We start from the raw sequence: 57,671 nt of genomic DNA, 5'->3' as shown, positions 1-57,671 counted from the left end.
GTTGCAATAGTTAAAGGGTCGCTGACCAACACCAGCGGCGGAGTGTCTAAAAATATGTAGTCATATTGTCCTGACAGTTTTTTTATCAACTCTTTAATTGCATTTGAATTTATAACCTCTGTAGGATTTGCAGGGATTTTACCTGAAGTAATGACATCTAAGCCCGGATGTACGTTCTGTATATAACCAACATAATCATCCTTGTGCATAAGCAAATCTGTCAATCCGGCTCTGTTAGATAAGTTGAACTGCTTATGAACGGTCGGTTTTCTTAAATCAAGATCAATTAAAAGTATGTTCTTATTTAATTCAGCCATTACGCTTGCTAAATTGCTGATTGTAGTTGTCTTGCCTTCGCTGGCCATACAGCTTGAAACCATAATAGTCTTTATGTTGCTGTCTAAATTTGCAAATTGTATGTTAGTTGCAATTTTCCTGTACGCTTCTGCTATGGGAGACTTCTGATCGTCTCTTACTTTGTATCTTTCCATTTGTCTTTTCTCCCCCCTGGTTGAAATTAGGTATTGTCCCAATTACGGCCACACCTAAGTATTTTTCAATATCCTTTTCAGATTTAATTGTATTGTCCAAGTACTCCTTAAGGAAAATAATTAATAAGACTATCATTTCACCTAACACTGCAGCTATGGCTGTATTCATGACTTTATTAGGCTTGATCGGTGATCCCGGCAATGTTGCATAATCCACAACAGCCACGTTGTCTGACTTAGTTATTCTGACAATTTCAACAGTGAATTCCTCAACGAGCGTATTAGCAATATCCATTGCTAACTGAGGACTTGTGTTTTGAACTGATACCTTAAGAATTTGCGTATCCTTTACAGGTGACACTGATATGGAATCGCCGTTTAATTCATTAAGTTTCAATGAATTTCTTGTATTTTCTAAGACTGTATTGGATTTTGCCATCTCAGCATATGTATATACAAGACTCTTCCCTAAATTAACGTCAGTAATATTGATTTCTTCATTTGAATCTTTGTTTTGTCTTACTATGAGTGTGGTAGAAGCTTCATAAACCGGATTAATCAAATAAATGCTGACTAATGCTCCAATAACCGCAAAAATAATCGGCACTATGATTACCGGAACAAGGTACTTTTTCAATATGAGAAAAATTTCCCTAAGCTCAATCACATCATAATCTTCATTTTCGTACATTACATTTCTCCTTTTAGCATAGATATAACTAATGATTGTTTCATAAAAACTCAAAACACTCACTTCTAATTATATCGACAAAAAACTTAAAATTTCAACTAAAATTATTTTATTCTATGTAAATTTTAACTTATATGTATCTTATTGTCAAATCATAATTAACTCCTTGATTAAAGTGTATATATGAACCAAAACTGCCTTTGTTATAATTTAAAGAATTTAAATTATTCTAATTTTAACATTTTATCCAATGCATCATTGTCAATTATTCGTTCGAGGACACTGTATTTAGGTTCTATTATGATTTCACCATCCCTGTTTATAATTCCACCGTTATACCCGGTGTCAGAATCATAAAAAATTGCAAAGCCGTCATAACCGAATACTAAATCCAAATCATTATCAAATAAATCTTTCATTGTTGCCATAAATGAAGAATAGCTTTTATTTACCTCCATGTCCACACTTTCATCACCATAAGTTGTTACAATTTCACCGTTTTTATTTATTCTGCGCCAAATATTTTCTAATCTAACATAAGCATATCCGTTAGAAAAATGTCTGACATAGTTTGGATCAAGTTCAGGTTTTATTATAATATTTCCTTGTGCATCAATAAATCCAACCTTATCATTTTCATAAAACATTCCCATTCCATCTGAAAGTGTTATATTACTTTCATATATTGGCTGTATAACAAATTTGCCTTCTTTATCAATTACTCCATATTTACCATCTGACTTAACACAAGCTAATCCATCAGAAAAGCCATCAGCAACATCTTCATATATAGGTTCAATAATAACTTTGCCGCTTTCATCAATAAATCCATATTTTTCATCGATTATTACACAGGCCATTCCTTCTGAAAATCCGCCAATGTAATCAAAGGCAGGTTCAATTACATAGTTACCTTCCTTATTGATACATCCCCATTTGCCTTCTAATGCGACACAGCATAGACCGTTTGAAAAATCATCAGCATAATCATACAATGCATTTATGGCTGTTTTGCCATCCTTTGCATTAATAAACCCATACTTGCCGTCTTTCATAAATTTAATCATGCCATCATTAGATAGTTTTCGTCCCGCTTCAAAAGAATCCACAATATCTTCAGAAACAACATTTCCTTTTTTATCTATTAATGCATATCCATCATCAATATACACAGCAGCTATACCATCTGCAAATTTATATGCTTGCGGAAATGCATCATCTGGTAATATGAATTGACACTTAATTACCTCGTTTCCGCTTTCATCAACAAATCCCACTAATCCATTTTTATCTACAGTCCATAAACCTTCACTGTAACATATTACTCCTTGATATTGCGGCTCTACAATGAGATTGCCTTTTTGATCAATAAAACCAATTTTTCCTTTTATATTTACCGCTGCTATTTTTCCTAAAAATGGTGATACATCTATATACTCCGGATTTATAACAACTTCTCCCTTTTTGTTAGCATAACCCCAAGCTCCTTTTATTTTAACTGGTATCAATCCGTTAGCTAAAATAGGAGTTATATTGTCAAATTCGTTAAGTACTTCATCATTTATACTTAGAAGCATAACTTTGCCGTCATTCCTTGAAATGAGTAAATCATCTACATATACGTCATCCTTTGCACTGTCTAAACTTTCCCCCTCACAACCATTTAAAAATAAAATGATAATAACAAATAATAATAGAACTATATGTTTGCTATCTTTTTTACTCATGGTTAATCCCCCTTTGAAATTTTAACTTCTATTTAACGAAAACTTCTCAATAAAGAAAAGCTTCAATTATTCCTTACCTAATAATACTTCAATGTATTATTCTCTATTGTTATAATAAACTGCCAGCAATCACTGAAGTCATAATTATATTCTATAACTTTATACTTCTCAATATAACCATCTATCTATAGACCACAGTCGTTTTACGGACGACAGTTTTACGCCTTTCTTGATGTACGTTTTCAAACTCAACAAATTTCGGAGGAATTGTTTTGGATCTTTCTTCATACATCTTTTTATTCTTTTAATAATGTTGTTGCCCCTGATATGCCTGTTCAACATTTTGATAAGGCCTTAAAATCAGTTGGAAGTAATAAAGTTGCAACTATAATCATATATAGTGACTAGGGAACCAAATTTACATCTGCTGCTTATACTAAACCCGAAAGCCTTTATCATTATAAAATTTATTCAAAATCCGAAGTTGAACAAGCTGTAGAACAATATATTTTCTTTTATAACTTCTATAGAATACATACATATAATCAGATGACACCAATGGAAACTCGGCTAGCTTATAATAAATAAGTTTAAAAAGCAAAACATCTTTTATTATTTTTTACTACATATACATATATACAGTGCTTTTTTTATTTAGAAAATTCCTATTTTTACTAATCTATAATTATATCAGAAATTATATCTGAAAAAATGAGTTTTCCTGACAAAGCTCTAAAAATCAGCCCCATTTTTATGGACACAGTTAACCATATATATTTTTTATTATTTATCTTGATTCTTCTCTATCAATTCTTTTCTTGAAGTAATTTGTATTCATAGCATTGTGTCCAGTATATTGGTGTCATATCAGTATTTTGTTAACTCATCTATTAATATTGTCCCTTATTTTTATTAACTAATAAAACAGAAACCCCTTTTTTTGTTTCAATCTCAGTGTGAGCCTTCTTTGATTTTCTCATCCTTCAGTATAAGCTTTAGGACACCTTTTAGAGTATATTTTTTTTAGATTTTAGGGGGTGCCCACCTTATAAAGCAAATCGTTTTTATCTTCGTAAAAATCTTCATAACAGCACTATATCCTCTACTATGCCCTGTATATTTTTTTACCACATACATGTAGCCTTTATTTTTATAATCCTTCCAAAAATCTTTTGATAAAATATTCCTTGATGTTGGTGCACAAAGCTGCGGCTGAAGATAACTCGTGTCTTTTATTTCATAACTTTCAATACTCTCTCTGATACCGTCAAATATCAGCTTTCCTTTTTGGGTATTCACAAGACAAAGTGATACACCTTTACCATCATCAAACGAGCAATCAGATTTCTCAATTCCCCAATAATCTCCCATAGTTAAATCACCGATACGTTTTGTATTTGCGTATTTACAAGAATAGCACGGTACATTTAACGATAGTCTTCCAAAGAATCGACCATAGGATAGAAACAGCTTATTCCGTTCAACCATATCACCATTAGCAAGTATAGCTAAAGGATGCAGACCTCTCCAACCATCTTCTTTGTTCCTAAATTTATAAGATAAGATTTTTTGACCAGTTGTATCTTCTATTGCCTTAATATAATCTTTCCACAACCCATTCGAAGGTGCACCATGACATACAATATCTACAACAAACAAATTTGAATCATCAATATGCTTTGTTACGATATAGTTCTTTAACCCTGCGCATTGACATCCAGTTCCTGTGAACATAACCGTATCACCTTGTCGTAATAGCTGACCGATATGTGTAAATACATTGTTCAAATCACTTTGGACATACTTAGACCCCCTAAAATCTGCGCATTCCGAAAGCGAATCCGCACATGAGTGTATAGCAGTTAAATCATCATCAAATTTTACACCAAAACAATGAAATCTATTGGGGTATTGTTCAAACATTTTCATTAGTATCGCTGAAAAAAGTCCACCTGATGAAGATTTCATTCGAAGGTCATTATTATGATTTACAATACCATATTTATCAGAAGGCTTATTTCTTTGTGGAATATTTTCAATTTGACATACCTTTTTGCATAATCCACAAGAGATACACTTTAGAACATTTACCGATGGGACATAAAAACCTCTTTCATTAGAGGTCATTGTTATAGCTTTCGTGGGACACACATTAAAGCAAGCAGTACAACCGCAACACATGTTATCTAAATCCCATAAATCTATATTGTTTAATGCCTTTTTCTTTTCCATATAGTTTTCACCCTTTGTAAAATATTTTTTAGTTCCGGCATCCAGTAACACGATAGGAACAAAAACAATGCAGAACACAGAAAGGTAACTACCGCTTTAACAAGTAAACCAATAATACCATTAGCTTTAATTTGATCCGTAATGAAATATGTTAATGTTGACACAATTGCAGTAATAATAAAATACAATACCTGTCTTAACATATAATTCTTTTTCGTTGTTTGAAACAAGTGTTTATGAAGTACAAATATTTCACATGGAAAATATATCAGTGACATTACAAATATCGTAGCTAATATAACACCATCAACTCCAATATTCACCACAAGTGTTATGTTCAAGATTATGTTGAAAACTATGCCCACATATGGTTTTAACCAATCATCCTTCCACATTCCAGCCGCATCCTTAAAATTCAATCCAATCACTCTTATTTGCCAAACATAAAAATATATCGAAAACAAAACAACCGTGTTCATTGGCAATAAATAGTCAATTCCCATCCACATTTTCATGAAAGGTTGATATAGACTCAATAAAGAACTGGTGCAGAAAGCAATAATAAAGAAAATTAAGAACGATAAATCTAAAAACAAATCGTATATTTGTTTTTTACTTTTTGTAATAATGCTATTTCCGACACCGGCAAGAATAGCATTATATCCCACATTTATAAAACCTATAAGTGCAGAAATAACGTAATAATAATTACCATAAATGGTTAGTATAGATAAATTTAAAAACGCAGAAATAACAATACTATCTGCCGATTGGATCATTACAGCACCTATTTTATGTCCAACAATATATCTGGTATTGCCCAAAATCGCCTTAAGTTCCGTCGGTTTATTGCATTTGTTTTTTATAATTTGGGGAAACTTTTTATTGGTTATAACAGCAACAAAAAGATTATCCAAAACAGTAAAAACAGGCATCAAAATGGTGTATATGTAATAATTCGTATAGGCGACTAATACAAGCAACTGAGAAGCATAGAGCATTAGATGAACTAAGCTGTTAATATTACTAATTATGTCTTGCCTTTGATATGCTGTTAATAAAGATTTTCTATACGAAAAAAAGAAATAACTTATGACCGTATTAAGCAGATAAATCAGATATAAAACATATAAATTAATTCCTGTTCCTAGTAATTCATCCATGTTTACAATATAAGGAAGTATTGGAATAAGTACTACACCAATAACAGCAATAACACATCCAATAAACCGATAAATTATCTTATAAAAATTCAACATGGAACCTAATGTATCTATGTCATCTTCGGCTATCGGTTTATACATGCTATATATAAGAGAACTGCCGATACCCAGTTCTGTCAAATTTAACACTTGAATTATTGAAATAAATAAGCTATTTAAGCCCAAGAATTCAGAGCCGAGTTTTTTTATCATAACAGTTCGGATTATAAACGGTATCAATAAATTGATACATCTATTTATCAATCCGAACACAGTACTCCGAATACTATTTTTTGTCCGCTCAACTCTCATCGTTAATTATCTCCGCAATGTACTCCATTGATCTTTGTCTTTCCGAATCGATCACTTGCTCAACATATCCCCAATCAATAGTAGTATCAATAAACTCAACACTGGTTTTGTTCGTTAGTGATACCTTTTCCAGCAAATTTATAATACGGCTATTTCGTCCATCTGTATGTGCAAGGCGAACATAGAATTGTTTATGATAAATGATTGAGAATATTGTTCCATGAAATGAATTCACGAAAACATATTTCGCACTGCTGAATAAAGCCAATAGTTTTTCAATAGAAATCAAGGGAATATATTTAACATTTGGATTTTTAGTGCGTTGCCCAACATAATAAACATCCAATTGTTTTTTTCGTGCAAAGCACACTACTTCATCAATAAGCTCCTTAGAATAATCAACTGTAAATATTAAAACAAAATCTTTTTTTTTGATTTCTTTCTTTTGAACACAGACCATATCCCACTCACTACGAGTAAGCAATAATGTCGGATCAATATGCTGTTCAACCGAAACTGAAGTAACCCCCAATTTATGTATCGTTTTGATTGCCTGATTTTCTCTTACGGATATTTTACTAAATCGACCTAATTCACAGAGGTAGTCATTGGAAACATATTGAGGGATTTCCGCTAATCCAATAGATGCTGCATACGAATAACGCTTGTTTACATCAGTAAACGTCAACAAGTAATTTTTATCATGATTTGTTAAATTAGGATTCCATACCTGATCGCTACCTACTATGAATTTATTATATCTATCATTAGCATTTTTAATTGTATTTTCTGTATATGTGTCGCTGAGAGCAATGTGTTTTTTGATAAACGAAGAAAACAATTTTCTTTTTATCATAAAATGTGTTTTCTTTAAGATTCGTTTGGCAAAGTTATTACCTTTTTGATTATTTACACTGTACAGTTGACTAAAATAAGGACATCTGTAATCAATAAGTTCTATTTCCACATCAGTAAAATTTTCATCAACAAATTTTTGAAACGCATACGCTTGTAGTATAGCTCCATAGTTCAAAGCTTGATGAAATGTTATAACTCCAATTTTCATACTTGTCCACCTCCATTATTTACAACTATATTTGTTTCGCAACGCATTGATAATAATAACAAATATATACCTAACCAAAAAGGACTAAAATTCAAATCTGGACAGGCGATAATTTGACAAACTATAATACTGAACACAAACAAATATTTCGATTTAACTAATTCTGCTGTCTTTTTCTCTATAAACTCAATTACACTGTGTATAATCATTATTGAATAAGGTACTATTCCCAAAATACCAATTTCCCCTAAAAGACTGATATAAATGCTACTTGCCCGAACATTTTTAAAGCCGATCCCGGTTAATGGACTTTGATAAAATGCCCGTAAGGCAAGTTGATTCCAATTACTTCTAACAGAAAATGAACCCTTACTTCCAATTTTTTTAAATATAACCTGATTTAAAATTTCTATATTAAAGGTAAACATCCATATCAACGTTATAATAAAAATCGGAATAAACAATTTATAAATTTTTTTCTTAGACCGAACAAACCACAACATGCATAACATTATGGCTAATCCGCCAAATGCAGTAGAGGATCGCGTCAATAATATTGCTATTATCAAACAACCCGAAAGTACAATGTTCTTTATATTTATATCTCTCCTTGTAATAACTGACGAAAATGCGGCAACCAAAAATGCTCCACAGTAAGATGGTTCCATAAAAGTAGAATAGAACGCTGTACTAGACTTATAATTAAAAATAACATTACTATTGTCTATATCATTATAAATAAAAGTACGAAGAAAACCATCGAATAACGAGAATCCTAATTTACTAAATACCTGAAAAGCACCTATCACCAAAACAAATACAATAATAATATTTTCAGCATGTTCCAACCATTTATAATCAATATTTATTTTCTTTTTTGTGATAATGACGGCAAAAACAAAATACACCGCAATCATCAAAAATCCAATAATATTAATAGACTCGAAAGATGCATTGTATATCAAACTTATTACTATAGCAAAGAGTAACATGAACAATATCCCTGTGACTATTGATACTGCTCGATATTTTAATTTTTTAGCTCGCAACAACAAAAACCTTACAACCGTAAAAGATACAGTAAAAATTTGAACACCAATGCCTATTCCACCAATAGAAAGGATATTATTGCACTGAAATATCATTGATAATAACGTAAAAAATAAAAGTGTTCTGGTACTATTGGAAATGGAAGAACAAACCAAAATTATTGTCCAAATAATTCCAAAAATTGTTATTTGCATGCTGTTTCCCCCTTTAACTCCTGGTAAAGCATCAATATATTCTGAGATATATCACTAATGTCAAATCCAGCATTCAAAACTTTTTCAACCGAATTGCTCTCTCTTACTAAAGAAATGTTTTCAATTTGTTTCACCCATACTGAAATGTCATCATCGAGCGATAAAAAATAAACATTGTCGTTGATTTTTATAGATCGAGGAACACCTTCTGATGCGATAACAGGCAATCCGTTAATTTGAGCTTCTATAGGAGCAACGCCGAAACCTTCATGTATTGATGGAAAGACAAATAAATCAATCATATTTAACAGTGAATATACATCATTCCGATTGCCAAGGAATAGTACATCTTGGGATATGGATAGTTTTTCCACTTTATTCTGTATTTCCTTTCTACAGCCACCATCGCCAACCAATACCAATTTTGATGCCGGATGTTCACTATGATAGCTATAAAACAAGTCAACTAAGAACCGCTGATTTTTTACATCAGAAAAGCCCCCAACATGACCAATAACAAGATTATCATTTACTTTATATTCGGCTCTTAAATTATTTCTTTCCGATATATCAAAACCGTATTTTTTTACATCTAATCCGTTTTTAATTATATGGCACTTTCTATCATCAAACAAATATTCTGCGGCTTGTTGACTACATGCAAAGCGATGAGTGCACAAATAATTCAATGTCGGCTTAAGAACACGATTTATATTTATGTGTTTGCATGACGCACTGTGAACATGCATAATTCTTATCGGAATGGCAACTATCTTTGCAGCAAGCACTTCTATTGTATTGGTTGCACTATTTCCATGTACATGAACAATGTCAAAATTATTCTGTTTCATGAACCTCAATAAATTAAAGAAGTATTTCATTGGATTTGAATTACGGTTCATTATATTTACTTTATACCCGTAAGAATTAAGAACATCTATCATTCCAATCTCACTCGTATTTGGAAAAACAAATGTAACATCTTCATTTGAAAAGATTTTGTTTGCATACAATCTTTCAATAACTATGGAAATGCCGTTTAGCCCATAGTCCACAGAACTTAATATTAAGATTTTCATTAGTCACCTCAAGTATCATTTTCATTACTTGCTCAAATTTATTATACAATGAGCTTTAAACAAATAAGATAAGTTTAACTTTATAGTAAACGAAAATAACCTCGTAACCCAAACTTTCCGTATACTTGTAAAACAAATCAAATACGTTGCATAGATAATATGCGTAACCGCTTTGATTTATCATCACTCATTTCAAATCTCCAGTTTCTTTAAATGGAGCATTAGTTTTCTTTTGTTCATATATTTTAGCATCAACTAATGAACGATAGAAAAAAGAATATAAAAAGTGATATATATAACCTTCTTTACCATCAAGGAAGCCTAACCTAAATATGTAATTATATACAAATAACATCCACGCACGTAAAAAAGAAGGAATTTTATAATAAAATCCATATTTCTTCTTCCTAGTTTTATATATCTTCTCGTCTAATAAATTCAATTCATTTCTACTTATGCCTTCTTGATACTCATAATAGTCTTGCATTTCCCTTGTGGCATACCAATTATACTTTGAAACTAGTAAATCTAAATTTTTGAAATCATAGTGAACAAACTTTTCTTTCAATGCTATAGATCTTCCTGTTGATAGAATTGTATGCTCGTCCATTTTTCTATCTTCAATTCTTCCAATCCCATATTTAAAAATCATAAGTTTTCTTTTTCTACCACCACCATGCTCTAAGCGTTTCCCCATAAAATATAGCCAAGCTTCTAGTGTGAATCCATTTATATCATCTGAATCATGGATTTCTATCATTCTTTCGACTTTTTTGCACAGTTCAGGTGTAAATCTTTCATCTGCATCAATACGTAAAACCCATTTAGTAGATATATTTGCATTGTCTAATCCCCAATTAAACTGTCTTGCATAGTTCTCGAAAGGATGGACATAAACATCAGCACCAAGCTGTTTGGCTAATTCTATTGTATTATCATCACTACCACTATCGATTATGACAGCTCTCTTCGCAAGATTTTTAATAGATGTAAGACATTCTATAATATTTTTACTTTCATTTTTTGTTAAAATAATTGCTGTTAAGTCAGCCATTTTATACCCCCTATCTTAGTATCCTCATAACGTGTTGACATCAGTTGAAATTTCTTAATGCCTTAGTAATCATCAGCAACTAATCATTTTGTTCATACCATATGTTAAAGCCAAGTTTAACAATTGATTGCTTAATCCATCAAGCTTTTATATTTTTATACCTCATGATGCAATAATCACCTTTATTATCTTGTAACAAAACTAATTGTCTTGTTATACTTGAAATCGTAGCATCACTAAAATACGAAAGACCGACTTTAGATGAAGCTTTAATGCTAGGAATATTTGTTTTTTTAATATAATCCCAAGCATAATTATATCTAAGACCTATATTATGTAATATTACTTCCAGTAGCATAACAGAAAGTTTTCTTCCACGGTAATCTTCCTTAACAAAGTACGGCCCAACTAATATATCTTTGTTTGTAGCGAATTTATACCTTATATCTCTTCCATTCTCAACAACACAGTAACCAATATATTCGTCATCTTTTGCCATATAATACACCTTATATCCAGCAAAGTAAGCTAATAAAAATCTAAGCCTTTTACGCATCGAAATTGGCTCTAAATTTACATAAAACGGTCTAAAAATAGTAGGATTGTATTCATGAAACGAAAAACCATTGTACTCATAAATTTTTTTCATTATAGACTCTCCTATTTTGAGGTATTTAGTACTGTTTTACTTCCCTTTTTATGCATCTTGCTCTTGTACCTTGCAATAGCTTGAAGTGTAAAACTAAACCATGGTAGCGGATCTTTTATATCAAATATTTGATCCTTTGTGTTTTTAATCTTGAACCAAGAAGGCTTTGTATTGAACCTATCTTTAGATTTCAAAAACCACAAAATATCAGCTTGTGTCATTCTAATAGAAATATTGTTTTTATAATTCATCATTGATGTAACTTCATTTCCCAGTTCATTTTCAAGTATTTGTTGTGCCTGATTAACACCTGCATCAAACCCAATTTGTGCACAAGCCATTATTCTTGGGTTTATTTCCAATACTTTTGCTACATTATCCCTAGGATCATGAATTAAATCCACACCAACGGCTCCTCTTAAGTTCATAAGTTTAGCTAACTTGATACAAGTTTCTTTAACATCTTCACGATAAATTGTAGTGTTAAATGTTCCAGTACCCCCTTCTAATGGAAACCATCGATGACTTGCATAAATAAAACAACTTTTAACCTCTCCGTTGTTATCTATAAATAAATTGCATGACAAATTCAGATCATCTTGTGGAATTAACTCCTGAACAACATAATCTTCTAATGAAATGTCAAGACCCATAATATATTCTTGTAATTCAACCTCATCTTTAATATATATAAATCCACTCGCTCCACACTCTCGTCTTGGCTTTATAATAATAGGAAATACTAAATCAGAATTTAATATATCCTCAAAATTCTTAATGTTTATAGCAGTTCTTGGACATGGGATACTATTGCTCATACATTCCATCATTACTGATAGTTTATCTTGTGATTTATCAAATACTTCTTTATCATTTGAGGCCACTTTTGTATAATTGCTAAATTCAGCTTTATTAGTAGAAAGTATCTTAGCAGAAAAATCTACTAATGGTAGGACCATATCATACCTTCTAGTCTTTAATAATTCTCTAACACATGAGACAGTTTCATCATAACGTTCAGGATTACATACTCCTATTATCTTATAATCAGGCAAGCGAGATGCATATGCAACATCAAGTTTAGAATCACACAGTACTGAAACAATACATCCCTGTTTTTTAAACTCCCTAATAAATGGTAAAGATTGTCTGGCATATCCTTCAAGTATCAAAACTCGTTTTCCTTTAAAACTCATATCTATGCCCCCCCTTACTCACTTCTCAATGGATATACCGCCTTACTAAGAAGATATGTATATTTGTTCTTTCCTGTTATTCTTGCTACTACGTAGCCACATACTACCATCCAGCGTGGAAAATGCAGAACATGCTTAGCCCTGCCTTCCTTACGCTCATGTTCTATGACTTTTGCCGTCTCAAGCCTATGTTCATCCTTAATAACCCTTATCATTCCATCAGGTTCAGTAGAGACCCAATTAACCATTACTTGAACAGCCTTTTTAATATTGAGCACCTCATACTCTGAACCCTTACCTACGATATATGCCCAATCAGGATATTTCAGATAGTATCGCTTTTGAATATCACGCTTAACTTCTTCTGTGTATACAGGTGAGAAGCGATAAATATTGAACTTTCCTCCTTGTTTTTTCAGTATCTCCTCTGCTTCAGCTTTTGTTTTGCCGTAAATGGATATCGGGTGTACTTCTGTCTCACCTGACACAACACCCTTGGTAAATCCGAAGACGTCTACCGTACTGATGAAGAGAATGTTGGTATCTTTTGTAACTTCAAAAACATTCTGTGCATTAATCACATTTGCTTGACGATAAGCAGCTTCAGACAAATCAATCACGTCTTTTGTGTGGGCTAATGCCGCAAGATGAATAATATGTGTGATGTTGTTATCAGCAAATATATTTTCCAATACTTCCCTATCTGCCAAGTCGATAACGTACTGCTTATAATTCTTGATTTCTTCCCCTAGTTCAGTTTTTCGCCTAGCCAAGCCAATCACGCTATAACCCTTTTCGAGAAGCCCTTTGACCAGATGTCTACCAATCATGCCACTTGCACCAGTGACAAGAACAGTTGTGTTTTCTATATCCACCAATATCATCATCCTTTAACAGTGGCTTCTTCTGCCACAAAACTTTTTAGCTCTTCCAATATTTTGTTTGTTGCCTTGCTTTCACCGTGACTAAAACTGTACAGAATACAAAGCACTGTCCACCAAATCATCTTAATGTCAAAGCCACAAGAGATGTGACTTACATAAAATCTATCCAATTCCAATCTGGTAGGTAGAACAAGTTCTTCATACTCTATTTCATCCTCTATGGTGTCACCGTATATGTAATCGTAAAGAGCAGACGGACCTGACAAGCCAGGGATTACAGTACTTACTACTGAATACCTTCCAGCCCTAACTACCGATACTTGGTCCTTTGAAGCCGGCCTCGGTCCGATAATTGCCATGTCTCCTACCAAACAGTTGAGTAACTGAGGTAATTCATCTATCTTGCTAGCACGTAAAAAAGCACCGAATGGGAATACTCTATTTGTATCAGCCTTAAAGCTATGTTCACCTGCATCTCGGTCAACCCTCATCGATCGGAACTTGAACATTCTGAACTCTCGGTTGTCCTTACCAATTCTCTTCGCCATATAAAACACGGGACCAGGGTCTGATACTTTGATTCCCACCACAGCGATAAGCCATAACGGTGATGTCACAATAATTCCCAAGAGTGAGGCGATAATGCAGAAGGCTCTTTTAAAGAATTTATAGAACATCATACAACTCTCCTAAATACACTTTCAAAAGCTTCTGCATAAACCATCCCAGCTTGTCCACCTCTATAAGCTGCTAACCCTTTTAATGCTTCATTACTTCTTGGATGAGGGTAATCTCTCATTACACCACGGTACTGAGATAGAGCTTCTATCTTATTGTCTACCGCTTTTTCACCTACTTCAATAAATGTATTTGGATTAAATTGATTCATTGCTTTATTTAATGCCCATTCAGTTGCTGAAGGAACTTCCATGAAAAGTAGTTCTTTAAGAGGTGTTAATTCTGGCCTTCTTTGAAATAACCTCACAGCAGCTTGACATGCAAGTGAGGTATGCAAATGATCGTTATTTAAATCTGCTGGATGGTGGGTAAATACTACTTCAGCCTTGGTTTCTATTATTACTTTTTCAATGAATTGTACTAAATTTAAATGCGGTACAGTGTTAAATTCAATATTTGGGAAGTCTCCCGTAATTACTTTATCAACGCCTAATATATTTGATGAACAATCAAGATCCAAAGCTAGTTCATCTGCACTAGGACGATTGTTTCTTGCATTAACATTACCGGAAAGAATACATACATTTACTGAATGCCCTTCTTGCGCAAGCTTGTACATCGTAGCTCCTGCACCTAAAACTTCATCATCTGGATGTGCTACAACAATTAAATAATTCATTTCTAATACCCACCTAACTAAAATATTATAATGTGTCCAATTAAATGTAACAAACAATTTTACTGACTGAAAATTAAGGACGCATTCTGCGTCCTTAGTAAGTAAATTCTTAAACTACAATATGTTCATGTACTATTTAAGGATTGCTAATTCCACTTTTATGCATTAATTTATGCTGTTTCAACTCTAAATACTAAATTGTCTTCATTTTTATTAAGAGTTGGCTTTTCATATTCTGTTTTTGATTTATTATTATTGTTTGGAGTCCTTTTGTATGTTGGAACTAAGTTTTCTATCAATTTCAATTCAGTTTCAGTTTCCAGATTCAGAGCTGCTTTATGAAGATTACTTATAGCATCAAGCAGATGGACTTCATTGACATACGTTGGCTTTTCAATAAATATTTTATCAATTTCTGTCTTGGTTTGTCCGCTTTTTTCTGTTATCAACAGCTCTTCATACAGTTTTTCTCCAGGTCTTAAACCTGTATATGTAACTTTTATGTCTTTGTCAGGAACCAGTCCTGCTAATCTTATTAAATTATATGCTAAGTCTTTTATCTTTACAGGTTCACCCATATCCAGTACAAATATTTCCCCGCCGGTGGCTATTTTAGCTGCCCTAAGTACAAGCTGTACTGCTTCAGGTATTGTCATGAAATATCTTGTTATTTCTTCATGAGTTACGGTTACTGGGCCACCTGTACGGATCTGGTCCATAAACAATGGTATTACTGAGCCATTGCTTCCTAATACATTACCGAATCTTACTGCTACAAAATCAGTCTTGCTGCGTTGATTGAAGACCTGAATTATCATTTCACAGATTCTTTTTGTAGCCCCCATAACATTAGTTGGATTGACTGCCTTGTCAGTAGAAATGAGAACAAATTTGTCTGTTTTATATTTATCTGCCATGCAGGCTGTGTTGTATGTACCCATTATGTTATTTTTTATTGCTTCTTCAGGGTTATGTTCCATCAATGGCACATGTTTGTGTGCTGCTGCATGGAATACTATATCAATATTTCTTGTTGAAAATATTTGTTCCAGTTTGTTTTTATCTCTTACAGAAGCTATTTGAACTTCCATGTTCAGGTCATTGCCATAGTTACGGACTAGTTCCTGCTGAATGCTGTATGCATTGTTCTCATAGATATCAAGTACTATCAGGTTTTTTGGTGAATAAGAAGCTATCTGCCTGCAAAGCTCTGAACCTATGGAACCGCCGCCGCCTGTGACAAGTACAACTTTATTTTCTATGTATTCTTTTGTCATTTGACAATCCAGGACAATAGGCTCTCTGCCCAGGAGATCTTCAACTTGTACATCTCTTAATTTACTTAATAAATCCTTTTGACCTCTATTATCTATTAAGCTGTATATTTCCGGTAAGATTTTTAGTTTGCACTGTGTTTCTGCACAGAGGTTTAAAATTCTTTTCTTGTTTTCTTTATCTATGGATGGTATAGATATGATTATTTTTTCAATGTCATATTTCTTGGCCATTTCTTTTATAGTGTTAGTATTTCCAACTACAGGGGCAAAATAAATTCTTCTTCCTATCTTTGAAATATCATCATCAACTATGCATTTAACATTATAGTGGTTATGGTTATTAGCTTTGATTTCACCAAGCATGATATATGTTGCTTGTCCAGCTCCAACTATCATTACATTGGTTTCTTTGTCGCCTTCACTTACGCTTTTATTTTTACCAATTATCAGTATGGACCTGAATACCACTCTTGCAGTTATAGAGAGCATTGATGATAAAGTTGTTGCAAATGGATATACATAATAATATATTTTTATATCAAGAAATCTAGTGACAGAATAAAAAAGAGCATTAGCCAAAAGAGAAGCACAAATACAGTGGTATAAATCAACTATGCCAGTATACCTCCACATATTCCTGTATGTCTTCAAGGCAATAAATGTTCCAATATAAATAATTGTGTAAATTAGGATTGTATTACGAATGATTTCAATTTTGATTGGATTTATGCCTGAGATGGCATAAGGTGTTACATAAGAAAGCATAGCTATGCAAGTATCTATTAGCAGAGGAATGTATCTGCGATACTTGTTAAGAAGTGAATACGCACTTAAATAAATAGTCATTTTTCAATACCCCTATTGTTATTTGACATTATTTCTTTATAGTTATATTATTAAATTTTTATAATACCCCCAAATTTTATTGCCTATGTGCGAACCATGTAAAGCTGTTGAAATTTTAGAGTATCACAACAGATGTTAACCAAATTACTATTCATTATTAATAATAATTTGTTAGCAGTGCAATTTAATTGTCATAAACTATCATGTCATAATTTGGCATAAAAATAGCCACTAAAAAAATAAATAAATAATTGTTTTAGCAGCTGAACTATCGTAGCATTAATTTGTTGTGCCTTAGACTTCTTAGCTTTGCGTCCTAATCTTTCAATTAGTTTGCCTTTTTCAAATTATTTAAATTTCCAAAATATTATGTAAATCTGTAAATTATTGCATATTATGTCAATAGTTTTATTATAGCACATGAAATGTTAAAATCAAGTACTTGAGATAAATACTTTATTCACAAACGTTAAATAAAAAAGTATTTACTTTTTTAAACGTATTTAATGTATTGTTTTTCTTTATGTAATTTCTTATGGCAAGATAGTTCAGAGGATGTTCATTTAATGCTTTGTTCTTTAGTAAGTTCGAAATTTTTGTTTCAAGAAACCGGTTAAGATTGTCGTATTTTGTCGATTACTTATGAAAAAGTGTTGCGTTCAATGAAAATGCCCCGGGGTTTAATGTCACCAGGGCATTTGGAGTTAAGTTAAATTAATGCTTTGAAGCATAGTTCCATGAGTCTCTGCACATTTCATTTATATTATACTGTGCCTTGAAACCTAATTCTTCTTCAGCCTTATTGGTATCAGCATACACTGTTGCCACATCGCCGGCTCTTCTTGTCGTGATCTTATAACTTATTTTGATGTTGTTAGCTTTTTCAAAGGCGCTCACCACTTGCAGAACGCTATAGCCATTTCCTGTTCCCAGGTTATATGTAAATAAACCGCTATTATTCTTGACTTTGTTTATTGACTTCACATGTCCATCAGCGAGATCTTCAACATGTATGTAATCCCTGACTCCGGTTCCGTCAACAGTGTCATAATCATTTCCAAACACATTTAGATGAGTCAGTTCCCCTTTAGCTACTTTGCATATGTATGGCATAAGATTATTTGGAATTCCGTTGGGATTTTCTCCTATGAGCCTGCTCTTGTGTGCACCTATAGGATTGAAATATCTGAGAAGCACCACTGCAAACTCATTGTCAGAAGCATACAAATCCCTTAGCATTTCCTCAATGACAAGTTTAGTCCTGCCATAAGGATTAGTAACCCCTAATGGAGAGTTTTCAGTAAGCGGCATTTCTTGTGTTGTACCATAAACAGTTGCAGATGAGCTGAATATGATTTTCTTGCAGTTGTATTTCTGCATTATCATTAGCAAATTGATTGTGCCTGTAATATTGTTGTTGAAATACTTAAGCGGCTGCGCAACAGATTCCCCCACAGCCTTAAGCCCTGCAAAATGAATTACACAGTCTATTTTGTTTTCTTTGAAAATTTGTTCTAACCCATTTATATCCAATAAATCAATTTGATAGAACTTAGGCCTTATGCCTGTTATGGCTTCAATACTGTCAATTACTTCCGCTCTGGAATTGTACAGATTGTCCAATATTATTATATCTTCGTTTTGATCTAATAACTTTACTGCTGTATGTGAACCGATATAGCCGGTCCCGCCTGTGATTAGGATCATAGTTAATCCCCTCTAAATTATATTTATGAAACTTAAGTTAATAAGAATTATGATGATTTAATTATAAATAACCTTGTTTATTTTATGCTTCTTTAACCCAATATTCCTTTATCAGTGCTGTCATAACACCTATCATTCCGCCGATTACTGCACCAATTATGGTATTTAATGAATTGCTAGGGCTTGTTTTTTGTGTTGGCGCTACAGGAGGAGAAGGTAAATACACACTTGTTTCTACAACACCTATTACACTTGATTCTAACTTTTTAGCTCGTCCTGTTTCATAATATTTATTCAAGGCTTGCTTTTCCACACCAAGCTCACTTATATATTGATTATTCATCATAATCGAATTTTCAATAATATTTATTGACTGTTTGTTTTCAACAATATCATTTTCAATTTTTATATAATTTGGATTCACTGTATTAACAGGAACAACATAATCACTTTTATCAGTCAATTGAGTCTGTATTTCTATACTTGCTTCACCTTTTGTTATTATTTGAGGTGTCTCAGCTAATAATTCTTCATTTGTACTTAATATATCTCTAGTACTCTTTAATTTGTTCTCCAAGCTTTTTATATTCATACTAAAATTATTTATGAAATAATTGATAGCTCTTTCTTTAGTCATTACATCTATAAATTCTATATAATTAGCAAATAATGTCTGTGCCAACTTTAATGACTCTTCTGGATTATCTGCAGAAACAGTTACTTCAAAACTGTTTTGAATAGTATTTGTCTTTGTATCAACATTTCCTATAGCAATTCTTTTCCTTAACTTTTCTAATGATATTTCAACTGTATCATATTCCATATCTTTTATAGTATTTATTAAAACATCATTGCTAGTAATCAACTTTATATACTGATCATTAGTAGTAATAGGCAATGTATAATCACCATATCTTGTAGAATAAACTTCAGGCATACTTATAACTATATTTAGTTTTGTATCATAAACAGGTGATATCACAAACTTGCTAAATAACCCCGCTAATATTGCGAAAACTAAAGTAAAACTTATTATCATCTTTTTTCTTTTCCATAAAGCTAAAATAAGTTCTTTTAGGTCAATTTCATTTCTATAATATTGTACATTATTTTGATTTTCGTTCATTATTTGCTCCTTATTGTAAATATTTAATTCCTTTGAAATTACATTATAACAGAAAGTTGTACAATGAACAATTTAAAAATGATTAAATCATCCACTATCAAATAAATTTAATATTAGCTAATTATTTTGCCAGACAACTCTATTGACATAATCAGTATATGACAATATGATTCTAAGCACCTTGTCAGAAACATTAGGCATACTATAGTCTGCTACTCTTCTTAAGGTATCACCTTGTTGAGATTCTAATATCTCTAATCCTTGTAATATTCTTTCTTTTGTAAGGCCGACCATCATTACAGAAGCTTCTTCCATCGCTTCTGGCCTTTCATGTGCTTGTCTTATATTAAGTGCTTTAAATCCAAGAATTGATGATTCTTCATTTATAGTCCCACTGTCACTAATTACAGCTTTTGCATTTGTTTGCAATTTTACAAAATCATTATATCCTAGTGGTTTCATAAGTGATATCAACGGATTAAATATAATTTTTTTAGAATCTATCATTTTTCTTGTCCTAGGGTGAGTACTAACTATAATTGGTAATCTGTATTCATCTGTAATGGCATTTAAACTATCCACTAAATCTAAAAAATTAGTATCAGAATTTATATTTTCTTCACGATGAGCTGACACAACAAAATATTTTCCGACCTCTAGTTTTAATCTCTCCAAAATATCTGATTTTTCAATATCTTCTTTTCTTGAATTGATTACTTCGAACATTGGACTTCCGGTTTTAATTATTCTGTCTGCAGGTATTCCTTCTCTAAGCAAATATTCTCTTGCGATGTCACTATATGTTAGATTAATATCTGCTGTATGATCAACTATTTTTCTATTAGTCTCTTCTGGTACTCTTTGATCAAAGCACCTGTTGCCTGCTTCCATATGGAATATTGGAATATGTCTTCTTTTGGCTGCAATAGATGTAAGGCAGCTATTTGTATCTCCAAGAACTAAGAAAGCATCTGGTTTTACTTTTTCTATTACTGGATCTATTTTTATGAGGATATTACCTATAGTTTCAACTGCATTACCAATTGCTGCATTAAGAAAATAATCTGGTTTTTTCAATTTAAAATCTTTAAAGAACACCTCATTTAATTCATAATCATAATTTTGTCCTGTGTGTACTAAAACATGTTCTATAGCTTTTGACTCTTCCAATTTGTTAATAACAGCAGATAATCTAATAATTTCCGGCCTGGTACCTACGACTGTCATTACTTTTAATTTCTTCATATCATACCTCCAAGAAATATGTGTCCGGTTCTTCCGGATTAAATGGTTCATTCGCCCACATGAATATTACCAGATCAGTAACTCCAGTATTTATGACATTGTGTGTGTATCCAACTGGGATATCTACCACTTCCATTTTATCTCCACTCACATAGTAATCAATAATCTCTTCTGTACCAATCTTTCTAAAACGAATTAATCCTTTTCCGCTTAACACAAGAAACTTTTCATTTTTGGTATGATGCCAGTGATTCCCTTTTATAATACCAGGCTTTACAATATTAATAGAGAACTGACCTCTATCCATTGTACGAATTATTTCTGTAAAAGATCCTCTATTATCAACATTCATTTTTAATGGATAACTAAATTGATCTATTGGTAAATAGCTTGTATAGGTACTATATAATTTTTTTTCGAATTTATTGGCCATATTTGGTACATTTAATGTCTTTCTGCTATCTTTAAATGATTTGATTAATTCTGCAATTTCACCAAGCGTAATTGTATGTGTATTTGAAACCTCACAGAAATTTCCGTTCCTATTTTCTTTACCTTTTAGTGCATTAATCAATTCTACAATCACATCATCAATATATACTAAATTCATGCTAGCATCTGGATCGTTTACTTTAATAGGCAGATCATTAGCAATATTATGGCAGAATGTTGCTACAACACTGTTATAATTAGGTCTGCACCATTTTCCAAACACATTAGTGAATCTATAGACTAATACCTTTGCTCCTGTTTCTTTACTATATGAAATCATTAAATCCTCTCCAGCTTTTTTGCTTCGTCCATAAGGATTGTTTAGGGCTGCTTGAGTTGATGATGACATCATAACCGTTGCTTTATTATTATGTTTTTTTAACAAATCAAGTAATATAGAAGTAAATCCGAAATTCCCTTCCATAAACTCCTCTTGATTTTGAGGTCGATTAACACCTGCTAAATGAAACACGAATTCACATTTTTGACAATAAGTGTCTAACAAAGATATCTCCATATCTCTACTATATTCAAAAATATCATTATAGCCACGATTCTTAAGTTCAGTAATAAGGTTTTTGCCAATAAAACCGTTAGCTCCTGTAACTAGAATCTTCATGCTCGATTTTTCCATAATTCCAGCTCATCTCTTATATACTTCAAATTTAATAATTTTTCCTTCGTCTGTTCTAAAGTCAGACGTTGTGTATTATTTGAATTGAATTCAGTCAACTTATTATATTCTTGCATACCTTCAAAAAAGTATTTATCATAATTCAAATCACGTTTGTCTGCAGGAACACGATAAAAGTTTCCCATATCAATTGCATGAACACTTTCTTCTTTAGTAAGCAAAGTCTCATACATTTTTTCACCATGACGTATTCCAATTACTTTTATTTCATTATCTGCATTAAACAACTCTTTAACAGCTTGAGCTAATACTTCAATGGTTGTAGCAGGAGCTTTTTGTACCATAATATCTCCACTTTGAGCATTTTCATAAGCAAATAAGACTAGTTCAACCGCTTCTTCTAAGCTCATGATAAATCTTGTCATTGATGGTTCAGTCACTGTTAATGGGAGTCCAGCTTTAATCTGTTCGATAAACAGTGGGACAACAGACCCTCTTGAGCACAATACATTTCCGTAACGAGTACCGCAAATCAATGTCTTGTTAGAATCTACAGTTCTTGATTTTGCAACAAATACTTTTTCCATCATGGCTTTAGACGTTCCCATTGCGTTAACAGGATATGCTGCTTTATCTGTTGAAAGACAAATTACTTTTTTGACACCTGCTTCAATACATGCAGTGAGGACATTTTCAGTTCCTATTACATTTGTTTTTACAGCTTCCATCGGGAAAAATTCACATGATGGCACTTGCTTCAAAGCTGCGGCCTGAAAAACGTAATCTACACCATACATTGCATTTTTTATACTGGATAAATCACGAACATCTCCGATGTAGAATTTAATCTTATCGTTGTTGTAAATATGGCGCATGTCATCTTGTTTCTTTTCATCACGAGAAAATATACGTATCTCTTTAATATCTGTACTTAAAAATCTATTAAGTACAGCATTTCCAAAAGACCCTGTACCTCCTGTAATTAATAAAGTTTTATTTTTAAACATACTTATTCCTCCAATTTATCTAAGACGATTAATAATTACTTTGTTAATTTCATTATAGAATTGCATAGTTTCTGCAAATAACCATAAGCTATATTCTGTGTTAAAAGCTAATTCTTTATGTTCTTTGAAAAATATTTGCAATCATGTTTCCTACTATATCACAAAGCCTTTAATTCCGCAAATCTATTGAACATAACAATATTTTATAAGCATTATGCAGGTTCTATGTAAAAGATATTGTTTAGCATCTTAGTTTATCATTTCATATTTAAGTATAGTATCTTCATAAATATCACACAAAGCAACTTTCCCTATTACTTTATTTAATTCGGCTGGAGAAATTCCAGTGCCAGGTCTTTTAAATGTGAGCATATCTTTAGTTATAACTGTACCTTTCTTAATACATGTTGCAGCGATTAATGACCTTCTCGCATTTTCCCTTGCACTAAGTTCTGATTCCAAGTATTTTAATTCATAACTACCTCTTATTTTATCTATAAATTCGATTCCTTCTATAGCTTTTTTTACATCATTCGTATCCATTGCATGATAATGATCATTCCCTGGTAGTGTCTTGTCAAGAGTAAAATGTTTTTCTACCACTATGGCTCCTAGATTGTATGCTGTCTTAATAATATCAGCATATTCATCCGGCTTCGTGTGGTCCGAATATCCTGTAATTAAATCTTTATATTTATTCTTTAAGTTGTTTAGGCTTATAATTTTATTTAAGTTTGCATGTTCATATTGTGTAGGGTACTCTAACACGCAGTGCAGCAGTACTAATTTCTGGTTATTGTATTTTCTTATCAATTCTATTGTTCTGATAATCTCGTCTTCATCGGAAGCACCAACCGACAATAAAATGGGTTTGTCCTTCTTTGCTATATGTTCAACTAATATTAAATTATTTAAATCAGATGAAGAAATTTTATAAATATTCATTAAATCATTCAGATAATTAGCAGACTCTATATCAAAAGGAGTTGAAAGAAACTCAACACCTAAATTTTCACAATATTCAGACAGTTCTTTATATTCATTATACGATAAACTGTCATATTTTTTGAAAAGCTCATACTGAGATGATGTTGATTCTTCATTTGTATCCCAATATGAAGGAGATTCCTTGGCTGCCAATGTATCAGCTTTATAGCTTTGAAATTTCACTGCATGCACTCCTGCAAATTTTGCTTCTTTCACCATTAATTTAGCAGCATCCATTACAGAAATATTCATTTTTTTCGCAATATCATAATAATTAACTCCAATTTCAGCTATTAATACAAATTTTCCCTCACTAGCTCTATTAACAATTGTATTTATCATATTTTTCTTAATCCTCCTTTAATATAATTCTAATAACATTATTAATGCCCTTTTTCAAATCGTGTTTTAACATTAGTTCTCGCATCTCGTTTCTAACTTGCTCTGTTCCTACAAGCCATTCAAATGTAGATTCCAACGTCTTTAATGAGATGTCCTTTCCCAATCCTAAGTTAAGAAAACCGTTCTGCATTTGTGCAAATGTATGGAGTTGCTCTCTTTCATTTTGTGCTAAAACAATTGAAGGGACACCTAAAGTAGCTAATTCATAAACGGTTCTACCCTGCGATGTGAAAGCAAGGTCTGCGATTTTCATATATTCACTAATCCTTTTCACGTCAGACAAAACATATATATTTTTTTCTTCAATAGTTTTTAAATCATTTGCATTAACGTCATATCCGCTGCCTGTTATGAAATTAAATGTCACATTCGGATATAGCTTATGCATTTTTAAAGCAAACTCATATATTTTCAGTGTTAAATTTGAAGGATCGGTACCGCCAAAAATAACCAGAACATTTTTAACAATTCTTGAAAATGGTTTAGGTTTATTGGTTAAAAATTCATCTCTTAAGCATACATATTTCTCACCAAAGAAATAGTTATCTGGCGAAGTATCATCATTATATAAGGCATTTATTACTGCATCTGCATATTCTGCCCCGTTTCCCAAATCTTCTATAGTAATAACCCTTTTTGTCAGCTCTTTCAATTTTAAAACGTATGATTTTTCCGTATTTAAGCAATCATTTACTACTACATCGGCTCTCCAATTTTTTAAAAACGAATAAAAGTCATCATCACTTTTTATCAAAACATATGGCATAAAACTGTCCTGAATTTTTTTAACACCTTCTGTATATTGTTCTTTAGTAACGAACATAACTTCATGTCCTGTCAAGTTGTATGCTAAAGTTAAGCAATGGTAGATATGTCCCATGCCAAGCTCTTTATATCCATCTGCTCTAAATACAATTCTTTTTTTCTTCAAAGAATGCTCACAAACAATCCAATCGTTGGCACTGTCAATGTCTGTTGATTCTTCCTTAGGTACTTCAAAAATTGATGGGTTTTTTCCAAGTCGACTTTCCAAAGTTACACATTTTCTACTAGAGATAAAAAATGAACCTGTCTCAAGATATGTTGGAGGCAATAATTGTCTATTAACACGTTTTTCATAATTGGGAACATAACTTTTTCCTTCTTTTGACCAAGTTAAATGCGGATCATTAACTGCACTAATATAAGAATCCTTATCGTCGTTAATGAAACTTTCAATCGCGCGATTTAAAGTATCCGGTTTTAATAATGGCGAAGTTGGCTGCAATGTAATTACCACATCATAAATCATTTTATTTTGCTCTTCCATTTTAATAACTGCATCATATATAACAGGATCAAGTGTTGTTAAATCATCAGCTAATCTTGCATCTCTTACTATATAGTCAATATCATATAACTTTGCTATACTGATTATTTCCTCATCGTCAGTTGTAACAACAATGTCTGTAATTGATTTACATGACAACGCATTTTCTATAGAATAAGATATGAGAGGTTTTCTGTTCATCAATCGGACATTCTTGCGTGGAATTCCTTTAGAACCTCCGCGTGCCGGAATTACCGCTAATATTTTAGCATTATTGTAGTTCATAATGATTCTCCTTTACTATATGCTTAAAATTTAATCAAATTTATTAAATATACTAAAATTCAATAAAGCACTAATATCTTTATTTAAAACACAGATGAATCCAGCTAAAGTGACAATGCACATTAAAATCCTAAATCCTAAGCTAATTTTTATTGTTATGCTGACAGCAGCAATAATAGTTAATGTAGCTGTAAATAAAATTATCTTGAACCAATCAAACCTGATTTTACTGCTACTTCTTGCTAATATCATTATTACAACATAAACAATTAGTTTTGTGCCTAAGCTTGTAAGTGCTGCTCCGTACATGCTGTATCTAGGAATAAATATTAGATTCGATACCATATTTAAGCAAGCCCCTGAAAATGTTACAACACCAATATATTTTGCATATTTAACATGATACATTACAATATTCAAAAAAGCGAGATATAAATTTGAGTAGCTATAGGCCAGTACAAATATCGGGATAAGTTCCAGTGCTTCATGATAAGACTCGTCCACCATAATATTAAGTATTTCTGGAGTTAATAGAATTATTCCAATGCCTAAGAGGCTGAATAATCCAGTCAATATATTTATTGATTGATTGATTCTAATATTCTGTCCATCCTTTATTTTTCCATATAACCATGGCACATAAGCTTGATTAATCGCTGCAGAAAATACATTCGTAATCATTCCTAATTGGTTTGCTACATTGTATATGCCTACTTCAACCAATGAATAAAACCTTGCTAAAATAATCCTGTCAAATACAGTATTGACCCAGTTTGAAAGTGTATGGGGAATTAATGGTATTGAATACTTAAGAGCTGTTATTAGATGTGTTTTATTGATAATTGTTTCTGTTTCTACTTTAAGACTTCTAATAGATATAATAAAAAATATAATTCCTGTAATACACATCGCTAAGATAACGCCTAATGATTGCAGTTTAAAAACAACTACAAATATTATGCTTAGTGTCGTCTGCATTAAGAAATTTGTTATTAAATTGGCTGAATATCTGTTAGCATTCTCTTTCATTAGCAATATTCGTTGATACATCGAATATATGGGGACTGTTAATATATAAACAATTCCAATAATAATATGTGGGTAGTAAGGAACACCTTCAGCAAATGGTACTACAAGGTATCGACCAAAAATTAATAGCAACACTGCTAATAGCATGCTTACTAAAATAGTAAAATATACCACAGTACCTATAAACTTTTTCCTATTTTCATTATCATCTTTATATTCTATATAATACCTTCCGGCAGCCGCATCCATTCCTAATGTCGCCAAAACACCATAGAATGAACAAACACCAGTAACAATGTTCAATGTGCCATACTCACTTGGAATAAGCTGGGATGTGTATAGAGGAAGCAAAAAGAATGATATACCTTTCTGAATAATTATTGCCGAAGCATATAAAATCATATTTTTCAGCTGATTATTTAATTTCAAAATTCATTTACCCCGATTTTTTATTTTAGTACTTTGTAACAAACTTTACACCGATTTGTGTCATTAATTTTTTTATTACTTTTCTAGCCCAATACGGAATATGGTTTCTTATGTAAGTCCTTACTATATGATTCCATTCTTCAGAAGCTTTTAAAACAGCACGATTCCCTGGATCAATAACAATACCTTGGTTACGGTAATATTTTAATGTTCCAGGTATCCATTTACCTTTAAGGACGCCATTATATATAATAAATACATTTGAATTATCTACATAGCATCCTTCCATATGCTTTTTTGATAATACATATGTTTTTTTCAACTGATTTATCTCAAATTCCCAGGCACTATAATTGCCATTTCCTAGCAAATTAATCAGAAAATCTTTATTCCATAATGCCGGTTGTAAATTTATTCCATATTCTTCATTTTCATTAATTTCGTATGCATTAATTGATTTGTCTATTCTTCCGCGAGGTGGTGGATTTCTATTTAATCGATAATATCTGTATTTATTTAATAATATTTTTGCAACTATTTTATTAAAATCATGGTTGCTGACTTCTTTACCAATAAAATAATCTTCAAGAAGCAGAAGAACATATTTAGCACTTATTTTTGATAATGCAATTCTTGTTCTGTTGCTCCATGATATTTCATCTCCGGTTTTAATTACTATAACATTGTTAAAATCTACATCTTTATTATTAGTTACCAAATATAATTTATATGGACAGTCTGGCCAGTACATATTAAAAAACTTAAAAAAGTATTCCCACAAATCTGAATATCCATCAAAAGATAATATTACTATTGCAAAATCATCAAGTGAAAACTCACTACTATTTAAGTTCATTCAACTACCTCCTATCATCCTTTTCATGCAGCGTATCTATCTGAATTAGAAATTGTTCAATATCTATCATAGAATCAGAAAGCAAACGAATCTTCTCCTCATCATAATTCCACCACTCTATCTGCAACAGCCGATCAATCTGTTCTTGAGAAAATCTAAATTTTATGTGCTTTGCAGGAACCCCTCCGACAATTTCATATGGGGCAACATCTTTTATTACAAGTGCACCAGCTGCAATAATCGCTCCATCTCCTATTTTGACTCCCTGCATTATTTTTGCATCTGATCCAATCCAAACATCATTTCCGATGATAAAGGCTTTATTATTACTAATAAATTTGTACTCATCAAATTTATTCTCGTTTACATATTTAATGCCTGCTTGATTTCTTACAGAATAAAAAGCGGGATGTGTAGATACAAAATCAGAAGAAGGATGCATTCCTCCGATAAAGTGTACCCTATCGCCAACTGAACAATACTTTCCTATTGCAGCTTCACCAATAGTGCAATTTTCACCACAATATGAAGCATAACCCCATGTACAATTCCTTAGATTTGTCATTTTCCCGATTTTATTAGCACCTTGAAATTTAACATTACTATTGATATTAGACCCAATGCTCAATTTAACATTGTTTTTTTTGGAATTGAACAATATATATTTTATTGTATCAAAAATTATGCCTACACCCATTTTATTTAATATCCTCCCCAAGTTCAGAAAGCACTTCATCCAGACTTAATTTTGGCAGATTATCTAAAGCACCACCTTGAGTTGTATTATATATTTGAATGCCATTTCTATCACAATAATCATGTATATTTCTAAAAACTGAAAACATTGTGGCATAACTCTTCAACATAATTTCATTGTCATTCATTTGATGAACTTTTCTAATTCTTTCTTTTTCCTGTTCATTATACCCATAAACATGGATAAACTTTTCATTGTCCTGATCTTTAGTGCTCTTTACATAATTTTCTAAAATACCAGTCATATCACAACCTAACAAATATATTTTGCTAAATCCCATATATATTGCACAATAAATTGCGGCATGTACTACAGTCTGTACCTGAGGCATATATTTATCCATTCTAATTTTTCTTTTAAATCCATCATAACTTCTATATCTACTTTCGATATAAATATTTGTCTTATTGCCAATATGATTATTTTCAATAAATTGTTTTGATGTATAAGGAAGTATCAATGTCAAATTTTCATAAGAACTTAGATTTTTAATGCGTTGCAATGTATCATTTTCACTAGGCTCATTTTCTCGCAATGAAAAGAATAATGGGTCGACCATAAGATGAAAATTAGGTTGTACTATGTTGAAAATTTCAGACCTATACAACTGATTTACAGTGAATACATAATGATTTTTCAAAAATTCTAAATTTTGCTCTTCTTTTAGTGATGGTCCATTTCCTAATATGAAACAAGCTTCACCCTTGTATTTATTATTAAATATTTTGTTATGATACATAGTATCGCGATAATTCTTATCTTTCACCATTTTCACTTGAAATACAACATCCCATAAAATGTTCTCTATAATATCCAAATTACGATATATCATGTCTCTTCTACTCATCAAACACACTCCCTTGAAAATTTAATTTCAACAGCAAATCAGATAATACAAAGAACACCATAATTTCAATTGACAGTGCACTTATCATCTGTAAAATGATTAATAGTGTGAAATAACCGCATAGCAATATACTTTCTTTAAAAGATTGTTTATATAAAACCAGAAACTTTTTTAATGTAGAGATCATGATAATAATTACTATTACAACACCAATTATACCATTCGTCATAAGCTGTTCAAAGATAGTATTGTGCGTACTTATATTGTATCCGGAATATTCTGCTAACTTTTCAGTGTAATTATTTCCAAAACCAAAAAACACATTCAGTATCGGTGCATTGGCAATTGATTTAATGCTTGCTTTCCATTGCTCAAATCTTATAATGACATTTCCCTTATCTTTAATCACCATCAATTTCTTTAAGTTTGCGGATAACGAGTTTTGTATAAATTCAAAAACATTAACTTCTGCAACAGAAATAATAATCATTATAATAACAGCTATCACTAAAAATAAATAAATCTTTTCAGTCACTTGCAAAGCTGTTTTGTATTTATTGATGTTCATACATAAGTATATAAATAAACTGAAAATAACTGCAATTAATGCAGTCCTTGAATAAGTTAAAATCAAACATATAAATGTAATTATTACAGCGACTGAATATGTCTTTTTTCTATATGTAATTTGTCCTGTCAGATACATTCCTATAAAGAATACAAAAGTCATATGCAAGGCAACAAAATTAGCATTGTATTGAACAGCTGTACATATTATTGTGCTTATAAATATATTCATCTGATATATTGAATCTTTAGGAAGTGGATATAGATAATCACCTATTGCCATTTGGTATAAACCTATAATCGGTCCGCCTAAAAATCCAAGCCAAAATATTATCTTTAAAAATTTTATTAATTTTTCCTTGGTATTACACATCAATATAATTCCTAAACAAATAGCAGGATACTGCAGGAAATTTTGCAAAGCTGTTAATTCCAAAAATGTTCTGTTTATAATACTTGAAATAAGACTTATCAGGTACAAAAATATAAACAAAACCATGCTCCTGCTCACAAGTATTTCCCTATTTAATATAACAATTTCAATAACTAATATTAATAAAGGTAATGCTGTTAATAAATAAGGGCGAAGAAAAAATACTGTGCTTGATACACAAAACATTAACAAGAAATATATAAACAGTGCAATCCATGCAATGTATTCTACTTTAAAACTCTTTTTACGTCCAATCATTTTTAACTCCATATTTATCTTTAAATACACATATTATTTACATATTAACTACTAGAGCACATTTTTAATATTTAGAAGAAATTCCTCAACCTTTCTTGACTGCATATTTGCGGACTTATTTTTAAGAATAAAATTTTTAGCCCTTTCACCAAAATCAACATTCCATTCAATAGTGTTATTTAATACCTCTTGCATTTTTCTGTTTATGGTGTCGATGCTATTGTTATCAATTAAAATCAAGTATTCCTCATACTCTTTAGGAATTCCTGGTAACCTTGTTGTTAAAAACGGTGTGCCAGAAATCATGTACTCAAATGTTTTGGAAGGGAAAGAATATTTCGTAAATTCATCAGTAGGATTTCTAACACTAATTAGTAACTTACAGGATTTTTCATATTCAAATACAACTTTTCTGTCTCTAAATCCAAAATATTTAATCCGCTTATCTTCCTTCTCTTGTTGTATAACATAACTTCTTAAGTCTCCATCTCCAAAAATCCAAAGCTCAACTGTTTTATCCTGTATCAATTTGAATGCATCTATTATATTTTCAATGCCGAAATTTTTCTGCAATGTACCAGCATACATAAATGCATGTTTTTTTTCACATGGTTCCATATTCAAATCATCCGCTGAACAGACGCCTTCCAATAGTAAAGAAGGTTTCCCTTCAGTTGGCAGTCTCTCTTTCATAGAGTCAGTAAAAAGTATATATCCGTCAATTTTCTGCAAAGCCTTATCGATTATCTTTTTATCCAAATTCTTCAAAATTTTTTTAAAAGGTTTCTCAGCTAGTGCAAGGTCCATATACTCAGGTAAATCAGGGCATATAAGAATACATTTTAATTTTTTATTAATAATTTTTGCAAAATTCAAGGCTAATAAGTACGGTGTATGAACTAAATATCCTATTGCAAAATTTGTGTCTCGATTTTGATTAAAATATTTAAAAATTGAAAAACACATGGTTATTGTTTTTGTTATTAATGATATAATAGGAATATTAACATAAAAAACATATTTATCATTAGCTCCTTCACGATGAGCCCATTCTTTACCTTTTGATACAAACCCACATTTTTCAGGATAATCACAAATTATATTTACATGTACATCACTTGTTCCCTTTTCTAAACCATCGATAATACTTTGTTGAAAAATGGAACCCGAAACTGCACCAGGTCCATTTAATTTTCTCTCATATCCTGACTTTGTTCTCCAAGCTAAACCGCTAATCCATAATAATTTCATAATATTAATAATTCTCCTGTATCAATTAATTTCACCTTTTTTATTTAAATTGAAATTAATACAGATTCCCATTCCAAGTATAATCCAGAACAAAGGCGCTACTGATACAACCTGATCATTAAAGAATCCTGCTACCAAATAGCCGAAAATACTTATAAAGCATGCTACTCCGACATACTTTTCCAAGGAATCATAATGTATCTTATTATAAATTTTTAGGCTTGTAATCAAATATATACTCCACGCTGCTAATAATGAAAGTAAAGAAATCACACCGGTATTCAAACCTATCTGCAAATACATATTATGTGGTTTATCAACAACCATATTTGCATCCCAACCTGTATTTAATTTACCTACAAAATCGTCCTGAGGGAATGCAATTGGAAAATTATCAGCTCCAACACCTTTTATAAAATTATCTTTTAACAAAGGAATAGTTCTGCTCCAAATATAAACTCTATCTGACAATAATCCATCATAATCATCCCAACTCTCTATCCTTTCAGCAACAACTGGAGTAGTAATTCTCCCTCCTGTACCCAATATTTTAATATTATTTTCACCAATATAAAAATTAATTTTATATAATGAACCGCCAATAGTTACAGTTACTCCCGGATAATCCTCAGGCATAAAAATTTTATATCTACTATAGTTTGGATCTTTAAATGTTATTTCATTTCCTTTTGTCACTATTTCCAATTCATTAAACTCTTTATCCAAAAAATAAAGCTTTTCTTGCTCAACTTTAAAATTTAATGTCTCTTTATTTGTTTTTACAGAAAAAGTGTTTTTGCCCAATTCAATACTTTCAAATTTCAAAGCATTTTCATTATACTCTTTCATATTTTCAATTTGTTCAATTAAATTAAATGTCTTAATCCTGCTAAGTAACTCCCCATCAGAAATAAAATTAAAACCTACAAATATAACAGCCGAAGCAGCCAGAAGACTGACTGAAATTTTCCAATACCTCTTGATAGCCTTTCTGAACAGCCATAATCCAAGTATAGAAGATATAGCAACTCCTATATAACCAGCTCTTGAATTGCATCCAATCCATATAAATATCATCAGAACAGATGCTAAAACTGCGCAAATTCTTTGTTTCATGGACTTAGCTCCTAAAAGAGCAGCAATCGACATAGGAAGCATCAATGTAGCAAAACTACCTACGTAATTTGTATTGAACAATGTTCCATATATTGTTTTAGGACCAAATGAGAATGATAAATTTTCAACAAGCAGATTGCCTGGCATTATCAAGCTTTTCCCTATATCAGTCTGGTAGATATCAAATCCAAAATACTGCCCTATGCCGATGAATCCTTCAACTAACATCAGAAATAGAAATGCCCTAACAAATAAAGATAAATCACTTTCATTATTTATAAAATTAATTGTTAGGAATGTAATGAAAACATAACTCATAAGAACAAACATACCTTGATACATATCTACAAACCCCCATAGAGCTGTAGTAGTATCTACTGCAAATAATGTTGAAATTAGTACAAATATTGCATAAATGCCTAGTGGTATATAGTATTGTTTTACATTTTTAAATGGTAGTTTGTTTTGTTTATAAAGTACTATATAAAAAACACACGTAATCGCAGTCAGTACAATAAGCCACCTTGATTTCCAATAGCTGAAGAAATCTAAATACTGTTGCTGTCCTGTCCAAAATAGAGATTGAGTTGTGCCTTGTAAATCGAGATATTTAGCATATGTTATAAGTGGAACAAATCCTGCAATAATTAGCAACGGTGCAAAGTAAAGTATAGATAATCTCTTGTTTTCATAATTTATTGATAAAGGTTGTTTAGTTTTTTTTTCAATTTTATCTTTCAATTTAATTCCCCCAAGACCTAATTTTTATATTTTTGTATTTTATATAACTTTTTACAATGTACCAAAACAAATAATAGGCTGATGTAAAAAAGTTCAATCCAACATATCTATAAGTTTTATATGTCATTTTAACAGATTTTATCTTGTTGCTTGATTTTGATTTACTCGATATTCTATAAATTAACAATGGCTCATTAATTCCGTATGCCTTTGTCCCATTTTTTAGTATTCTTAGCCATAAACCAAAATCTTCATGTGTATCGTCTCTTTCCATTTTGTACTTTTCAAGGTGAAATTTCTTTATCATAACAGATGAACATGAAATAACATTCTGCTTAAGCAGTTGATTATATGATATTTCAGTTGGTACTTCAAAGATTCCTGAATATGGCTGACCGGTTTCATTTATAAATGACGATCCTGTAAATAAAAAACTCACATTTTTCTCCAGTGCAAGTAAAATTTGCTCTTCAAGTTTTGTTTCTTTCCATAAATCATCGCTATCTAAAAAAGCTATCCATTCACCGACTGCTATTTCTATTCCCTTATTTCTTGAATAGGAAACTCCTTGATTTTTTTTATTAATATATATTTTTAGACGAGAATCTCTTAATGAAAAATTTTTTATTATTTCAACTGTCTTGTCTTTAGATCCGTCATCAATAATAATTAATTCATAATTCTTATATGATTGCATCAAAACAGAATTTATAGACTCAGCAATATATTTTTCACAGTTATATGCTGGCATAATGATACTTACTAATGGCAGTGGTGTATCTGTATTGCCCATCTTGTCACACTCCAAAGATTTTTTATTATTCAACTTAATAGACATTGCATTTTATTTATTAAAATATTTGACTAGTATCGTCATCTTGGGTTATTGCTACCGGTAGGACTTCTCCATCTACTATGCCTTCTGTGCTTTCTGCCATAAATAATATCTTAACTGTCATTAACATTAGTTTAATATCCATAAACATTGAATATTCACCTATATACATTAAATCCAACTTTAACTTATCGTAGGGTGTAGTATTGTATCTACCCATGATTTGGGCATATCCCGTCAAGCCTGCTTTTACCTTTGTCCTAAATTCAAATTCTGGCATTATTCCTATATATTTTTCTGCAATTTCAGGACGCTCTGGTCTAGGCCCCACTATAGACATATCACCTATCAATATATTGAATATTTGAGGTAGTTCATCAAGTCTGATCTTCCTAATAATTTTGCCAATTGGTGTAATTCTATCATCATTCTGACTGGCTAAACGTGCTTCCCCATCTTTTTCAGCATTAACAATCATACTTCTAAACTTATATATTTCAAATACATTATTATTTATCGTTAGTCTTTTTTGTTTAAATATTACAGGCCCACCATCATAGAGTTTTATAAATATCGCAGTAATAATCATTATTGGGAATAAAGCAATTATAAAAATTATAGAAATAATTATATCCATTGCTCTTTTTAAAATCTTTTGTGAATAAGATAACCCATGATTCTTACATATCAAAAGAGGTGTATCAAAAATATGTAGCTTGTCCGAACTTTGAATTATTATATCCGATAATTTAGGCGTCATATAAATTTCAATTGACTTTTTATAACAATATTTAACAATTTTATTTCGCAAAGATGATTCTACATCACAGATCATAACTGCTTCATATTGATCTATTTTTTTCTTAATAGATATAAATCCCTCTTCTGTATTAATCATTGAACAAATATTATATTTGTTTTTATGTCCTTCCATTTTTGACATAAGATCTATAGCAGATTTATTACTATATATCATCAACATATTAATTGGCGGACATACGGTAAAGTATAATTTATTGCTGATAATAGCCCATATAAACACTGCAAAAACTTCGACTGCTGTCATAACGCCCAGCATTAATGGGTTAACAAGTTTTTTAGCAATTAAGCTTATTTGCATATATGTCAATAAATTTGCAAAAATAAGGGATAAAGATTGTGAATATATTACTTCAGATGTTTTTAACAACCCGATTCTAAAGCCTTCATAAATTTTAGCAAATAAAAAATATATTATAATATAAACTACAGTTAATAACAGTGAACCCTTTTCATAGAAAGGATCTATAACAACCTTTCTATATACTTCGTTCCAGGTTATCCAAAATATATATGCTAACAGAATTATTAATATAGTTGTCATAAAAATCATTATAATATTTGAATAATTTCTTATTTTTTTCATACAAGCAAACTCCTAAAATATAAAAAATACTTAACTTTCATATTTAATTTAAAATGCGCTTTTATATTATATCACGGGATACTTCAAAAGCAAACAAAAATATAACTCTAAGTGGAACGGTCTTAGAATAAATTCGTTTAATATTCCAGATTACTCACTTTATATCAGATTTTAATTTATGGATATTGGCTAATATGCATATTTCGTACATGTATATTAAATACGAATGTATGTATTTTCACATATTCGTTTGTTCAACAAGCGGCGGGCACGAGACAAACACAAGGCTCTACCATACAGTTTAGTGAATCAGGCATTACGAAACTCCTCCATTTGTAACAACATTAAGTAGCATATAAATTTTTTCGACATTTTCCGTCACACTTTACGTGCAGAGGAATATGATATGAATGAGCTTGGCTCAAATTTATATATAAAGGTGTTTTTATCAATGGGTAGACCAAATAATGGTAATGTAGCTGGTAATACTTGCAGAAGAAAATGCAACAATGGTAATGTAGGCGGCGAAACTGGATTAAGAAGATGCGATTGCGAATGTGTTTATGAATGCTTGTTTGAATTGTTGGCTGAAGCTGTAGAAGACCATCATGACTGCTGGCATCCTTGCCACGAAAGACCAGGATCAGTAAGGCCTGACGGCGGAACCAGAAACAGATGCGAATGTGTTTATGAATGCTTGCTTGCATTGTTAAGAGAAGCATTAGATTAATTAAATGTATGTTTTGAGACACCTTTGGGTGTCTCTTTTTGGTTGGAATATAAATGCGGGAGGACAGTAGTCCTCCCCTACAGATTGGTAAAGCAAGATGTTTAGGTTTTTTGAATATTAATGCGGGAGGACAGTAGTTCACCACAAAATAATGATTCATCAATTAAACCGGGTATCTGAATTCGCTACAAATGCTATGTTATCAATGTGTAGGGGCGTATCTTGTATACGCCCGTTGCTATTGTATCAATGAATGTTTATGCGGGAGGACAGTAGTCCTCCCCTACGGATTGGTGAGCAAGGTGTTTTGGTTTTGGGAATATGAATGCGGGAGGACACGAGGTCCTCCCCTACAGATTGGTGAGCATGGTGTTTGGTTTTTTGGGAATATGAATGCGGGAGGACAGTAGTCCTCCCCTACAGATTCTGTTTTTGCAGGAATTGTTCAAGGTCTTCTGCAAATAAGGGCTTGCTGTAGTAGAATCCCTGTATATAGTCACAGTCTGCAGATTTTAATAACTCAACCTGAGAGATTGTTTCCACTCCTTCGGCCACAAGCTTCATGCCAAACAAGTGAGTTGCATTTATCATGCATTTTATTATTGCAAAGTTTTTCTCATTTGAAATTTTGTCAATGAGTTTTTTTTCTATCTTTAAATAATCAAATATTTCGCCGTATTCCATAAGGTATTTTGCCGAGTTGAAACCAGATCCGTAATCATCTAGTGACATCTTGATTCCCATTTTTTTCAGCTTTCTAAATTGTTCAAGTGCGTTTTTTTCATCAAGTATGATTATTCTTTCAGTAAGTTCAAATTCCAGATTATTAGGATTTACACCGTATTCATCTAAACATTCCCTCACATATTCAACAAATGTATCATCAGATAGTTCCTTTGCGGAAAGATTTATTGATACAGGCATGATAATGCCCTTTTCATCCCATCTTTTCATCTGCATGGCTGTATTTTTTATAACCCATCTTGTTATTTGATTTATAAAACCAGCTTCCTCAGCCCTTCTTATTAGTTCTGAAATTGACATACTTTTCTTGTCCTTGTCTTTCCACCTTAAAAGCGCTTCAACTCCAATAACTGAATTGTTTTTCAAATCTATTTTCGGCTGGTATGCTAATGTGAACATGTCATTTTGAAGTGAGTGGTACAATGAAACAAGTCCGCTGTAATACTTTTCCTGTTCTATTTCTATTATATCATCATAAATGACAACTTCGCTGTGGCATCTCAAACATTGCTCAATAGCCTTGTCAAGCTTTACAATCAGCCTGTCACCATCTGTTTCATGTTTGGGATAATTTATTACAGCTCCCTTCACCACTATTGATATGGGAAAGTTATCTATGTATACTGGTTTTTTCGTTGTAGCAATGAAATCCTTGGCTGATTTAGCCGCCTCCCATGCATCCCATTCAGGAAGTATGACAGTTATTTTTTTGCTTGTTGCTGCATAGATTGTGCCGTCTTCAAAATACTTTTCGGCTTTGTCCAACAATTCAACAAAAGATTTCTGACTTGTTTCTACGTCAACGTAACGTTTGATCATATCAATATTCTGAAATTCAAACATGATTACTGATATGTCCTGATATTTGCAGCTTGATACCATAGTCCACAAATCAAGCTTGAACTTGTTGAAGTTGTAATATCCGGTCCTCAAGTCTTCATAAGCTTTTCTTTTTTCGAGTTCTTCTGTTTTTTTAATCAGCTCAATGAGCGATCCCACAAATACAACTATGACAATGAATATACCAATCCTGAACAACCACATGGCAGGTGGCTGCATAATATTGTTTGCAGAATTAATAGGCAAATAAGGCCCTACTGCCAGACCTGCAACAACAGCTGTGATGATTCCTCCCTTGATTCCGAAAACCAAGACAGAAAAAAATAACGGTATATATAAAAGGTGAAGGGATGAATTGCTTCCTCCCGTCATAAATGCTATCAAAGTTGTTAAGAAAATGGAAAATATAATAAAAACGATGCTCAGCGGATAATTGTATGTGTCCTTGCCCAAGTCAGCAACCAAAACTTGCAGTTTTTTATTCATAATTTCTCCTAAATTTATCGCGTTTTATATTATTCGGGTATGCCATGGAAAAAACAGGGTGAAAAAATTAATTAAATCATTGTTGAATGAAACTGTATATACACAGACTACTGATGTTTTCATACAGCAATACAAATATTTTATATTATTACAGCATTTTTAGCAAGAGTATAATAATAAAACGAAAATTTAATTATACAAACATAAAGAATATTAGCGGCAGGTCTTATTTATCATTAAACTTTGATTTTTATTGCAAAGTTTATATTTTAATAATACAATATAGTCACCACTTAAGATGATTCTGCCGGAAATTTGAAACAAGAATAAAAAAAGTGGATTAAATATGAAAAGAGGTGTATTTAATGAATCCAATGAGAAGAAAAGACCGTGAAATGGACAAGGACTTTGCATATGCTGTAATTGACAAATCACAGTTCGGAACTTTGGCCACAATAAATGAAGATGGAAGTCCATACTGTATTCCTGTTTCTCCTGTAAGAAGAGATGATAAAATTTACTTTCATTCTGCAAAACTTGGAACTAAAATTGAAAATATAAAGAGAAATCCAAAAGTATGTATGTCATTTGTAGGAGACGTGCATGTTCCTGTTGAACTAAATGAAAACACAGATGCTAATCAGGAAATCAAGAAAACTCTGGAGACAAGATTCACCACTGAGTTTGAATCTGCAGTTGTGTTTGGAAATGTGAGCATAGTTGAAGATAAAAACGAGAAAATTATGGGACTTAGGCTCATAAGTGAAAAATACACTCCTGGTGACATGGAGTTTTTTGATGCAGCAATTGATGTAAGTTACAATGTTACATATCTTTTGAGAATTGATATTGAACATGTTACAGGTAAAAGGAAAAAATATGATAAAAGCGGCACTGAAATGAAATGGGGCCGAATGGAATAACTTTAAGTACAGACAACAGACAGTATTTGTTAAAGCCACTGAAATGTCAATTTATGTCATCCTTAACGATAGTGAAGCATCTCATCTTTGTCAAAACATGAGTTTCTTCAGCTACGCCTCAGAATGACAGACTTCGAATATTTACATAAATCAAACGGGACAGTTCTCTGTCCCGTTTGATTTGTTTTTTATTCTATAACTGCATTTTCTGAATTTTTACGGACGCTCTCCACACCATTCATGCAGCTGTCTACTGCCTTATACCCTTCTGATGTTGCTATGATTTCACCATTTTTGGCTTTGAGACGGAATCTGAACTCGCCTGATTTGTCAGCATATACTTCAAACTTAGGATTTTTCATTACCTCGTATCCTTCCACCAACTGGTTTTCCAGGTTTGCAATCGGTGCATTTTTCTTCACGCTTTCGATTCCTTTTAAACAAGATGGCTTTGCTGAATAAACTTCTGAACTTGCTATAACTTGTCCGTTTGTTGCCTTCAAATCAAATTTAAAACCTGAATTTACTTCTTTGACTACAAATTTACCCATAATTGCTCCTTTCATACAACATATTTTTCTATAGTATAACAATTTCGACAATTTATGTCAACATATTCGTTCCTATATTGCAAACAACAAGTCCAGATTTGAAGACAGTAACCCCTTTTATTATTGTGCATATAATTTATTAAAACAGTGTTTAAAGTATTATCAGCTGGGTATATTATTGATACAACAAATTGTACTTACTTACAATAATCTGAAAAGTAATTCCAACAGATCGCTGCATAAAGTTGAAGAATAAGAGCTTTAATGAAAGCTCAATTTGCAGTCATAGTATCAGAAAATGAAAACAGATGTAAGATAAGTTAATTTGATCTTGATGGTGACGAATGAGGTGATTCCAACAGGATTCGAATTAGAAAACCCAAATAGATAGCACCCGATTTTCGAATTGAAAAGAAAATTGGGTGCTATCTATATTTTTGGATTTTAATTTGAATAATCTCTGTATTGTGATATACTTAATGAGATTAAATTTGAAGAGGTATGTTATGGAACTGAAAAATTTTAACAATTCAAATAAGAACAAATTGGTATACATTTTGACAATACTGCTTTCGGTAGCATTTATATTAGCTGGATACAACATGAACAAGATTAGCTTTGCCAGTCAGCAATACGATAAATCCTACAAGGCTGAAATTATTTCTGTTGATGATGTATCAGAAGAAACCATTGACAGCGGCTATGAAACATTTTCAAGCAAGACAATAAGTTTTACTGCAAGAATAACAAACGGTGACCAAAAAGGAACCGTTACAAATGCACGACAATATATGGACGACATGGTAGCTGTTGATGCCAAAGTGGTAGAACAAGGGGATAAAATTCTCATGTCTTCCCTTATTGCAAGGGACGGTGACGGCAAAGAATGGACATTTGTTGAATATGACAGAAGCGGTGTGCTCTTGATGCTTTTAATAAGCTTCTTCCTTTTGATAATATTGTTTGGCCGCAAAAAAGGACTTAACACCATAATTTCACTGGTATTCACATGTTTATCAATATTTATGGTGTTTGTTCCGTCTATTCTTAAAGGTAACAACATTTATTTGTCATCAATAATCGTGAGCATTTTCATAATATTCATGAGCTTGTTGCTAATAAACGGAGCAGACAAAAAAACATTGTGCGCCATTGTTGGAAATCTTGGGGGACTTATGATTGCAGGGATTCTTGCATACCTCATAAGCAAGATTTTAAATCTCACCGGAATAACAGACGACGACACCATGTTTTTACTCATGCTTGAAACAGAAAAGCCAATTGACCTCATTGCGGTGTTGTGGAGCAGCATAGTCATCGGTTCCCTTGGAGCAGTAATGGACGTTTCCATGTCAATTGCTTCTGCACTAAATGAGCTTTCAGAAAATATGGTTGAAAAAAGTTTTAAAACAATGCTTAAGTCAGGGTTTAACATAGGGCAGGATGCCATAGGCACAATGACAAACACATTGATATTGGCGTACATCGGAAGCTCTCTGGCTGTAGTGCTCCTGCTTGTTGCAAACTACAACGACACACTTTTGCTGTTCAACCTGGAAATGATTGTGTTTGAAATAATACAGGCAATCATAGGCAGCATGGGAATTCTGTTTGCAATACCAATAACATCTGTTTTTGCAGCATATGTGTATAATTTAAAGAAATAATTGTGATTTAAGGTTCACTGCAAAATATCGATTCATCAATAAAACGGAACCTAATTCACTGCTAAATGCTATATTATCTATCTGTAGGGGCGTATCTTGTATACGCCCGCTGTTATTATGTCAATGAATTTTGTATAATACGGGAGGACACGAGGTCCTCCCCTACAACCTGGGAATTAATGTGTAAAGTGAAAAATAGATATCCCATCTGGGTTTTGGTTCACTGCAAAATATCGATTCATCAATAAAACGGAACCTAATTCACCGCAAAATGTTATATTATCTATCTGTAGGGGCGTATCTTGTATACGCCCGCTCTTATTATGTCAATGAATTTTGTATAATACGGGAGGACAGTAGTCCTCCCCTACGATCTGAATCTTCATGTGTAGAGTGAAAAGAGGTACACGTACAATCTGGGTTTTCAGGTTCACTTCAAAATATCGATTCATCTTTAAACGGAACCTAGTTCACTGCAAAATGTTATATTATCTATCTGTAGGGGCGTATCTTGTATACGCCCGTTGTTATTATGTCAATGAATTTTGTATAATACGGGAGGACAGTAGTCCTCCCCTACGATCTGAATCTTCACGTGTAGAGTGAAAAATAGATATACCATCTGGGTTTTGGTTCACTGCAAAATATCGATTCATCTTTAAACGGAATCTGAATTCACTGCAAAATATTATATTATCTATCTGTAGGGGCGTATCTTGTATACGCCCGCTCTTATTATGTCAATGAATTTCGTATAATACGGGAGGACAGTAGTCCTCCCCTACGATCTGGATTTCAGGTGTGTGGTGTGAATAAGAGTCCTCCCCTACCATCTGGGTTTCAGGTTGAGCAAAATGCTAATGTTTTTACCGGAATTTCTGGTATTTTTTTGTTTGGAAAAATTATTAAAATAATGTATTGAACTTATTAAAAAGTTGTGTTATATTAGTCAGGTATTTATTTAAAGAACACGTGTACACACATCGAGAACAATTTGCGGAGGTAACTATGGAAAAAGTAGGATTAGGAATTTTAGGAATGGGCACGGTAGCATCAGGACTTATTAATATAATTGGTATTAACAATTCTAAAATAACCGGAAGTTTAAATAAAGAATTAGTTATAAACAAAGTACTGGTAAAAAGCCTTGACAAAAAACGCGACGTTAATTTGCCGCAGGAAGTATACACAACAGATGCATATGATGTAATTAACCACAAGGATACTCAAATCATTGTGGAGCTCATTGGCGGAATAAGTCCTGCTTACGAGTACATAAAGGCAGCTCTTAACAATAAGAAACATGTTGTAACTGCTAACAAGGCGCTTATTGCCACACATGGTGAAGAGCTTGAAGAGCTTGCTTATAAAAACGGAGTATCCCTCATGTATGAAGCAAGCGTTGCAGGCGGTATCCCAATTATAAACACAATGACTGACAATCTTTGTGCAAATGAAATTACCGACATAACAGGCATCATCAACGGAACCACAAACTACATACTCACACAGATGGCTGAAAACAACCTTGAATACGAACAAGCAGTAAAAGATGCACAAGCTCTTGGATTTGCAGAGGCAGACCCTTCTTCGGACGTTGAAGGTGATGACGCTGCATACAAGCTTTCCATCTTGTCTACCATTGCATTTGGACAAAGAATAAACGTAAGAGATATTCCAAAGGAAGGAATAACAAAAATATCAAAGGAAGACATAAGTTATGCTAAGGAACTTGGCTACAACATAAAACTTCTGGCTTCTGCCTCAAGGAAAGGTGATGAAATAGAGCTGAGAGTTCATCCTGCCTTTGTTCCCGCAAGCCATCCTCTTTCGACTGTAAAAAATGAGTACAATGCAGTATTCCTGAAAGGAAATGCTGTTGGAGGACTCATGCTTTACGGCAAGGGAGCAGGCTCGCTGCCAACAGGAAGCGCTGTTCTGGGAGATGTTATGCACATTGTGAAAACCGGCGGCAAGGCTAAAATTGATTTGAAGAAAGAAAATAAATATTTAATTGCCAACAAAGCTCACAAGCAATACTACATCCGTTTTGAGGTAATAGACAAACCGGGAGTTCTTGCAAACATTGCAAGCATATTCGGAAAAAATGACATAAGCCTGGCATCCGTAGTTCAAAGACAAAAAAACGGAGATGAAACTGCCCCACTGGTATTCATAACTCATGAAGTAGACAGAAAAAACATCGACGCTGCCCTTGAAGAAATAAAAGACTACAAAAATGTTACTCAGATTGCCAGCATCATAGTGGTTGAAAATTTCAAATAAAAAAATGCCCTCAACATAGTTGAGGGCTTATATTATTGACAAACTACGGCGCTGTCATCCTGAACGATAGTGAAGGATCTCATCTTTATTTAAAACATGAGATTCTTCGGCTGAGCCTCAGAAGACAGCGTCTGTATACTATGTCATCAAATTTAATCCAGGCAATTGTTGATGGTATTATATGATTATTTTACGGTTCTAGTATTCTCGTAACAACAACTGTATATACAGTATCTATATAATCTATATACCTTTCATCTTGTCTTGTTGCTACTATTTCTATATAGTAATCAATACCCGGTGTATCCAGCGGAATATTTGCTGCTATGCCGTTTATTGCAGACGATGTTGTCACTGAAATTCCTGATGGAGTAACAACTCTGATTGTAATGTCTGTTCCTTCTGCAGCAATTGCTGTAATGGTTATTGCTGATGATGTTGTGGTAATTCCACTGATTGCAGATGGAGTTGTAATGTCGATTGACCTTGTTGATATTTCATCTGTAATTGATAAGCTTGCCAAAATTGCAGCTGAAGTAGTAACTTCTGTATCTCCACCGGAATTGCCTCCGCCGGAATTACTACCCCCAGTATTGCCGCCCCCTGTGCCTGGTACTTCAACAACCATGTCCAAAGCTCTGTCAATAGTTACTAAAGCTTCTGCTCTTGAAATAAATCTAAGAGGTCTGAAAGTGTAATCCTCATATCCTATCATGTACTTTTCTTGTGCAGCCGCTCCTACTCCCCCAATTGCCCATGATGCAATTTCATTGTAATCTACAAATTTCTTTGCACCCAAAGCATTTTCATTCAATGCTTTTATTCTGGCAATAATAAGTGCGGCTTCCTGCCTTGTAATCTTATTGACTGGTCGTATGGTATTATCCTCATATCCAATTATATAACCAGCCTCTGCAGCTTTTTGTACCTCCTGGTAATACCAATCGCTTGATTTTACATCTCTGAAGCCAATTTCAGCTTTTTCAGTAAAATCAAATGCATTGTTTACCATTGTCATGAACTCTGCTCTTGTTATTTGGGCATCTGGTTTGAATGAACCGTCCTCATATCCCTTAAGCAAATCGTCTTTGAACCATTGAGCTATTGTGTCTTCAGCCCAATGACCGGAATAATCTGCTCCAAAAGCAAAGATTTGCATCATCAATGTCAGCACCATTACAACAGCCAACATCAATGATATTTTTCTTTTAATCATTCTTATCCTCCTTTTAATGCAATTTATATAAACAATTTAAAATTGAATATATCAAAAACAAAAAACTTTGCATGAGCAAAGTTAAGATATGTACATAGTACAGCAACTGGCTGCCATATTGTTTTTAGCAATTTAGGCCCTTTAGCTTTGCGTCATTTTCTTTTGAAAATTTTGCATGTTAAGTTAGTTTGGTTCATGAAGTATTACCTTCATATTATATGTTTTCGCAGTCTGATATTGAAAAAGAAGGGTGATTAGTAAAATAGTCGTAAATTTAACAAATAAAAAGGAAGTATAAATTAGACATTTGACGGAATCTGAAATGCTGTTGTGCTATATGTAAGGGAGGACTACGGTCCTCGCGTAAATACATAATTATTGAATTAACAACTGCGGGCGGATACAAGATCCGCCCCTACGAACTAGTAATTCTGACATTTAGCGTTGCTTTGATATCACGAAATGTAGGGGAGGACCTCGTGTCCTCCCGAAGATAACAAAATTATTGATATAACAACAACGGGCGGACACAAGATCCGCCCCTACGAACTAGTAAATTTGACATTTAGCATTGCTTTGATATCACGAAATGTAGGGGAGGACCTCGTGTCCTCCCGAAGATAACAAAATTATTGATATAACAACAACGGGCGAGCACAAGATCCGCCCCTACAGATTGATTAATATTAGTATTTTGCGGTGAACATGTACCTCAGTTTGTAGGGGAGGACCTCGTGTCCTCCTGTAAATACATAATTATTGAATTAATAACAGCGGGCGGATACAAGATCCACCCGTAATGTTTAAAAATAAATTATTTCTTTTTAAAACTGCTTATTGCGCTGCAGAAAATTTCTGCCAATATTTCATTTCCCAACTCATTGAAATGAAGTCCGTCTGTGTAGTAATCTCCCGGTTTCAATTCTGTAGCCTTTTCAAATTCCTCATAAAAATCAATATACTTGATGTTGAATGTTTTACAAAACTTAAATATCCACTGGCGGTATTCATAAAGTTCTTTTGCTACCATTTCAAAATCCGTGAATTCGCTCCAGTCCTGTCTTACATTTTTTAAATCTATCTTTGTTGGAATTCCAATTATGGGGTCTATGTATTTTGCAATGGACTGATGAGCCATGGACATGATGTTTGCCTTAACTACACCCAAATCAGCGCCTGCAATAAAATCATTCACACCGCCCATAATGAGGACTGCTTCAGGCCTTTTCATATAAACAGATTCATGATAGCGGCTGAGCATTCCTCCGCTTGTGTCTCCATTTATTCCTTCATTGATTATTTCAATATTCAGCCTATCCTGAGCAATTTTGGTCCATATTTTTGATCTTCTTACTCCAAATCCATATGTGAGGCTGTCGCCCAAACAAACTATTTTCATATCTTTTCCTTTCACCGCTGTCAATATTTTCTTGTTTTTAAACAATATCACATCATTCAAGCGGTGTAAAGGCCTTATTATAAGTTTCCTTCAAATGCATTTTCTATGACCGCCATATAATCTTTCTTGCTCATTGGACGTGGATTGCTTTCAGTTGAAATATTTTTCACTGACATTTCAGCAAGCATTTCAAAGTCACTTTGATTTACGCTGAGGCTTGAAAACAAAGGAAGCTTAACATCAACGGCAAGTTTTTTTACTGCATTTACTGCCTTTTTTGCTCCATCTTCTATAGTAGCATACTCAATGCCCATTGCTTTGGCAATTCTTGCATATCGTTCCAAGCAAAAGCTCATGTTGTAATCCATAACGTATGGCAGAAATATTGCATTGCATACGCCGTGAGGCAAATCGTATACTCCTCCCAATGATTCAGCCACACAGTGAACAGAAGCCACGTCAGAATGGCTGAAAGCTATGCCTGCAAGCATGCTGCCTAAAAGCATGGCACTTCTTGCTTCTAAATTGCTGCCTTCATTGACTGCAGTTAAAAGATTGTTGTAAATCAGTTCCACAGCATACAATGCCACAGCATCGCTTATGGGTTCCGCACATGTTGCAGTGTATGCTTCTATGGCATGTGTAAGTGCATCCATGCCTGTTGAAGCTGTTATATGAGAAGGAAGTGACAAAGTCAGTTCAGGATCGCATATGGCAACCTTAGCTGCGGTGTACTGGCTTTTTACAGTCATTTTGTAATTGTTTGCTGTATCAGTTATTACAGAAGAAAATGTAAGCTCACTACCTGTTCCGGATGTTGTTGGAATTGTTATTAAAAGAGGAAGGGGCTCTGTTGCAGCAGTCTTGCCTTCGTACTTCTTTATTTTGTCAGCATTGTGTGCAAGAAGAACACCGACTGATTTTGCACAGTCAATAGGGCTTCCGCCACCCACAGCTATAATTGAATCAGAACTAAATTCTCTTGCAATTCTTGCTCCTTCTTCTGCATTGACGTCCTTTGGATTTGCTTCCACTCCGTCATAAACTATGTATTTTATCCCATCCTTGTCCAAAATTGAAGTAACTTTATCTAAAATACCTGCATTTCTAACACCCTTGTCGGTAACTATGATGGGTCTTTTTCCTCCGAAGGTTTTCATTTCGTCGCTTAATGATTTAAGACATCCCGGTCCGTACACAATTTTTGTAGGTAATGTGAAGCTAAATGGTGAAGTAAAATTGTTCATATTATTCCCTCCAAGATTTTTATATAATAATATATCTTTTTGTTTATTAATTCAACTATAAACGTAATCTGTTCTTAATATTTCTTTTATTCCTTGAACTCATTCGTCTCTTTTTATAAAGCATATGCTGTCATTTTCAAAAGATGCATCCTGAAAAACTTCCAAAAGGAGATTTCCGTATTCACCCAGATTATTAATGATTTCATGTTCATTTATTAAATATATTGTAGTCGATGTGCTTGTTGTGCTCAGCAAATCCCAGAGCGCATCCAGATTTTCGCCGTAATAGTCCGGAAAATTCATTTGTTTTTTTATATATTTGTGGGCAGCAGTTTTGTCAATCATCTCTTTCCCGTCTAAAATTATTTCTTTCATAAACCCTCCTAATAAATCTGTATGAATGTTTCATAGTGGTCATCCGTGTAATAAATCAAGCCGTCGTTTGAATACACTATTCTTTCTTCGCCTCTGTATCCTCCGCTGTAATTCACATCGCATTCAAACCATTTTCGTCCATCCTTTTTAGGAAGTTTTCCCTCACGGTTTCTGAAATAATCTCCACCTATACTCATTTCATCCGTTACTTCCCAGAGGTTTCCTCTATCGCTATCCCACCCTAATTCAACTGCTTCTTTTTTCGTGATGAAATTTACCGGCAGCTTGTTGTATGTATATATGTATTCTGCCACTTCATAGGGCTCCGTGTACCGGCCGTTTTCTTCAAGCAAATTGCTTTCGTTTGAAGGTGTATTTTCTTCTAAACTCACACATCCGATCATAGACATAGTGAGTAGAAGAATTATTATAAATAATTTTAAGAATTTATTTTTCAAATTGTCCTCCTATATCAAAATTATCAAGCATAGGGGCGGGTCTTATGCCCGACCGCTGTTGTTAGTTCGATAATTATGTATTTACGGGAGGACACGAGGTCCTCCCCTACAAACTGGATTTCAATTTCTTTCATAAATTTAATTTTTTCAATGCGTAGGGGCGGGTCTTATGCCCGACCGCTGTTGTTAGTTCGATAATTATGTATTTACGGGAGGACACGAGGTCCTCCCCTACGAACTGGATTTCAAGTTCATACATAAATTTAATATTTTCAAAGCGTAGGGGCGGGTCTTGTGCCCGCCCGTTGTTGTAGTTCAATAATCATTTTATTTACGGGAGGACAGTAGTCTTCCCCTACGAACTGGAATTCAGATTCCACACAAATGTCTAATTTTTCAATGCGTAGGGGCGGGTCTTGTACACGTCCGCTGTTGTTAGTTCGATAATTATGTATTTACGGGAGGACACGAGATCCTCCCCTACGAACTGGGATTCAGATTCCACACAAATGTCTAACTTGTCAATGCGTAGGGGCGGGTCTTGTGCCCGCCCGTTGTTGATAATTAATAATTTTCTTAAATTTTTTCTCTTAATGCAAAAATTGATTTTTCCAGTGCTTCTGCTGTCTTCACTTCTACGAGAGCCCTTATGTCTTTTTGTTCTGCAAAATTCATGAGCTCCATAATGTCAAGTTCACCTTCAAAGAGAACCTGGTGGTCCTTTTTATGTAAACAATCATGTATATGCATGTGGGCAATACTTTTTTCATTTTCCATCAAATACTTCCTGTCGGTAAATGAGCTTACAGCATCGTGCCCTGTGTCCCATGTAAGTTTTATGTTCGGGTAAGTGATTGATTCATCCAATGTTTTTTGAATGAATACTTTGCCAAAGTTGCTGCTGTTTTCTATTGATAAAATCACATTTTTTTCTTCAGCCTTTTGTGAAAGAGTCTTGATTGATTTAATGAAATTGTTTGTGAACTCTTCAGAGTATTGGTCATATATGTAGACCTTCCTATCAGGGAGAGTCATTTTAGCTCCTTCAATTATGTGCATGTTTAAAAGTTTGATTCCTGCTCGTTCAGCCCAGTCAATGGTATCTGAAAAAAGCTTCACATAGCCTTCTCTAACACTTTCGTAAAATGTTCCTATGTCAGCATCATCAGGCATGTGCATAGTAAATTCAATACCCTTGTCCTGAGTTATTTTTTTTAATTTTGAAGGATTAATATTTTCTATAAAATTGTACGGAAGATTCATGTTAAGTTCAATAAAGTCAAGCTTGAGCTTAAGACACAATTCAACCAGTTCATTTATGGATGTGTATTCAACCAATGCAGGCATTCCCAGTTTCATGTTATGCTCCTAAAATAAATATAGTATTTCGTTTATTATTATAAAATCTACAAGAGTATACTGCCTCCTAAGAAGCTATCACCCTGAGAGAAACTGCGGAATCTCATTTTGTTGAAAATATGAGATTCTTCAGCTGCGCCTCAGAATGACAGGAAAGACTTTCCGTGACGTCCATTTGCATTGGACTACTCCATGTTTACTTTGTATGATTCTTAAGAATTTCCAATTCTTCTTCCGTCAGGTGGCGGTATTCTCCAACCTTTAATTTATCATCAAGCTTTATTGGCCCCATGGACACCCTTTTCAAATAAGTTACTTCATTGTTTATGGCAATGAACATTCTCTTGACCTGGTGGAACTTGCCTTCTCTTATTGTAACATAGCATTTGGAAGGGTAACCAGATTCAATTACTTCAAGCTTTGCTGGAAGCGTCGTGTAATTTTCTTCAGTTAAAAGTATTCCCTTATCAAATGTTTTAATATCTTCTTCAGTTACTTCTTCAGCTGCTTCCACATAATATGTTTTATCCACGTGCTTTTTCGGTGACAACAAATCATGAGCAAGCTGTCCGTCATTAGTTATTAAAAGAAGGCCTTCCGTGTCCTTGTCTAACCTGCCAACAGGAAACGGCTCGTAAAAACTGTCCTCATCATACAGCAAATCTATTACCGTCTTGTCGTAATTGTCTTCTGTGGCTGAAACAACTCCCTGAGGCTTGTTCATCATAAGGTATATGTGCTGGACATATTTCATTGTTTCACCATTGTATTTTACCACATCAATATCAGTGTCTATTATTTTGGAACTGTCCTTAACAACCACATCATTTATTTTTATGAGGCCATTCTTAGCAAATTGTTTTATTTCTTTTCTTGATCCAACTCCTATGTTGGAAAGCATTTTGTCTATTCGAAGTTTCATGAGTACCTCTTCTTATTTTCTTTGATTAATTATAACATGTGATGAATATGTGTCAACATAATCTGGGGATGCAACCTGGAATTTGACATAAATTGTAATTTGGGTACATACCTTTTGTTTATCAAAATGAACTGAAAGATACTTCCCCGGATTTGACCCGGAATTGACTGAATTGAGTGACGTCCGGAGACCGTTCCCACAACACAGCAAACATTGACAAAGGCTTGTTTACTTGCTATGATTCAATAAGGCAAAATTTTAAAGAGAGGTTAATTTATGATTCAAACAATTTTAAAAGGATTTACGGTTGGATTTGCATATGTTGCTCCTATTGGAATGCAAAATATGTATGTTATCAACACAGCTATGACTCAGTCAAAGATGCGGCTTTACATGGTGGCACTGATAACGATTTTCTTTGATATTTCACTGGCACTGGCTTGTTTTTTCGGAATGGGTGCTCTTATAGAGTCGGCACCTGTTGTGAAGCTGATTTTCCTGGGTTTCGGCTCCCTTGCTGTCATATGGATTGGAATCGGGCTCATACGCTCTACGCCTAAGCTCAACAATTCCATTGATACAAAGAAGACTATGCTTCAGGTTGCTCTTTCATGTTTTCTTGTTACATGGGCAAACCCTCAGGCTATAATTGACGGAACTTTGTTGTTCGGTGGATTCCGGGCTTCACTTTCTGCTGAAATGTCCAAATTTTTCATAATAGGTTCTTCACTGGCATCCTTTGTATGGTTTATGTCTCTTGGAACAATAGTAAGTGTGTTCAAGAAAGCCTTCAATGAAAAATCCCTTAAGATGATTAACATTGCTTGCGGAATAGTCATCATTTATTACGGCATAAAACTAGGAATTAAGTTTTTCGAAACCATATAGCTGTAATAATCCTTTGCAAACTAAATGGCGGGTACATACCCGCCATTTATAATTTTGTTATCTGCAGGAGTACAGTAGTCCTCCTCCGTTATTTGAATAGATGGCACATGTCCACCACTATTATTTTTCGTAAGCTATATTTGCTCCAATTTCCTGAAGCTTTTCTATTATGTTGGCATATCCTCTTTTAATATGGTAAACCTCTGTTATTTCAGTTTCTCCATCTGCTATAAGTCCTGCTATTATAAGTGCTGCACCTGCTCTTAAATCAGTTGCCTTTACTTTGGCACCGCTTAACTTGCTGTTTCCCTTCAGTACTGCGCTGCTTCCTTCTATTTTAACATTCACTCCCATGCGGGCCAGTTCATTGGCATGCATGAATCTGTTTTCAAATATGGTTTCATGAATTATGCTTGTTCCTTCGGCTATGGACAACAGCGACATGAACTGAGCCTGCATATCAGTTGGAAATCCCGGATATGGAAGAGTTTTTATGTCCACTGGTTTTACTATGCCGTCAGATGTCACTCTTATTTTATCGTCAATTTCCTCAACTTTTGCTCCTGCTTCTCTGAGCTTTGCTATGACCGGCTGCAAGTGGCTTGAAACAACATTTTCTATTGTAACATCCCCTCCTGTAGCTGCTGCTGCAACCATGTATGTTCCTGCTTCTATTCTGTCAGGTATTACAGTGTGTTCTGTTTTATGGAGTTTTTTCACTCCCTTGATTCTTATTGTCTTTGTTCCTGCTCCGATAATATTGCCGCCCATGCTGTTTATGAAATTTGCAAGATCCACAATTTCAGGTTCTTCAGCTGCATTTTCAAGAACAGTCTCCCCTTCAGCAAGAGCTGCGGCCATTATTATGTTTTCAGTTGCTCCTACGCTTGGAAAATCAAGATATATATCCGTTCCAATCAGTTTTTCAGAAACAGCGTTCACATATCCGTTTTCTGATTTTATGTCTGCACCGAGGAATTTAAATCCCTTTAAGTGCAAATCTATTGGTCTTGAACCGATTGCACAGCCTCCTGGCATATAAACCTTTGCGCTTTTACATCTTGTGAGAAGAGGTCCCATCACTAAAAACGATGCTCTCATTTTGCTAATGAGCTCATAAGGAGCTTCACAAGTTGCTATTGTTTCAGCTTTTATTTTCAATGACCCTTTTCCGATTTTTTCAATTTTCACTCCCAAAGCTTCAAGCAGCTTGCACATTACGCGCACATCCTGAAGATTTGGTATATCATGTATAATACATTCTTCGTCTGACAAAAGTGTTGCTGCCAGAATTGGAAGGATTGAATTTTTTGATCCGTCGACTCTTATGTTTCCTTTAAGTCCAAGGCTTTTCTTTACTGTAATTTTTTCCATGTTTCTCCTCAAATAACAAATATATGTTATGTAAATCATCGTTTTTCGTTTATTTTTTTAAGCTTTATTAAAGACTCGAATATAATAACACTTTTTATATAACATTTCAATTACAAATTTGACTTAAAGTAAATTTATTTCTGAAAAATTTCCAAAAAATAAAAAAGAAAAAGCGTATGATTAAAATAAAGGGGGACGTTATATTTAAAATTAAGACGCTTCTTCTTTTTTATAGTTCTATTATTAGCTCAATAGATTTTTTTATTCATGAAATATAAAATATTTTAATGGAATTTTTCAAGCCTTATTTCAGCCTTGAACAAATCTCCGTCAATGCTTATGTCAAGAATTCCATTTTGTATTTCCATGAGACTCTTTGCAATAGCAAGACCAAGTCCGCTTCCTTCAGAGCTTCTTGACTCATCACCTCTTTTAAACCTGAGCATGAGCTCATCAGCAGGAATGTTGAGCTCAAATGCAGAAACATTCTTAAAACATATGAACACTTCTTTTTCTGTCTGGCTTAAATCAATATACACCCTTGATTCCTTAAGTGCATATTTGAAAATATTTGAAAGCAGGTTTTCCATTACCCTGCTGAGTAATCTTCCGTCAGCCTTTGCAAACAGCCTTTCATCAGTCGATGTAACTTTGAATGTCAATTTTGAATCCATTATTTTTTCATCAAGTTCACCTAATATCTGTGAAACAAGGGCATTAACGTTAACTCTTTCAAAATGAGCTTCAATGCTTCCGCTTGTAGCCTTTGCAGCTTCAAACAAGTCTTCCGTCAATGTTTTAAGCCTGCTTGATTTTCTGTCGAGAACATCGAGATACTTAGGAGCATTTGGAGACTGAAGCCCTTCTCTTTTCAGCAAATCAACATATGAAATTATTGAAGTAAGAGGTGTTTTTATGTCATGAGACACATTTGTAATGAGCTCGCTCTTCAGCCTTTCGCTTTTAACTTCATTTTGAACTGCTATGTTAAACCCGCTTGTTATTGTGTTTATATCCTCTGAAAGTTGTTTAAATTCCCCGCTTCCGTCAACCTGTATTTTAAATTCATAATCACCTTGTTTTGCAGTCCTCAATCCTTTGAGTATTGCTTCAAATGTCCTGACTTTTCTTGATACATAATAAACAGCTGCAAATCCCACAACAATCAACAATACCAGATTGTCTGAAAAATACGCCGATACAGCCATGAGCGATATGAGTGCTGCAATGGATTTGAACATCAGAGGTCCGCCTGCTGCAATTTTTACTGCCGCCGCTGATAACCTTGTTATAATCATATAAGCAAGAGATTTTTTCACCAATGTTCTGTTTTTGTAATGTCTTGCAATGGATAAAAAGAAAATTAAAAATAATGAGAACAGTGCTGCTGCTGAAGAAAGCATGGCCAGTTTCATTAATTTTTCACTTGTGTACCTGATGTTAAAAACATTATAAAATCCCAGGTTAATGATTGCAATGATTCCAGCTATTACAAGAAGGCTTAAATCCGGAAATAACCTATCAAATTTTGCCATATGGATTGCTTCATCCTCGGCGACTTTCCCTGTTTCAGCCAAAAGATATGCAAGACATGTGATGAGAACTATGAGACACATTGTAATTATAAAAATGTTCACTATCAATGTGTGTCTGTCTTTAAGCCATTTATCAACTCTGAGGCTAAGCCCTTCATCTGTTATTGCTGCATATATTACCATTCTGTTAGTTCCATCCTCAATTGATTCATATGTATCCACAAGTGAGGATGAATAGCTGCTGTATCCGTTGTTAGGTTCAACCTTCATTCCTCTGCCATCTATTAGTACATATGCATTTTGAAGTGAGTAATGGTTCCTGCTGTCATTTCCGGTATTTGTACACTCATAGTAACCGTCAGTTGCATAGTAAATCAGTCCTTCAGGATTGTTCAGGTCTTCTATTATGTTCTGGTAGTTCACAAGGTCTGACTTTTTAATTGATTCTTTTATATCTTGTATTTCCTTATCTTTTTCAATCCAGAAAAGCTCCTCAGAATCAGCATTGTCTTCATATCCCTTTTCTGCAAGATAGTTGTTGTACAAATTTGTCAGCTGCCAGCTGTCATCTATATCAATATATTTTACAGTCTTTCCATCACGGATATATTTTTCGCTTTTGTAAACCCTTATGAGATGCTCAAGACGGTTTGCTGCATAACGAAGCTCATTGCTCAGCGTGTTGCTTTTCATGTAGCTTTTTACCGTAATGCTTTCATAATCCTGTACGTTGAGGGTTATGTCAAGTGCAGAGGAAACCCCTATTAAAAGACATATAATCAATAATATAAAGGCTGCAATTTTTGTAATTTTTTTTCGTTTATATGTCTTCCACTTTGTAACCAACACCCCACACCACCTTCAGGTATCTTGGATTTTTAGGATCTATCTCCACTTTTTCTCTTATTCTTCTTATATGAACAGCCACAGTGTTTTCCGGGTTGAATGAAGGCTCATTCCACACACTTTCATAAATATCATCAATTGAAAACACTCGCCCTTTGTTTTTTGTCAGGAACAAAAGTATTTTATATTCAACAGGAGTGAGCTTAACTTGCTCTCCATCAACAGTTACTTCTTTTCTTTCATCATCTATCAACAAATTTCCTGTCTTGTAATAATCCTTTTTATCTTTTTCGGTTGCTCCCCCAAGAGTCGTGTAACGTCTTAGCTGAGACTTGACTCTTGCAGTAAGTTCTAAAGGATTAAAAGGCTTTGTTATATAATCGTCAGCTCCCATGTTGAGGCCAAGCACAATGTCGCTTTCTTCCGATTTTGCAGTAACCATTATGACAGGAATATTTTTTATTTCCCTAATTTTTGTTGTTGCTTTGATACCGTCCATTCCGGGCATCATTATGTCCATTATAACAAGGTGCACATCATTCTTTTCAACAGTATCAATTGCTTCCAGTCCTGAGTAGCATTTTAAAATGTTGTATCCCTCGTTTTTTAAATATACTTCAATTGCTTCCACTATTTCTATATCATCATCGCAAACCAAAATGTTCATTTCAAAGTCCTCCTATGATAATTACCACTATTATAGCATGTTATTTAAAAAAACTACAACAATAAAATAAATGCGGGCGGACACGAGGTCCGCCCCTACGTATCGAGTATCGAAATGTTATGCTTGTTTAGAA

Annotated in this window: 48 protein-coding genes, 1 pseudogene and 2 riboswitches (1 of these 51 only partly in view); of the genes and pseudogenes, 6 read left to right on the top strand and 43 right to left on the bottom strand. The window is 33.3% G+C overall.

Features of this window, described 5'->3' with window-relative positions; translation table 11 throughout:
• The 3 genes from LY60_RS11430 to LY60_RS11420 all read right to left on the bottom strand — a co-directional run.
• A protein-coding gene (locus LY60_RS11430) for a CpsD/CapB family tyrosine-protein kinase (protein WP_145083713.1) crosses the window boundary here: on the bottom strand, positions 1–491 show its 5' portion. 166 nt of this gene lie to the left of the window's left edge; 491 of the gene's 657 nt are visible here — the first part of the coding sequence; it begins with the start codon at positions 489–491; the stop codon falls past the left edge of the window.
• A complete protein-coding gene (locus LY60_RS11425; RefSeq protein ID WP_145083710.1) occupies positions 421–1,182 on the bottom strand; it encodes a YveK family protein in 762 nt (253 codons plus the stop codon). The genes LY60_RS11430 and LY60_RS11425 overlap by 71 nt, the downstream gene beginning before the upstream one ends.
• A 224-nt stretch (positions 1,183–1,406) precedes the next feature.
• Positions 1,407–2,909 carry a WG repeat-containing protein gene (locus LY60_RS11420; protein ID WP_145083708.1) on the bottom strand — a complete coding sequence of 501 codons (1,503 nt, stop codon included), beginning with the start codon at positions 2,907–2,909 and terminating at the stop codon, positions 1,407–1,409.
• Positions 2,910–3,359: 450 nt separating this feature from the next.
• On the opposite strand from LY60_RS11420, the pseudogene LY60_RS18390 reads away from it, so the two are divergent.
• Positions 3,360–3,497: pseudogene (locus LY60_RS18390) on the top strand (IS3 family transposase); the annotation flags it as partial.
• 435 nt (positions 3,498–3,932) lie between these two features.
• Here LY60_RS18390 and LY60_RS11410 read toward each other — a convergent pair.
• From LY60_RS11410 to LY60_RS11275, 28 genes are all read right to left on the bottom strand, one after another.
• On the bottom strand, positions 3,933–5,141 hold the full coding sequence (locus tag LY60_RS11410) for a Coenzyme F420 hydrogenase/dehydrogenase, beta subunit C-terminal domain (protein WP_145083704.1): 1,209 nt from the start codon (positions 5,139–5,141) through the stop codon (positions 3,933–3,935).
• Entirely contained in the window at positions 5,120–6,556 is a 1,437-nt protein-coding gene (locus LY60_RS11405) for a lipopolysaccharide biosynthesis protein (protein ID WP_145083701.1), read from the bottom strand. The genes LY60_RS11410 and LY60_RS11405 overlap by 22 nt, the downstream gene beginning before the upstream one ends.
• Before the next feature lie 88 nt (positions 6,557–6,644).
• Positions 6,645–7,721: a polysaccharide pyruvyl transferase family protein gene (locus LY60_RS11400; RefSeq protein ID WP_145083698.1), complete on the bottom strand. Its 1,077-nt coding sequence runs from the start codon at positions 7,719–7,721 to the stop codon at positions 6,645–6,647.
• Positions 7,718–8,965, bottom strand: a complete 1,248-nt coding sequence (locus LY60_RS11395) for an O-antigen ligase family protein (RefSeq protein WP_145083695.1) — start codon at positions 8,963–8,965, stop codon at positions 7,718–7,720. The genes LY60_RS11400 and LY60_RS11395 overlap by 4 nt, the downstream gene beginning before the upstream one ends.
• On the bottom strand, positions 8,956–10,044 hold the full coding sequence (locus LY60_RS11390; protein WP_145083693.1) for a glycosyltransferase: 1,089 nt from the start codon (positions 10,042–10,044) through the stop codon (positions 8,956–8,958). The genes LY60_RS11395 and LY60_RS11390 overlap by 10 nt, the downstream gene beginning before the upstream one ends.
• A 187-nt stretch (positions 10,045–10,231) precedes the next feature.
• Positions 10,232–11,098: a glycosyltransferase family 2 protein gene (locus LY60_RS11385; RefSeq protein ID WP_145083690.1), complete on the bottom strand. Its 867-nt coding sequence runs from the start codon at positions 11,096–11,098 to the stop codon at positions 10,232–10,234.
• A gap of 139 nt (positions 11,099–11,237) precedes the next feature.
• Positions 11,238–11,747: a hypothetical protein gene (locus LY60_RS11380; RefSeq protein ID WP_145083687.1), complete on the bottom strand. Its 510-nt coding sequence runs from the start codon at positions 11,745–11,747 to the stop codon at positions 11,238–11,240.
• An 11-nt stretch (positions 11,748–11,758) separates the two neighbouring features.
• On the bottom strand, positions 11,759–12,943 hold the full coding sequence (locus tag LY60_RS11375; protein WP_145083685.1) for an ATP-grasp domain-containing protein: 1,185 nt from the start codon (positions 12,941–12,943) through the stop codon (positions 11,759–11,761).
• A gap of 14 nt (positions 12,944–12,957) precedes the next feature.
• Entirely contained in the window at positions 12,958–13,818 is an 861-nt protein-coding gene (locus tag LY60_RS11370) for an NAD-dependent epimerase/dehydratase family protein (RefSeq protein WP_246145428.1), read from the bottom strand.
• A gap of 8 nt (positions 13,819–13,826) precedes the next feature.
• Positions 13,827–14,504 carry a sugar transferase gene (locus LY60_RS11365; protein ID WP_145084002.1) on the bottom strand — a complete coding sequence of 226 codons (678 nt, stop codon included), beginning with the start codon at positions 14,502–14,504 and terminating at the stop codon, positions 13,827–13,829.
• A complete protein-coding gene (locus tag LY60_RS11360; RefSeq protein WP_145083679.1) occupies positions 14,504–15,184 on the bottom strand; it encodes a PIG-L deacetylase family protein in 681 nt (226 codons plus the stop codon). The genes LY60_RS11365 and LY60_RS11360 overlap by 1 nt, the downstream gene beginning before the upstream one ends.
• A 170-nt stretch (positions 15,185–15,354) precedes the next feature.
• Positions 15,355–17,307 (bottom strand): polysaccharide biosynthesis protein, encoded by a 1,953-nt coding sequence (locus LY60_RS11355; protein WP_145083676.1) that lies wholly within the window; start codon positions 17,305–17,307, stop codon positions 15,355–15,357.
• Between the two features lie 255 nt (positions 17,308–17,562).
• Positions 17,563–17,655: riboswitch (cyclic di-GMP riboswitch) on the bottom strand.
• A 366-nt stretch (positions 17,656–18,021) separates the two neighbouring features.
• A complete protein-coding gene (gene galE / locus LY60_RS11350; RefSeq protein WP_145083673.1) occupies positions 18,022–19,014 on the bottom strand; it encodes a UDP-glucose 4-epimerase GalE in 993 nt (330 codons plus the stop codon).
• An 82-nt stretch (positions 19,015–19,096) separates the two neighbouring features.
• Positions 19,097–20,140 carry a Wzz/FepE/Etk N-terminal domain-containing protein gene (locus LY60_RS11345; RefSeq protein ID WP_145083669.1) on the bottom strand — a complete coding sequence of 348 codons (1,044 nt, stop codon included), beginning with the start codon at positions 20,138–20,140 and terminating at the stop codon, positions 19,097–19,099.
• Between the two features lie 117 nt (positions 20,141–20,257).
• Positions 20,258–21,385, bottom strand: a complete 1,128-nt coding sequence (gene wecB / locus LY60_RS11340) for a non-hydrolyzing UDP-N-acetylglucosamine 2-epimerase (protein ID WP_145083666.1) — start codon at positions 21,383–21,385, stop codon at positions 20,258–20,260.
• Between the two features lies 1 nt (position 21,386).
• Positions 21,387–22,496, bottom strand: a complete 1,110-nt coding sequence (locus tag LY60_RS11335) for a capsular polysaccharide biosynthesis protein CapF (protein ID WP_145083999.1) — start codon at positions 22,494–22,496, stop codon at positions 21,387–21,389.
• Positions 22,493–23,518 carry a nucleoside-diphosphate sugar epimerase/dehydratase gene (locus LY60_RS11330; RefSeq protein ID WP_145083663.1) on the bottom strand — a complete coding sequence of 342 codons (1,026 nt, stop codon included), beginning with the start codon at positions 23,516–23,518 and terminating at the stop codon, positions 22,493–22,495. The genes LY60_RS11335 and LY60_RS11330 overlap by 4 nt, the downstream gene beginning before the upstream one ends.
• A 249-nt stretch (positions 23,519–23,767) precedes the next feature.
• Positions 23,768–24,847 (bottom strand): N-acetylneuraminate synthase family protein, encoded by a 1,080-nt coding sequence (locus LY60_RS11325; protein ID WP_145083660.1) that lies wholly within the window; start codon positions 24,845–24,847, stop codon positions 23,768–23,770.
• A gap of 7 nt (positions 24,848–24,854) precedes the next feature.
• Positions 24,855–26,501 (bottom strand): cytidylyltransferase domain-containing protein, encoded by a 1,647-nt coding sequence (locus LY60_RS11320; RefSeq protein WP_145083658.1) that lies wholly within the window; start codon positions 26,499–26,501, stop codon positions 24,855–24,857.
• A gap of 30 nt (positions 26,502–26,531) precedes the next feature.
• On the bottom strand, positions 26,532–27,959 hold the full coding sequence (locus LY60_RS11315; protein ID WP_145083655.1) for a lipopolysaccharide biosynthesis protein: 1,428 nt from the start codon (positions 27,957–27,959) through the stop codon (positions 26,532–26,534).
• A 25-nt stretch (positions 27,960–27,984) separates the two neighbouring features.
• Complete coding sequence (locus LY60_RS11310) at positions 27,985–28,815, bottom strand: hypothetical protein (RefSeq protein ID WP_145083653.1); 831 nt, start codon at positions 28,813–28,815, stop codon at positions 27,985–27,987.
• Between the two features lie 4 nt (positions 28,816–28,819).
• Positions 28,820–29,512: a CatB-related O-acetyltransferase gene (locus LY60_RS18340; RefSeq protein ID WP_145083650.1), complete on the bottom strand. Its 693-nt coding sequence runs from the start codon at positions 29,510–29,512 to the stop codon at positions 28,820–28,822.
• 1 nt (position 29,513) lies between these two features.
• A complete protein-coding gene (locus LY60_RS11300) occupies positions 29,514–30,419 on the bottom strand; it encodes a 6-hydroxymethylpterin diphosphokinase MptE-like protein (protein WP_145083648.1) in 906 nt (301 codons plus the stop codon).
• Entirely contained in the window at positions 30,412–31,677 is a 1,266-nt protein-coding gene (locus LY60_RS11295; protein ID WP_170226190.1) for an O-antigen ligase family protein, read from the bottom strand. Before LY60_RS11295 ends, LY60_RS11300 begins: the two co-directional genes overlap by 8 nt.
• Positions 31,678–31,728: 51 nt before the next feature.
• Positions 31,729–32,928, bottom strand: coding sequence for a glycosyltransferase (locus tag LY60_RS11290; protein ID WP_145083642.1), 1,200 nt, complete (start codon positions 32,926–32,928; stop codon positions 31,729–31,731).
• A 21-nt stretch (positions 32,929–32,949) separates the two neighbouring features.
• A complete protein-coding gene (locus tag LY60_RS11285; protein ID WP_145083639.1) occupies positions 32,950–34,785 on the bottom strand; it encodes an O-antigen ligase family protein in 1,836 nt (611 codons plus the stop codon).
• A 1-nt stretch (position 34,786) separates the two neighbouring features.
• Entirely contained in the window at positions 34,787–35,578 is a 792-nt protein-coding gene (locus tag LY60_RS11280; protein ID WP_145083636.1) for a glycosyltransferase family 2 protein, read from the bottom strand.
• A 58-nt stretch (positions 35,579–35,636) separates the two neighbouring features.
• Complete coding sequence (locus tag LY60_RS11275; protein ID WP_145083632.1) at positions 35,637–37,025, bottom strand: exopolysaccharide biosynthesis polyprenyl glycosylphosphotransferase; 1,389 nt, start codon at positions 37,023–37,025, stop codon at positions 35,637–35,639.
• A 451-nt stretch (positions 37,026–37,476) separates the two neighbouring features.
• Between LY60_RS11275 and LY60_RS11270 the strand changes: the two genes are divergently transcribed.
• On the top strand, positions 37,477–37,755 hold the full coding sequence (locus tag LY60_RS11270; protein ID WP_145083629.1) for a hypothetical protein: 279 nt from the start codon (positions 37,477–37,479) through the stop codon (positions 37,753–37,755).
• Between the two features lie 417 nt (positions 37,756–38,172).
• On the opposite strand, the gene LY60_RS11265 is transcribed toward LY60_RS11270, so the two are convergent.
• The gene (locus LY60_RS11265; protein ID WP_145083626.1) at positions 38,173–39,825 is read right to left on the bottom strand and encodes an EAL domain-containing protein; all 1,653 of its coding nucleotides are present in this window, start codon (positions 39,823–39,825) and stop codon (positions 38,173–38,175) included.
• A gap of 365 nt (positions 39,826–40,190) precedes the next feature.
• Here LY60_RS11265 and LY60_RS11260 point away from each other — a divergent pair, with 365 nt between their 5' ends.
• Positions 40,191–40,748, top strand: coding sequence for a pyridoxamine 5'-phosphate oxidase family protein (locus LY60_RS11260; protein WP_246145422.1), 558 nt, complete (start codon positions 40,191–40,193; stop codon positions 40,746–40,748).
• Positions 40,749–40,936: 188 nt separating this feature from the next.
• On the opposite strand, the gene LY60_RS11255 is transcribed toward LY60_RS11260, so the two are convergent.
• Entirely contained in the window at positions 40,937–41,299 is a 363-nt protein-coding gene (locus LY60_RS11255; RefSeq protein ID WP_145083624.1) for a YegP family protein, read from the bottom strand.
• A gap of 506 nt (positions 41,300–41,805) precedes the next feature.
• On the opposite strand from LY60_RS11255, the gene LY60_RS11250 reads away from it, so the two are divergent.
• Together LY60_RS11250 and LY60_RS11245 are read left to right on the top strand one after the other, a co-directional pair.
• The gene (locus LY60_RS11250) at positions 41,806–42,966 is read left to right on the top strand and encodes a YibE/F family protein (RefSeq protein WP_170226189.1); all 1,161 of its coding nucleotides are present in this window, start codon (positions 41,806–41,808) and stop codon (positions 42,964–42,966) included.
• A 1,008-nt stretch (positions 42,967–43,974) separates the two neighbouring features.
• The gene (locus LY60_RS11245) at positions 43,975–45,252 is read left to right on the top strand and encodes a homoserine dehydrogenase (RefSeq protein WP_145083618.1); all 1,278 of its coding nucleotides are present in this window, start codon (positions 43,975–43,977) and stop codon (positions 45,250–45,252) included.
• Positions 45,253–45,442: 190 nt separating this feature from the next.
• On the opposite strand, the gene LY60_RS11240 is transcribed toward LY60_RS11245, so the two are convergent.
• The 7 genes from LY60_RS11240 to LY60_RS11210 form a co-directional block, all read right to left on the bottom strand.
• On the bottom strand, positions 45,443–46,468 hold the full coding sequence (locus tag LY60_RS11240) for an S-layer homology domain-containing protein (protein ID WP_145083615.1): 1,026 nt from the start codon (positions 46,466–46,468) through the stop codon (positions 45,443–45,445).
• A 98-nt stretch (positions 46,469–46,566) separates the two neighbouring features.
• Positions 46,567–46,654, bottom strand: a riboswitch (cyclic di-GMP riboswitch).
• Positions 46,655–47,282: 628 nt separating this feature from the next.
• On the bottom strand, positions 47,283–47,918 hold the full coding sequence (locus tag LY60_RS11235) for a GDSL-type esterase/lipase family protein (protein WP_246145425.1): 636 nt from the start codon (positions 47,916–47,918) through the stop codon (positions 47,283–47,285).
• 26 nt (positions 47,919–47,944) lie between these two features.
• Positions 47,945–49,114, bottom strand: a complete 1,170-nt coding sequence (locus LY60_RS11230) for an iron-containing alcohol dehydrogenase (protein WP_145083612.1) — start codon at positions 49,112–49,114, stop codon at positions 47,945–47,947.
• Between the two features lie 99 nt (positions 49,115–49,213).
• A complete protein-coding gene (locus LY60_RS11225) occupies positions 49,214–49,489 on the bottom strand; it encodes a barstar family protein (RefSeq protein WP_145083609.1) in 276 nt (91 codons plus the stop codon).
• A gap of 8 nt (positions 49,490–49,497) precedes the next feature.
• A complete protein-coding gene (locus LY60_RS11220; protein ID WP_145083988.1) occupies positions 49,498–49,899 on the bottom strand; it encodes a ribonuclease domain-containing protein in 402 nt (133 codons plus the stop codon).
• 624 nt (positions 49,900–50,523) lie between these two features.
• On the bottom strand, positions 50,524–51,306 hold the full coding sequence (locus LY60_RS11215) for a sugar phosphate isomerase/epimerase family protein (protein ID WP_145083606.1): 783 nt from the start codon (positions 51,304–51,306) through the stop codon (positions 50,524–50,526).
• Between the two features lie 196 nt (positions 51,307–51,502).
• Positions 51,503–52,228 (bottom strand): pseudouridine synthase, encoded by a 726-nt coding sequence (locus LY60_RS11210; protein WP_145083603.1) that lies wholly within the window; start codon positions 52,226–52,228, stop codon positions 51,503–51,505.
• Between the two features lie 276 nt (positions 52,229–52,504).
• On the opposite strand from LY60_RS11210, the gene LY60_RS11205 reads away from it, so the two are divergent.
• Positions 52,505–53,116 carry a LysE/ArgO family amino acid transporter gene (locus tag LY60_RS11205; RefSeq protein WP_145083600.1) on the top strand — a complete coding sequence of 204 codons (612 nt, stop codon included), beginning with the start codon at positions 52,505–52,507 and terminating at the stop codon, positions 53,114–53,116.
• A 120-nt stretch (positions 53,117–53,236) separates the two neighbouring features.
• On the opposite strand, the gene murA is transcribed toward LY60_RS11205, so the two are convergent.
• The 3 genes from murA to LY60_RS11190 form a co-directional block, all read right to left on the bottom strand.
• Complete coding sequence (gene murA / locus LY60_RS11200) at positions 53,237–54,490, bottom strand: UDP-N-acetylglucosamine 1-carboxyvinyltransferase (protein ID WP_145083597.1); 1,254 nt, start codon at positions 54,488–54,490, stop codon at positions 53,237–53,239.
• A 284-nt stretch (positions 54,491–54,774) separates the two neighbouring features.
• Positions 54,775–56,874, bottom strand: coding sequence for a HAMP domain-containing sensor histidine kinase (locus LY60_RS11195; protein ID WP_145083594.1), 2,100 nt, complete (start codon positions 56,872–56,874; stop codon positions 54,775–54,777).
• Positions 56,846–57,538 carry a response regulator transcription factor gene (locus LY60_RS11190; RefSeq protein WP_019230364.1) on the bottom strand — a complete coding sequence of 231 codons (693 nt, stop codon included), beginning with the start codon at positions 57,536–57,538 and terminating at the stop codon, positions 56,846–56,848. Before LY60_RS11190 ends, LY60_RS11195 begins: the two co-directional genes overlap by 29 nt.
• Between the last annotated feature and the right edge of the window lie 133 nt (positions 57,539–57,671).

This window comes from Sedimentibacter saalensis (assembly GCF_007830175.1).
In the GTDB taxonomy this organism is placed as follows: domain Bacteria; phylum Bacillota; class Clostridia; order Tissierellales; family Sedimentibacteraceae; genus Sedimentibacter; species Sedimentibacter saalensis.
This window is presented reverse-complemented; position numbering and strand designations above follow the sequence as displayed.

Excerpts from the sequence above, each read along its gene's own strand:
- LY60_RS11425 (WP_145083710.1), bottom strand. The coding sequence starts at position 1,182 with ATGTACGAAAATGAAGATTATGATGTGATTGAGCTTAGGGAAATTTTT.
- LY60_RS11420 (WP_145083708.1), bottom strand. The coding sequence starts at position 2,909 with ATGAGTAAAAAAGATAGCAAACATATAGTTCTATTATTATTTGTTATT.
- LY60_RS11410 (WP_145083704.1), bottom strand. The coding sequence starts at position 5,141 with ATGGAAAAGAAAAAGGCATTAAACAATATAGATTTATGGGATTTAGAT.
- LY60_RS11405 (WP_145083701.1), bottom strand. The coding sequence starts at position 6,556 with ATGATAAAAAAACTCGGCTCTGAATTCTTGGGCTTAAATAGCTTATTT.
- LY60_RS11400 (WP_145083698.1), bottom strand. The coding sequence starts at position 7,721 with ATGAAAATTGGAGTTATAACATTTCATCAAGCTTTGAACTATGGAGCT.
- LY60_RS11395 (WP_145083695.1), bottom strand. The coding sequence starts at position 8,965 with ATGCAAATAACAATTTTTGGAATTATTTGGACAATAATTTTGGTTTGT.
- LY60_RS11390 (WP_145083693.1), bottom strand. The coding sequence starts at position 10,044 with ATGAAAATCTTAATATTAAGTTCTGTGGACTATGGGCTAAACGGCATT.
- LY60_RS11385 (WP_145083690.1), bottom strand. The coding sequence starts at position 11,098 with ATGGCTGACTTAACAGCAATTATTTTAACAAAAAATGAAAGTAAAAAT.
- LY60_RS11380 (WP_145083687.1), bottom strand. The coding sequence starts at position 11,747 with ATGAAAAAAATTTATGAGTACAATGGTTTTTCGTTTCATGAATACAAT.
- LY60_RS11375 (WP_145083685.1), bottom strand. The coding sequence starts at position 12,943 with ATGAGTTTTAAAGGAAAACGAGTTTTGATACTTGAAGGATATGCCAGA.
- LY60_RS11365 (WP_145084002.1), bottom strand. The coding sequence starts at position 14,504 with ATGTTCTATAAATTCTTTAAAAGAGCCTTCTGCATTATCGCCTCACTC.
- LY60_RS11360 (WP_145083679.1), bottom strand. The coding sequence starts at position 15,184 with ATGAATTATTTAATTGTTGTAGCACATCCAGATGATGAAGTTTTAGGT.
- LY60_RS11355 (WP_145083676.1), bottom strand. The coding sequence starts at position 17,307 with ATGACTATTTATTTAAGTGCGTATTCACTTCTTAACAAGTATCGCAGA.
- galE (WP_145083673.1), bottom strand. The coding sequence starts at position 19,014 with ATGATCCTAATCACAGGCGGGACCGGCTATATCGGTTCACATACAGCA.
- LY60_RS11345 (WP_145083669.1), bottom strand. The coding sequence starts at position 20,140 with ATGAACGAAAATCAAAATAATGTACAATATTATAGAAATGAAATTGAC.
- wecB (WP_145083666.1), bottom strand. The coding sequence starts at position 21,385 with ATGAAGAAATTAAAAGTAATGACAGTCGTAGGTACCAGGCCGGAAATT.
- LY60_RS11335 (WP_145083999.1), bottom strand. The coding sequence starts at position 22,496 with ATGAAGATTCTAGTTACAGGAGCTAACGGTTTTATTGGCAAAAACCTT.
- LY60_RS11330 (WP_145083663.1), bottom strand. The coding sequence starts at position 23,518 with ATGTTTAAAAATAAAACTTTATTAATTACAGGAGGTACAGGGTCTTTT.
- LY60_RS11325 (WP_145083660.1), bottom strand. The coding sequence starts at position 24,847 with ATGATAAATACAATTGTTAATAGAGCTAGTGAGGGAAAATTTGTATTA.
- LY60_RS11320 (WP_145083658.1), bottom strand. The coding sequence starts at position 26,501 with ATGAACTACAATAATGCTAAAATATTAGCGGTAATTCCGGCACGCGGA.
- LY60_RS11310 (WP_145083653.1), bottom strand. The coding sequence starts at position 28,815 with ATGAACTTAAATAGTAGTGAGTTTTCACTTGATGATTTTGCAATAGTA.
- LY60_RS18340 (WP_145083650.1), bottom strand. The coding sequence starts at position 29,512 with ATGGGTGTAGGCATAATTTTTGATACAATAAAATATATATTGTTCAAT.
- LY60_RS11300 (WP_145083648.1), bottom strand. The coding sequence starts at position 30,419 with ATGAGTAGAAGAGACATGATATATCGTAATTTGGATATTATAGAGAAC.
- LY60_RS11295 (WP_170226190.1), bottom strand. The coding sequence starts at position 31,677 with ATGATTGGACGTAAAAAGAGTTTTAAAGTAGAATACATTGCATGGATT.
- LY60_RS11290 (WP_145083642.1), bottom strand. The coding sequence starts at position 32,928 with ATGAAATTATTATGGATTAGCGGTTTAGCTTGGAGAACAAAGTCAGGA.
- LY60_RS11280 (WP_145083636.1), bottom strand. The coding sequence starts at position 35,578 with ATGGGCAATACAGATACACCACTGCCATTAGTAAGTATCATTATGCCA.
- LY60_RS11275 (WP_145083632.1), bottom strand. The coding sequence starts at position 37,025 with ATGAAAAAAATAAGAAATTATTCAAATATTATAATGATTTTTATGACA.
- LY60_RS11270 (WP_145083629.1), top strand. The coding sequence starts at position 37,477 with ATGGGTAGACCAAATAATGGTAATGTAGCTGGTAATACTTGCAGAAGA.
- LY60_RS11265 (WP_145083626.1), bottom strand. The coding sequence starts at position 39,825 with ATGAATAAAAAACTGCAAGTTTTGGTTGCTGACTTGGGCAAGGACACA.
- LY60_RS11260 (WP_246145422.1), top strand. The coding sequence starts at position 40,191 with ATGAATCCAATGAGAAGAAAAGACCGTGAAATGGACAAGGACTTTGCA.
- LY60_RS11255 (WP_145083624.1), bottom strand. The coding sequence starts at position 41,299 with ATGGGTAAATTTGTAGTCAAAGAAGTAAATTCAGGTTTTAAATTTGAT.
- LY60_RS11250 (WP_170226189.1), top strand. The coding sequence starts at position 41,806 with ATGGAACTGAAAAATTTTAACAATTCAAATAAGAACAAATTGGTATAC.
- LY60_RS11245 (WP_145083618.1), top strand. The coding sequence starts at position 43,975 with ATGGAAAAAGTAGGATTAGGAATTTTAGGAATGGGCACGGTAGCATCA.
- LY60_RS11240 (WP_145083615.1), bottom strand. The coding sequence starts at position 46,468 with ATGATTAAAAGAAAAATATCATTGATGTTGGCTGTTGTAATGGTGCTG.
- LY60_RS11230 (WP_145083612.1), bottom strand. The coding sequence starts at position 49,114 with ATGAACAATTTTACTTCACCATTTAGCTTCACATTACCTACAAAAATT.
- LY60_RS11225 (WP_145083609.1), bottom strand. The coding sequence starts at position 49,489 with ATGAAAGAAATAATTTTAGACGGGAAAGAGATGATTGACAAAACTGCT.
- LY60_RS11220 (WP_145083988.1), bottom strand. The coding sequence starts at position 49,899 with ATGTCTATGATCGGATGTGTGAGTTTAGAAGAAAATACACCTTCAAAC.
- LY60_RS11215 (WP_145083606.1), bottom strand. The coding sequence starts at position 51,306 with ATGAAACTGGGAATGCCTGCATTGGTTGAATACACATCCATAAATGAA.
- LY60_RS11210 (WP_145083603.1), bottom strand. The coding sequence starts at position 52,228 with ATGAAACTTCGAATAGACAAAATGCTTTCCAACATAGGAGTTGGATCA.
- LY60_RS11205 (WP_145083600.1), top strand. The coding sequence starts at position 52,505 with ATGATTCAAACAATTTTAAAAGGATTTACGGTTGGATTTGCATATGTT.
- murA (WP_145083597.1), bottom strand. The coding sequence starts at position 54,490 with ATGGAAAAAATTACAGTAAAGAAAAGCCTTGGACTTAAAGGAAACATA.
- LY60_RS11190 (WP_019230364.1), bottom strand. The coding sequence starts at position 57,538 with ATGAACATTTTGGTTTGCGATGATGATATAGAAATAGTGGAAGCAATT.